The organism is Archangium sp. (assembly GCF_045802675.1).
Taxonomy (GTDB): Bacteria; Myxococcota; Myxococcia; order Myxococcales; family Myxococcaceae; genus Archangium.
The window spans coordinates 112352-168085 of sequence record NZ_JBJMQO010000022.1; the positions used below are offsets into that span (position 1 = coordinate 112352).

The following is a 55734-nucleotide window of genomic DNA, read 5'->3' on the forward strand; positions in this document are numbered from 1 at the left end:
AGCTCGCGGTGGTGAAGAGGACGAGGAAGAGCGCGAGGAGCTTCTTCCCCAGGCTGGGCGGCGGGGAGGACACGGGTTCAGGCGGGCGAGTGGTACGTGGAGGCGGGGAGCTCGGGGAAGGGGATGAGGCCGTTGAGGGTGGCCTGGAGGCCCGGCGCGGTGAGCAGCGCGAGCACCAGGAGGATGGCGGCGAGCACGAGCGCGGCCGCGACGTTGCCGCGGCGCACCTCGGCGAGCTCGTCGAGGCCGGGGGTTATTTTGTCGAAGACGGTGACGCCGAGCGCGAGCACGCCGGTGCCCACGAGCAGCGAGATGCCCACGTGGAGGAGGGAGAAGACGCTGAGCCGCAAAAGGGCGGAGGGCGCCACGGCGGGGCCGCGGAAGGTGAGGTCCACCGCGTCGAAGGTGGCGTTCACCGCGTTCTGCACCAGCAGTCCGAGCGCGAGCAGGCTGGCGGCGTGGACGACTCCGGCGGCGACGTTGCCGGTGCGCAGGTCGCCAGTCGGGTCCGTCCCCAGCAGGCGGTGGAGGCCGCGGAACGCGAGCCAGATGCCGAGCGCGGCGACCAGTCCACCGAAGACGACCTTGGACAGCCCGACGGCGACGAGGAGCAGGTTCACGGGGCGTCACTCTAGGGGGAAGCCAGCGGGCGCGGAATCATTCACTGACGCCGCGCCCACCGGTCCTCCCAGGGCCTGCCCGTCTCCTCGCTCAGCGCATCGAGGAGAAGAGGGCCGGAGTGAGCGGCGGGTTGCTCGCCCACTCCGGCGCCCGGTGCCTCACTTCGTCTCGCGGAGGATGAGCAGACCGCGAGACATGTCGACGACGTAGAGCAGGCCCGCGTTGGCGGCGGTGACGTCCGGCGCCTTGGGCACGCGCATGCCGATGGCGCCGTCGTAGAAGCTCAGGCCGCGCATCGGGTCATTGGGGCGGAAGGTGTTGTAGTAGCCGATCTCCCGGGGCTGGGTGGGGTTGGCCACGTCGAGCACGCGCACGCCCTCGTGGTAGTAGGCGATGTAGAGCCGCTTCTTCGCCTCGTCGAGGATCATGTTGTGGATGGAGACCTCCTGACGCAGGCGGTACCTGGCGAGCAGCTTCACCTGGGTGGGGTCGGTGACATCGAGCACGCGCAGGTGGGCGCCCCAGGTCTCGCCGCCCTCGAAGGCGATGAGCCGGTCGACGTAGGTGCCCACGGCGCCCGCGTGGCTGTGGGCGTAGTTGAGCGCCGGGCTGCCATCGGGGTTCAGGCCGTAGCGGTAGCTGCCGAGCGACACGGGCTCGGTGGTGTCCACCTGGGACACGTCGCTGATCTGCATCCCGAACGACCAGTAGAAGCTGTACATCCGGTTCTTGTAGACGAAGGCGTCGTGCACGTAGGCGTTGGGATACGAGGCGGCGCCGGGCGGCTCGTAGCGGCCGAGCAGACGCGGGGCGAGCGGGTTGGAGATGTCGTAGATGCGCGTCGGGTCCCCCATGGCGTAGAGGTGGTTGCCGTCCACGAAGAGGGTGTGGGCGTCCTGGGCCTCCTGGACCTGCGTGGCGGAGAGGACGGGGTCATCGGGGTTGGAGATGTCGTAGGTGATGACGCCGTGCTTGCCGCTGCCGATGTACAGCGCATCCCCCTTGGCCCAGACGCTGTTCCAGTAGCCGCCCTCGCCGTAGAGCTGCTTCTTGAACACCGGGTGCGCCGGGTCGCTCACGTCGAAGATGGTCAGGCCGCCATGGCCCTGGTACGAGCCATCCACGGACACGACATATGCGCGGTTCTTGGTGATGTAGACGTCCACCGGGATGCCGAAGAAGTAGGTCGCGTCGTACTGGTTGCGCACGGGCGTCTCGGACACGAGCGCCAGCCCGTTGGCCTCGCTCTCACCGCGGGCGGGCGCGATGCGGGCGGACTTGAAGGTGCCCACCTCGGAGGCCTGGCCGTTGCGGCACACGGCGTAGCAGCCGGTGACGTGGTCGGTGTCCTGGGCCGAGCACCCGGCATAGCCCACCGTGACGTTGAGCGTACCACCGTCGGAGAGCCCGGTCGTGGTGTGCCGCGAGACGAACCAGGTGTTGCTGTCGAACTGCTTGGTGAGGTTCATGTTGGAGCTCTCGGTGCTCCAGCCATTGAAGGTCTCGATGCCACCGTCATTGCGCAGGGAGTGGGCCTGCACGAAGTAGCGCACGCCTCCGTCGTCCTGGAGGATGCGGCCGTGGCTGGTGAAGACACCCTCGTGGCTGGCCCCGCCGAGCGTGGTGCGCGGGCAGGCGGAGAGGTTGAAGCTGCCGAGCTCACCGCACTGCGTGCCCGTGGTGCCGATGAAGTTGCAGTTGGCGTAGGGGCCGGTGACGTCCCAGTCACCCGTCTCGACGACGCCGGAGTCGATGCCCGCGTCGCTACCGGCGTCGACACCCGCATCCGGCGAGGACCCGTCGCACTTCGTGCCCTTGCACTTGGAATCGACGATACAGCCGGTGGCCAGGGCCAACGGCAGACACAGCAAGACGAAGAGGCGACTGCGCTGCATGCGGTTCTCCAACGAGAGGTCAGCATCCCCGGGACCTGGGGAGCGCGCGAAGCATACCCCGAGCCCCGTGGACGGCAGTGCTCCCCGCCGCCCGGGCGCTCAGGGCCTCGCGTCGCGCAGCCGCCACACGGAGAAGGAGTGCACGCGGCGTCCGTGGAATTCGGCGGGCAGCACCACCGGTCCCTCCACGGAGGAGAAGCGCGCGGTCAGCTCGTCGGGGGGAGCGCGGTCCTCGGAGAGCCACAGCGCGTCCTGGCCGGGTGCCAGCACCGGTTCCGGCCAGAGGTCGTACTGGCTGCGGCGGGCCCCACCCGCGGTGTCCGTGGGCAGCCGGGCGTGGTAGGCGACCTCGGAGGCGAGCTGGTAGCTGGGCGCGTACACCACGGCCATGTCCTCGCGCTCGAGGCCGGGGAAGAGACGTGAGGGCTCGGAGAGTTGGGACAGCTCGGCCCAGCCGTGGGTGCGCGAGAGGGTGACGTCACGCTCGAAGCGCAGCAGGGGCACGAGCAGGTGCGAGCCCACCGCGAGCACCACGGCGAGGTTGGCGAGGGCCGCGGCGCGGAACCATCCGGGCCGCATGCCGGCGATGCCCACGCACGCGGAGAGGTACGCGGCGGCGGGCCAGTTGGCCTCGCCCCGGGTGCGGATGGAGGCATAGCCGAAGAGGAGCAGGGGAGCGGCCGCGGCGGCGCGCAGGAGGAAGTGCTCCCTCGGGCCACGCAGCACGTACACGAGCGACAGCGGCAACAGCACCGGGCCCCCGAGCGCGAGCTGTCCGGCGAGGAACTCCCCGAAGGAGCGCCACCCGCCGGTGCCTCCGAGGCCGTGCTTGAGCTGGAAGGCGAAGCCCACCCAGTCATGGTGCGCGTTCCACAGCACCACGGGCAGGAAGAGCAGCACGCCGAGCAGCGCGGTGAGCCACGCACCGGCGGGCAGGCGGCGTGCGCGGAGGCAGGCGGCGACGAAGGCCGCGGCGAGCAGCACGCCCGGGTACTTGGACAGCAGGGCCAGCCCGCAGGCCAGGCCCGCGAGCACCCAGCGCTCGCGATGCAGAGCCCACAGCGCGAGCACCCAGCACAGCAGCAGGGGCGTGTCCGGAGTGCCCCACACGCCGGCGAGGACGCCCACGGGTACCAGGCTCCACAGCGCGGCCGCGCGCCAGGCCGCCTCGCGCTGGCCGTACACGTCGCGGGCGAAGCCCCACACGGCGGCCACCGTGCCCACGCCGCACAGCAGGGCCGTGGGCCGCACCCCGAGCGCGGCGATGAGCCAGGCCACCAGGGGTGGGTGGTCGTAGTAGCCCCAGTCGAGGTGCTGGGCCCATTGCCAGTAGTAGGCCTCGTCGAAGTAGACGTCCGTGCCCAGCGCGAGCGCGAGCCGCACCCCGGCGCTCACCGCCAGCAGCGCCAGGCAGAGCGTCACGGAGGAGGGAGCACGGGTGGAGGGGGGCTCGGCCACGACCCTGGACAAAGCGCAAATGCGGGCCGTTGCCCAGCACCTTTCTGCCCGTCCCTGAACGCTCGGGCTTCTCCCGGAGGACACGCACCCTCCGAGGAGCTTGCCCGCGCCGCCGGTGCCCCCTCACACTCGGAGCCGCCCCACTCGAGGAGCCCCCCATGGCCCAGACTCCGCAGTCCGGTGCGAGCAACCGTCTCGCGCGAGAGCCGTCGCCCTATCTGCGCCAGCATGCGTCGAACCCGGTGGACTGGTACTCCTGGGGGGACGAGGCCTTCGCGCGGGCCCGGGCGGAGAACAAGCCCATCCTGCTGTCGGTGGGGTACTCGGCCTGCCACTGGTGCCACGTGATGGCGCACGAGTCCTTCGAGGACCCCACCATCGCGGGGTTGATGAACGAGTGGTTCATCAACGTGAAGGTGGACCGCGAGGAGCGGCCGGACGTGGATCAAATCTACCAGGGCGTGGTGCAGCTGATGGGGCAGGGGGGAGGGTGGCCGCTGACGGTGTTCCTGACGCCGGAGCTGCTGCCCTTCTACGGGGGCACCTACTTCCCGCCGAAGGACAAGTACGGGAGGCCGGGTTTCCCGCGGGTGCTGGAGGCGCTGCACGAGGCCTGGGAGACGAAGCGGGACGACGTACGGCGCCAGTCGGAGGAGTTCCGCGAGGGCCTGGGCGAGCTGGCCAGCTACGGCCTGGACGCGGTGTCGGCGGCGCTGAAGCCGGAGGACGTGGTGACGATGGGCGAGGCCCTGTTGCGCCGGGTGGATCCGGTGAATGGGGGCTTCGGGGGAGCGCCGAAGTTCCCCAACCCGATGAACGTGGCGATGCTGCTGCGGGCGTGGCGGCGCGACGCGGGGAACGAGGCGCTGAAGAAGGGGGCGCTGCTGACGCTGGAGCGGATGGCGCTGGGCGGCATCTACGATCAGCTCGGAGGAGGCTTCCACCGGTACTCGGTGGACGAGCGGTGGACGGTGCCGCACTTCGAGAAGATGCTCTACGACAACGCGCAGCTGCTGCACCTGTACACGGAGGCGTACCAGGTGGAGCCGAGGCCGCTGTGGCGCAAGGTGGTGGAGGAGACGGCGGAGTACGTGCGGCGCGAGATGACGGACGCGCGCGGCGGCTTCTACGCCACGCAGGACGCGGACAGCGAGGGCGAGGAGGGGAAGTTCTTCGTCTGGAAGCCCGAGCAGGTGCGCGAGGTGCTGCCGCCGGAGCTGACCGAGCTGGCGCTGCGGCACTTCCGGGTGACGCCGGGGGGCAACTTCGAGCACGGCGCGACGGTGCTGGAGGCGGTGGTGCCGGTGGAGACGCTGGCGAGGGATCTCCAGCTTCCGGTGGAGGAGGTAGGGCAGGGGCTCGGGGAGGCGCGGCGGCGGCTCTTCGAGGCGAGGGAGAAGCGGGTGAAGCCGGGGCGGGACGACAAGATTCTGTCGGGGTGGAACGGGCTGATGATTCGAGGCCTGGCCTTCGCGGGACGGGTATTCGAGCGGGAGGACTGGGTGGCGCTGGCCCGGCGTGCGGCGGACTTCCTGCTGTCGGAGCTATGGGACGGGCAGCGGTTGCTGCGCTCGTACCAGGAGGGGCAGGCGCGCATTCCGGGCTTCCTCGAGGATTATGGAGACCTGGCCGCGGGACTGACGGCGCTGTACCAGGCGACCTTCGAGCCGAGGTACCTGGAGGCGGCGGAGGGGTTGGTGAAGGCGGCGGAGGAGCGGTTCTGGGATGCGGAGAAGCGGGCGTACCTGACGGCGCCGAGGGCACAGCAGGACCTGGTGGTGGCGACGTACGCGACGTTCGACAACGCGTTTCCGTCGGGGGCCTCGACGCTGACGGAGGCGCAGGTGGCGCTGGCGGCGCTCACGGGGAACAAGCGGTACCTGGAGTTGCCGGAGAGCTACGTGTCCCGCATGCGGGAGCAGCTGCGGCAGAACGCGATGGGATACGGACACCTGGGACTGGCCGCGGACGCGCTGGTGGAGGGCGCGCCGAGCGTCACCCTGGTGGGGACCCGCGAGGCGGTGAAGCCCCTGCTATCGGTGACGCGAGCCACGTATGCACCCACGTTCGCCTTCGCGTGGAAGGAGCCGGGAGCACCCACGCCCCCGTCGATGCGAGAGACCTTTGAGGGCCGCGAGCCGGTGGGGGGGAACGCAGCCGCCTATCTGTGCCGCCACTTCGCCTGCGAGCCGCCCACCACGGAGACGGGCGAGCTCGCGAGGAATCTGGCCCTGATGCCAGCGAAAGGCTGAGCCCAGGTCAGATCAAGTTGCGCTCGCCCCATTATGGTGTGAGCGTATCGTCAACCGCATTCTTTTCGGAGCAGAGAGGATTCAAGGCTCGTAAATCTCCGCCGTGGGATTGTTTGCCCATCCCGTTACCAGCACCTTGCCCGAGGGCAGCAGGGTGGCGGAATGACTAGCTCGAGCAGCGAGCATACTGATCGTGGGAGCCCAGGTTCCCGTCTGCGGGTCGTAGACCTCTGCGGAGGAGAGCAATCCATCCTTGTTCTGCCCACCTGCTACCAGCACCTTGCCCGAGGGCAGCAGGGTGGCAGTGTGATAGGCACGAGTCGTGGCCATATCACCACCAGTGGATGTCCATGTTCCAGTGATTGGGTCGTACACCTCCGCCGTGGCGAGATAGAGGTTGTTGGTGACTCCACCAACAACCAGAACCTTTCCGGAGGACAGCAGTGTGGCGGTGTGGCCACTGCGATCGGCGACCATTCGTGGCGTGGATCTCCATGCTCCAGTCGCCGGGTTATACAAATCCGCTGTGCCATAACCCGCGACCAGCACCGTGCCAGAGTTGAGCAGGGTGGCGGTGTGACCGGAGCGTAAGGTGGTCATATTCCCAGCTGAGGACCAGGTTCCAGCAGCGGGATCGTAGGTCTCCGCTGCAGTCGGGTCACCACTGCCCCTGTATCCGCCCGTGACCAGCACTTTGCCCGAGGGCAGCAAGGTGGAGGTGTGGCGGTAACGGGCCGAAGCCATGCTACCCGTGGATGACCAGTTACCCGTAGCGGGGTCAAATATCTCCGCCGTTTGCAGGAAGGTGGTGCCATCGCTGGAGCCGCCCGTGACCAGTACCTTGCCCGAATTGAGCAGGGTTGCTGTGTGATAGGCGCGAGCGAACACCATGCTACTGGTAGAAGACCATGTGCCGGTTGGACTGTACATCTCCGCCGTGGCGATGTTTGAGGCGCCGCCCGCGACCAGTACCTTGCCCGAATTGAGCAAGGTGGCAGTGTGGGCGGTACGACTGGAAACCATCGCGGGGGTCGAGAACCACTTCGGGCACGTGGCTGTGACGTTGAAGCTCGCACTCGTGGAGAGTCCCAATGCGTTGGTCACCGTCCCCGTGATGATGGCGGTAGTTTCTTTCGGGGACGAAGAGGTGCAGGCCGATGTCGCCCAGGTGACCTCGCTGCCAGTGGCCGTGCTCGTTGGAGTGCCGAGGCTTCCGGCATTGGAATGCCAGGAGAAGCCGAGCGCACTGTTCTGCGGGTCGCGCGCGGTGAGATGGAGCATGACTGTTTCTCCATCCGAAGTGACGGTGGCCGACTGCTGGGTCTCCGTGACCTCTGGCGATTGACATCTCGCCGTGATGCTGAAGCGCTTGGATGTGGAGAGGCCCAGTGCGTTGGTCACCGTGGCAGTGAGGGTCTCGGTGGTCACCGAGGGGGTGGAACCGCAGGTCGGTGCCGTCCAGGTCACCTCACTGGAGGTGTTGGTGCTCGTCTGGTTCCCGAGGACCCCCGCACTGGCTTCCCATGAAAAGCCGAGCGCGCTGTCCTGCGGGTCGCGCGCACTGATGCCGAGCGTGACACCCCCCCCACCTGGAACCGAGGTGGCCGTCTGGCGGGTCTCCGTCAATTCTGGCGGCTGCTTCTGGGGAGTGACTCCCGCATCCGTCTCATTACCAGGAACGTCCGTTTCGCCTGCCGGCTCTATCCCTGGCAGCTCGATACAGGCTTGTCCGAGGAGCGCCGAGACAATGAGCGGCAACAACAGCTTTGAACGCATGGCGAATGTCCTTTCAGAGCGCTCCACGCGGACTCAGCCCTGCGTGGGGGTTGTGAGCACGCGAGGTGAGTGGGCGGAGTGGAATGGTTGGAGCGCGGCCGCTCCAGGCTTGGCAATCCTGGGGCCAGGCGCATCGTCCGTCATCTCGCGACCTTGCGTGGCCTGGAGGCCGCAGATCGCGTCTCTGCACGTGTACGGTGTCCGCGCGGTGAGACGGAGGCCTGCGATACATCGGGTCAGCCAGGGCTGGAGCCACTCTTTCGGGGGCTCACCTCGCAAACGGGTTGACCGGGGCGCTTCGCTACGAACCTGCCTGAAGGGGAGGAACGAAGCTCATGGCCGGGCCCGGCCATGAGCTTGTCGTCTTGCCCGGAGCGAGCGGGGTTCATCTCGCCCGCTCCAGGCTGATGCTTCGAGGACTAGTAGAGCCGGACGTAGTCGGGCTGGTAGTCGCCGCCGAGGCGCAGGTTCACCATGTCCCACACCCTGAATCCGGAGATCGCCGGGCAGGTGCCCACGCCGCCGATGGCGCGCGCCTCACGGGAGTCCGTGCTGCCGCGCGGGCGCAGGACGATGCCGCTGAAGTAGACGATGGTACCCTTGTCATCCGGATCGAACGCGATCTCCGCCTTGTACCCCACGGACAGCGTGAGCCCGTCGGGGGAGATCTCCGTGGTGACCTGCTCCGACGCGTTGTTGTCGGCGATGTATCCGTTGAGCTTGCCCTGGGTGGTGTCGCTGTCCGGGTAGGAGATGCTGGCCGAAGCCGTCTGGCAGTCCACCGTCCCGGGGACGATTTCCACCGGGCGGTTGAAGGTGATGACGAGCTTGCCGTTCGCTCCCATCAGCTTGGTGTCGTCGTCCATGTTGGAGCGCACCGCGTAGAGCAGGTAGTCGATCGAGTCATCGGCCGACAGCGACATGCTCTGCTCGGGCTGGTTCACGCCGGCCACGATGTAGCCCTGGCCCGACAGCGTCTGCCCGTCCAGCGCATGGTTCAGCACGCCCTCGCACTTGTAGGTCGCACCGTTGACGAGTTGCGCGCCCGGGATGATCGCCACGCCATCATCGCCCGCGGTGGCGGTGACGGTGGTCGTGCCCGTGTTCACCGGCTCCAGGAAGTCGCCCTGGGTCTGCAGCGTGTTGCCGTTCGTCGCCAGGTACTGGCAGATGACCTGCGCCTTGGCCACCGGCTGGTTGTTGAAGCTCACGGCGAAGCGGTAGTCCGTCGTGTACCCCTTGGGGAACAGCCGGATGTTCCCCACGTACTGCGCGTGCTCCTGATCCGAGTCCAGGATGGGGTACTCGAGCTGCCCCACGAACCGCTCGTAGCCATCGGCCTGCGCGAAGAGGGGAATCTCCATCCCCTCCGGGATGCCGTCGATCTGGTAGCAGCCGTCCGCCTCGATGCCGTTGTCATCGTTCGCGTCGCCGCTGCCGCACGGCACCGCGCGACGGAACTCGCCGTCGATGACCGCGTACACCTGGTTCTTGCTGTCCTTGTCGTCGTCCAGGTTGTTCTTGCTGCCGTCCGCCTTGAAGAAGTTCATCCGCTGGCCGGTCTGGCCATCCACGATGAAGCCCACCAACCGGCCGCTGTTGGCCTCGTGCTCACAGCCCGCGAAGGCGAGCATCGAGACCACCAGGAACTTCTGCGTCAACTTGTTCATGAAACCCCCGTTACAATCGCCACAAAAGGCGGGGTTTCCTTAGTCGACTCGACAACTTCTTGCCAAGAGGGGCCCCCGGGAATCCCCCTACTTTACCTCGACAACCTTTAGAGCCCCAATCAATGGGGTGATTTCCGCGTTTTCCTCCAGGCCCACGCCGAAGTGGGTGGCATCCGCGACCACCTGGTTGAAGGTGGGGTCCATCTGGGTCCACTCGCCCACGAAGGCCTCCACCCACTCGTGCCAGTAGAGGGCCGGCACGCCATCCTGGTTCACCATGTAGATGACGCCGTCCACGCGCCGGGCGGGGATGCCGGAGGCGCGCAGCAGCGACACCGAGAGCAGCGAGTGCTCCGTGCAGTCGCCCTTGCGCTGGCGCAGCACGTCCGTGGCCCGGTCCGCGCTCGCCCCGTAGTCCTTCTGCAGGTTCGCCGCCACCCAGCTCACAATCTTCTTCGCCGCCGCGTAGGCGTCCTTCTCGTCTCCCACCACCTGGGCGGCCAGCTCACGGATTTGAGGGCTGTCGCTCTCGACGATGATGGAAGTCTTCAGGTTCCTGCCCCCCTCGGGGTCCGCGAGCGGCCGGGGCTTGAGCTTGCCGGGCTCGGGGGCCCGCGCCGACAGCGTCACCAGCACCCGCCCGTCCGCCTGGGCCTGGTACTTCTGCCGGTAGGTGTCGCGCTGGAACTGCGGCGGCAGGTTCTCCATCACCAGCTTCACCTCGCCGGGGATGGCATGCGCCTCGGGCGGCAGCGTCCTGGGCAGCACCACGCGCGTGAGGCCGAACACCTCCACCAGATCCAACCGCTTCGCCACCGCCTCGGGCTCGGCACGGGCCTTCATCGTCTGCCCGTACTCCAGCTCCAGCACCCGCCCGTCCTCCTCGGCCACATAGGCGGTGACGGGCACCTTCTCCTTCTCCGAGACGCTGACGGCCTTGCCCACCTTCACCTTCACCCCGCTCACCAGCCGCTCCTCGGCGGGCTGGTACGTGGTGGAGAGATTGTAGGTGCCCAGGTCCGTCCCATCCAGCGAGCTGCCGGCCACGTTCGCCCGGCGCAGCAGCGCCACGCGCACCTGGTCGGCGTCCTCCACCGTCTCGGTGGTGGGCGGCAGGCTCACCGTCTCGTCCGGCATGCCGGGCCGCTTGCGCACCACGCTGATGCCCGTGGGCGTGGCGGTGCCCACCAGCGTCTGCGTGCCGCCGTCCCCGCGCTGCTCGATGGTGAAGGCCACCAGCCTCCCGCCGGGCCCGGCCTCGTAGATGCGCTCCTCCCGGTGGACGCGCTCGGACATCCGCGAGCCCACCTGCGCCTTGAAGTGCAGCTCGTTGATGCCGCGCACCCGGTCGTTCCGGCCTGGAATCAGCCCCAGGTCCTGGAAGACGTAGCCCACCTTCTTGTCCACCAGGTACAGCCCCAGGTACTCGCCGCCCTGGGGCCGGCGCGCCTCGAGCACGTCCGAGACGCGGGCCGGGGCCTGCTGCGTCTGGGCCTGTTGCGGGCTGGCCCGGGGCGCGGGCTCCTGCTGCTTCTTGCACTGCACGAGCGCCAGGCTCAGCAGCGCGGCGCCCAGCGTGGGGAGGGCTCTTCGGAAGGGTCGCATCACTCGCACCGCTCTCCGGCGCCGGGCGCCTGGAGTCTCTTAGAGTCGCTTGGAGAGCATGATGAGGTCGTCGCCGACCTTGTAGAAGTCGCGGATGCGCGCCTCCTCAGTGTACTTCATGGAGGCGTAGAAGCCGCGGGTGGGCCCGTAGGCCTCGGTGGCGCTCGTCTCCACGCGGATGAGCCGGGCCTTCTGACGGCGCAGGTCCGCCTCCATGCCCGAAATCAGCGAGGCGCCCACGCCCTGGCCTCGCACCGTGGGGTCGGAGGCAATCCAGTACAGGTCGTACGTGCCCTCGGTCATCGGCGTGGGGCCGTAGCAGATGTAGCCCACCAGGTTGCCGTCCCGGTCCGCGACGAGAATCGTGTAGTCGCGGTTATTCGGCTGAAGCGCGAGATCGACGAGCTCGATTGCGACCTCCACCTCTTCCGGCGAGAACGTTTCGATTTGACGGATCAGGGAGGCGAGCGACTCCCGGTCCTTTCCTTCGAGCGGTCGGATGTCCATGGGCTCTTTCTAGAGCAATCTCCACCAGCCTCGTGGCCAGGGCGGAGTAGTCGATTCCAGCCGCGCGAGCGGCCTTGGCGAATCCCGCGTCGGGGTGGAGATCGCAGTTGGGGTTGATGTCGATGACGTAGGGCACGCCCTCCGGAGTCACCCGGAGGTCCACGCGGCCGTAGTCCTGGCACTCGAGGGCGGCGAAGGCATCCATCGCCGTCTTCACCAGGCGCGCCTCCAGCACGGGGTCCTCCAGCAGGCAGGGCTCCGAGGGAGTGTTCTGGAAGTCGGGCGAGTCGGTCTCCCACTTGCCCGCGTAGGTGACGATGTTGGGCCGGTCCTCGAAGAGCTTGCCGAAGCGGATTTCCGTCAGCGGCAGTGCCCGGCGCGGAGTGTTGCCCAGCAGCGGCACGTAGATTTCCCGCCCGGGGATGAACTGCTCGATGAGGGCGGGCTGATGGAAGGTGCGCAGCACGGCCTCGACGGCGCGGCCCAGGCCGGCGCGGTCGTGCACCACCGAGTCGCTCGTAATCCCCACGCTGGCGTCCTCGCGCGCGGGCTTGACGATGAGCGGGAAGGGCAGGTCCACCAGGCCCACGTCCTCGAGCCGGTCCACCCGCGCGAAGCCCGGCGTGGAGACGCCGCGCGCCTTGAGCAACTCCTTGGCCTTGTCCTTGTGCAGGGCCAGGGCCAGCGAGAGCGCCGGCGAGCCGGTGTAGGGCAGCCCGAGCATGTCCAGCAGGCAGGGGATGATGATCTCCCCGCGGGCGTCGGCGGCCACGGACTCGCAGAGGTTGATGACCAGGTCGGGCTGCATCCGGGCGAGCAGGTCCACGAACTCCAGCCGGGAGCCCTCGACGGCGAGGGGCTCGGCATGGGTGTCGCCGCGGGAGAGGGCCTCGGACAGGGCGGAGGCCACGCGCATCACGTCCTCTCGCGCCTCCCGACCCGGGTCGTCCTCCAACAGCTCATGGTCTCGGTTGTACAGGATGGCGATGTGCATGCGTGGTGCGGAGTGCGGCGGCAGGGTTAGCACGTCCCCCCGGGGGATGACAGTCCACATATGGCCCGTTTGGCTGGCCGCCGAGCAGTTCCCGGAAGTATGAGAGGAGAACCATGCGGATTCGCGACTCCATCCACGGCACCATCGATGTGAGTGGTGAGGAGAAGGCCGTCATCGACAGCCGCTTCTACCAGCGGCTGCGCCACGTGCGGCAGCTGGGCTTCGGCGACCTGGCCTTCCCAGGGGCCACCCATACCCGGCACGCCCACTCGCTCGGCGCGATGCATGTCGCTTCACGGGTGTTCCAGGCTGTAGCGGGCCGCTCCAGCCTCCCCGCCGACGTCCGGGAGCGCTTCAGTGCCGCGGTGCGTCTGGCCGTGCTGTGCCACGACCTGGGGCACATGCCGCTGTCCCACGCCTCCGAGCGCATCGCTCCCATGCGCGCCACCCTGCGGCTGCCTTCCTGGTTGGATGCCGTGGCGGAGGGCGAGCAGGCGACGCACGAGGACTTCACCGCCAAGCTCCTGTTGGACAGCTCCCTCACCCGCATCATCGAGGAGCGGTACGCACCCCAGGGCATCACCCCCTCGGCGGCGGTGGGGCTCATCACCGGGGCGCGGCCTCCGCAGGACCCGGGCTTCTCGCACGCGGGGGTGGACTGGACGCCCTTCCTGCGCGCCATCGTCTCCGGCGAGCTCGACGCGGACCGGATGGACTACCTCGTCCGGGACTCCTTCTATACGGGAGTCAACTATGGCCGGTACGACATGGATTGGATCATCTCCAACCTGAACCCGGCGGTGAAGGAGGGGCGCGCCTACCTCGCGCTGAGCCGGGCGGCGGCGTTCGCCTTCGAGGACTTCCTCCTCAGCCGCTACCACATGTTCGTCTCCGTCTACTACCACCACACCTCGGTGAACTTCGACTACATGCTGCGGCGCTACTACGAGGAGGCGCCCGGCGAGTTCGAGATTCCCTCCGATCCCGAGGCCTTCCTCGGCTGCGACGACGTGGAGCTCTGGTACACGCTGCGGCGCTCGAAGAACCGGTGGGCCCAGCGCATCTCCACGCGCCAGGGCTTCAAGCTGCTCGCGCAGTTCACCGAGCGGGACGTGGGCTACGACCTCGAGGTGCTGCGCAGCGCCCTGGTGACGGGCGGCTTCGAGCACTTCACGGTGGAGTCCAAGGGCGTGCTCTCCAAGTACTTCTCGGAGGGCTCGGGCCCGAGTCTCTTCATCGTCGACGTGTCCACCGGCCGGCTGACGGAGGTGGCGCGCTACACCCCGCTCTACCAGCGCTACAGCGGCGCGGTGCGGCTGTCGCGCCTGTACGTGCGGCCGGATCAAATCGAGGACGCGCGCAACATGATGGCGCGGCTGTTGGGACAGGTGCAGACATGAGCGAAGCGCTTCCCGGAATGCCTCCGCCGCCCCCCGTCGCGGCGACGAGGCCCGCGTCGGTGGTGGTGCCGTACCGCAGGACGCCCGGGGGCGTGGAGGTCTTCTGGGTGAAGCGAGAGAAGGCACTCGCGTTCGCCGGGGGCTTCTACGCGTTTCCCGGCGGCAAGGTGGACAAGACGGACGTGCTGGTGCCGATGCGAGGGGCCTCGGGGCAGGAGGCGGCGCTACGGGTGGCGGCGGCGCGCGAGCTCTTCGAGGAGGCCGGGGTGCTGGTGGCCGAGCGCGCCGGGTGGCTGGCTCCCGAGGTGGTGCGGGAGCTGCGCCGCGAGCTGCTGGAGAAGCGGGCCACGTGGACGGAGCTGCTCCAGAGGCACGGCCTGTCGCTGCGGGCGGAGGACTTCCCGGACGCCGGGCGGTGGGTGACGCCCGAGTTCGCGCCCGTGCGCTTCGACACCTTCTTCTACCTGGTGGAGGCACCGGCCCACGCCCTGGCGGAGTGGTGGCCCGGAGAGCTGGCGGAGGCGGCGTGGGTGAAGCCGGCCGAGGCGCTCGCGCGGTGGGAGCAGGGCACGGCGCTGCTGCACCCGCCCGCCCTGCACGTGCTGCGGGTGATGGCGCGCTTCGACACGCCGGAGCGGGCCCTGGCGGCCCTGCGCGAGCAGCCGCACTGCCCGGACTTCATCGCGCAGCGCATCGAGTTCCAGCAGGGCGTGCGGGTGTTCCCGCTGCGCACGGCGACGCTGCCGCCGGCCACGCACACCAACGCGTACGTGCTGGGCAACGGCGAGCTGCTCATCGTGGATCCGGGCGCGGACGACGAGGCCGAGGTGTTCCGGCTGCTGACGATGGTGGAGGCGCTGGTGGGGGAGGGGGCCCGCGTCAAGGCGGTGCTGCTCACGCACCACCATGGAGACCACGTGGGAGGGGCACGCGCGGTGAAGGAGCGGCTGGGCGTGCCGCTGTGGTGCCACGCGCGGACGGCGGACCGGCTGGACGTGCCGGCGGACCGGCTGCTGGAGGACGGCGAGGTGCTGGAGCTGGCGGGGACTCCGCCGCAGCGCTGGCGGGTGCTGTACACGCCGGGCCATGCGCGGGGCCATGTGTGTCTGGTGGATGAGCGGACGCACGCGGCGGTGGTGGGCGACATGGTGGCGGGCGTCGGCACCATCGTCATCGACCCGCCCGAGGGCGACATGGGCGAGTACCTCCGGCAGCTCGCGCGGCTGCGGGACTGGCCAGTGACGACGCTGCACCCGGCGCACGGGTCGGCCATCCCCGACGGGCCGGGCAAGCTCCAGGAGTACCTGGACCACCGCGCGGCACGCGAGGCACGCATCGTGGAGGCCGTGCCCGCGGACGGCGCGACGCTCGCCCAGGTGGTGGAGCGCGCGTACGCGGAGACCCCGCCCTTCCTCTACCCCGTGGCGGAGCGGAGCGCACTCGCGGTGCTGCTCAAGCTGGTGGAGGAGGGCCGGATGCGCGAGGACTCCGGCCACTACTTCCCGGTCTGAACCCCGGCCGCGACTTCCCCGGATCCAAGCGCTCTGTCACTGGCAATACAGAGCAGGGGGACCCCGCGGCGCCTCGCGAGGTGCCGCCGGTATCGTTCCCTTTCGTTCTCACCACGACTCGGACACGAAGCTCACTGGGGGGATTCTTGGAACCGCGTCAGCCCACCGCCACCAGGGCGCCAGCTCGGGACACGACTGTCGAGGAACTGCTGGGGATGATCTCCCGGCTGGCGGCCAACGAGCCCCATCCCCGGTGCCGGCCGGGGGAGGGCCCCCTGGCGCCGGTGGCCCTGGCCCTCAATGAGCTGTCCGCCCGGCTCGAGGCGCGCCGCACGAGCTCCCACGAGCTGTTCGGCCTCGAGACGCTCGTCGCCCAGTCGCCCGTCATGATGATCTCGGTCGACGCCGACGAGCGCATCCGCTTCATGAACTACACCCTGCCGGGGTTGTCCCTCTCGGAGGTGGTGGGCAGGCGCCTCTACGACTTCACCGCGCCCGAGCAGGTGGAGGTCATCAAGTCCAATGTCCGTGCGGTGCTCGAGACCGGGGAGTCCCGGAGCTACGAGGTCCGCTCCCCGCTCCCCATCGGCCCCGAGTGGTACGGCGCGAAGGTGGCGCCCATCCGGTCCGAGGGCCAGGTCGTCGGCTGCACGCTGAGCCTGATGGACATCACCGACCTCAAGAAGACCCAGTTCCGCCTGGAGCGCTCCAACCAGGCCCTGGATGGCTTCGCCTCCGTGGCCTCGCACGACCTGCAGGAGCCGCTGCGGAAGATCCAGACCTTGAGCGATCGCCTGAGGACGACGTGCGCCGACTCGCTCGGTGCCGAGGGGCGCGATTACCTCGAGCGGATGAACAACGCCGCGGTGCGCATGCGCGCGCTCATCGATGACCTGCTCTCCTTCTCCCGCGTCTCCTCGAGGGCCCAGCCCTTCGAGCAGGTGGACCTCCAGCAGATCGCCCGCGAGGTGCTGGACGACCTGGAGACGGTCACCGAGCAGACGCGAGCGTCGATTTCAGTCGGAGCGCTGCCCGTGCTGGAGGCGGACCCGATGCAGATGCGGCAACTGCTCCAGAACCTCTTGAGCAACGCCCTCAAGTTCCGCCGCGACGACGTGGCGCCGTGCATCTGCATCCAGGGCACGGTCGATGCCGGGAAACAGCAACTCCAACTGCGGGTGGAGGACAACGGCATCGGCTTCGACGAGAAGTACCAGGAGCGCATCTTCGCCCTGTTCCAGCGCCTGCACGGGCGGAGCAAGTACGAGGGGACGGGGATCGGCCTCTCCATCTGCCGGAAGATCGCCGAGCGGCACGGGGGGAGCATCCTCGCGCGGAGCACCCCCGGGCAGGGCTCGACCTTCATCGTCACGTTGCCGCTCGAACAGCGCGGGCCCGTCTGAGGCGCGGCGCCCGGGTGCTCCGGCCCACGAAGCTCGCACGCTGGGGAGTCGAGGGCCACGTGCACCCTCCAGCCGTTACTTCCCGGCTCGAGCGGTGTTGCTATAGCCTGGAGAGCCACCACGTCAGTGCCTTGGGGAACACGCTTGAGCAAGAACCACAGGGGCGATGGGAAGACCCCTTCGACGGACGAGGCTTCTGGCGCGGAATTGCCCCGCGGGTCCACCCTCGATGGGTTGGTGGACGTGGTCAAACGGCTGAGGGCCAATGAGCCCCACGTCCGGTGCCAGGCGGTCGAGGGGCCGCTCGCGCCGCTGGCGGCGGAGCTCGACAACCTCGCCATCACCCTCGATGCGCGCCGCACGGCGGCGGGTGACCTGTTCGGGGTCGAGGTGCTCGTCGCTCAGTCGCCCATCATGATGATGACGTGCGACGCCGACGAGCGGATCCGCTTCCTGAACTACAACGTGCCGGGGATGTCCCCCGCGGACGTGGTGGGCAAGAGCATCTATTTCGTGACCCTCCCGGAGGAGCACGAGCGGGTGCGCGGCCTGATCCGGCACGTGCTCACGACCGGTGAGCCCGTCGGCTATGAAATCCGCTCCTCGGTCCCCATGGGCCCCGAGTGGTTCGCGGTGAAGCTGGGGCCCATCCGCTCGGGCGAGCAGATCGTCGGCTTCACGCTGAGCATGGTGGACATCACCGACCTCAAGCGGACCCAGCTGCGCCTGGAGCAGTCCAACCGGGAGCTGGAGAACTTCGCCTCCGTGGCCTCGCACGACCTGCAGGAGCCGCTGCGGAAGATCCAGACCTTCAGCGAGCGCCTGACGGCCACGTGCGCCTCCGTGCTCAGCCCCGAGGGCCGCGACTACCTCGAGCGGATGAGCAACGCCGCGGCGCGCATGCGCACGCTCATCGACGACCTGCTCGCCTACTCGCGCATCTCGTCGAGGGCGCAACCCTTCGTCCGCGTGAACCTCCAGCAGCTCGCCCTCGAGGTGGTGGATGACCTGGAGCTGGCCATCGCTCAGGCGGGCGCGGCCGTCACGGTCGGCGAGCTGCCCACGGTGGAGGCGGACCCGGCGCAGATGCGGCAGCTGCTCCAGAACCTCTTGAGCAACGCCCTCAAGTTCCACCGGGAAGGCGTGCCGCCATCCATCTCCATCCAAGGCGGGCTCGATGCCGAGGGCCGGCTGGCCGAGCTGCGGGTGGAGGACAACGGCATCGGCTTCGAGGTGAAGTACCTGGATCGCATCTTCGCCCTGTTCCAGCGCCTGCACGGGCGGGGCAAGTACGAGGGGACGGGGATTGGCCTCGCCATCTGCCGGAAGATCGCCGAGCGGCACGGGGGGAGCATCGATGCGCGGAGCACCCCCGGACAGGGCTCGACCTTCATCGTCACGTTGCCGCTCAAGCAGAACCCGTCGAGGTGAGGCGCCATGGACCCCCGCAAGCCCGTCACCCTCCTGATGGCCGACGATGATGAGGACGACCGGGACTTCGCCCTCAAGGCCCTGCAGGAGAACCGGCTCATGAACGAGCTCCGGTTCGTCGAGGATGGGGAGGAGCTGCTCGACTACCTGTACCAGCGCGGGCGCTACTCGGACCCGAAGAGCGCTCCGCGTCCGGGGCTCATCCTCCTGGACCTGAACATGCCCCGCATGGACGGGCGCGAGGCGCTGCGCGAAATCAAGGGCGACCCGGCGCTGCGGCAGATTCCCGTGGTGGTGCTGACCACCTCGAAGGCCGAGAAGGACATCCTGCGCAGCTACGACCTGGGCGCCAACTGCTTCATCTCCAAGCCGGTGACCTTCGAGGGGCTCGTCGAGGTGATGAGGGTGCTGAACATGCACTGGCTGCAGCTCGTCGAGCTGCCTCCGGTGGTGACGCCGCCCCCGAAGGGCTGAGCGGGGGGGGATCCCCGGGCCTCAGCCCTGGGAGGACGCGTCCGCCAGCCGCGTGGTGCCCCCGCGGCGCCGCTTGATGAAGAGCAGGATGAGCGGGATGGCCGTCAGCACCGCCTGAGGGATGAGCGACATGGCATCTGGGAAGATGCCGAGCGGCTCGAGGGTGACGAAGGGGATGGGCTTGAGCGGCACCAGGGCCACCTCCTGCAGGGCGTGCAGCGCCTTGCCGAGCAGGATGATGGCGGTGACCACCAGCAGCACCGTGGACGCCTTGAAGAGCGTCTTCATGGGCAGCTTGTAGCCCACGCGGTTGACGAAGAGCACCAGCGCGGTGAGGGCCACGGCGCCCGCCGCGCAGCCCCACATCACCCCCGAGGGCGAGTCCAGCGTGAGGCCCTGCAGGAAGATGGCCGTCTCCACGCTCTCGCGCAGCGCCGAGGTGAAGGCGATGCCGAACAGGCCCGCCATGCTCCCGCGGCCCAACGCCCCCTGCATCTTCTCGCGCAGCTCGCCCATGAACTTGCTCATGTTGGCGCGCGCGTTGAGCCACAGCGCCGCGTACAGCAGCATGCCCACGGCCACCAGCCCGGCGAAGCCCTCGAGCATCTCGCGGTTGGCCCCGCCCAGCAGGTGCCGCCCGAAGATGAAGAGCACCGCGCCCAGCACCAGCGCGGAGGTCCACCCGGCGTGCACCACGCGCGCCGACGTGGTCGCGTTCATCTTGCGCAGCATCGCCAGCAGCGCCGCGACGATGACCGTGGCCTCGAAGCCCTCGCGCAGCAGGATGAGCAGCGTGAGCCACATCACCGAGATGAAGCTCGCCGCGTTGCCGCTGTTGCGGCGCGCCTCGTCCAGCAGCGACAGGAGGATGCGGCCCTCGTCCTGCAGGTGCGGGCTCTTCTTCTCGGCGGCCAGCCGCGTGTCCAGGAAGGCCTTCTCCAGCTTCCCCACCAGCTCCGGGTCGCGGGCGCGCAGCACGGCCTCCACCGGCTCCACCCCGTTGAGGTACGCGTCCAGCAGCGCGTTGCGCGCACCCACCGAGTCCCCACTCGCGCCCAGCTTCAGCGCCTGCTCCACGTGGTCGCGCGCCGTCACCAGGCCGCGCTCCTCGTCCACGTCGGGCATCTTGCGGCGCAGGCACGCGAGGTTCCCCTGCCCATGGGCCTGGAGGAGGTCCGCGTCCGTGGAGTTGGCCAGCTTCTCGAGCGAGACGCGCGGCGGGTTGTCCTCGCACGCGGGCTGGCGCAGGGTGAAGACGTAGAAGGCGACGGCCCAGCGCTCCTCCTCGGAGAGGGTGGGGAAGCCGGGCATGGCCGTGCCCGTCACGCCGAAGCTCGTGGTGTTGAAGGCCTTGTACGGGGTGAGCCCCTCCATCACCTCCGCGTCCTGGAAGTTGGTGGGGTGCGGCTCCATCGTGTGGGCGATGGGCACCTGCGCGCGTCCGTCCGGGCCGTGGCACGCCGCGCAGCTCTGCTGGAACACCTGCGCGCCCTTCACCAGGTCCGGCACGCTGTGAGGGCTGCGCGCCAGGCCCCCGGCGAGCACCAGGTCCTCCACGAGCGCCGCGCAGTCACGGCTGACGCCCTCGGGGTCCTCGCCCTTGTCCACGCGCGCCTTGATGTCCTGGAGCCGCGTGAGGAAGCCCTCGCCGCGAGGCCCCATGTCCCGGGCCGCGTCCGTGGCCTCGGCGATGAAGCTGCGCTGCTCGGCCAGCTCGAAGTCCGACTTCGAGGCGACGGCGTTCGGATAGTCCGCCTGCAGGTACTGGAGGATGCCCACCAGCCGGTGCCAGGTGCGCCCATCGGACGCGCCCTCATCGGCGGCGGCCAGGGGCGCCGCGAGCAGCAGGGACAGGAGCAGGAGGCCAGAGCGTTTCACGCAGCCACCTCTACCAGCCCCCGACCTCAATTTCAATTTTGAGAATCAAAATCAAAAAGGACGCGGAGATGGGGCGTCCGGTAGCGGGCGGAAGGGCAGGGCCTTCCGCTTCCACCGCCTCTACCGCTTGTAGGTGAGGAAGGTGAAGGGCGGCTCGGTGGCGGTGGCCGGGTGGTGCTCCTCCTCGACGAGCCTCCAGCCGGACAGGTCCATCTCGGGGAAGAAGGTGTCGCCCTCGTAGTCGCGCTCTATCCGCGTGAGGTACAGCCGCCGCACGCGCCCCAGCGTCTGCTGGTAGAGATCCGCGCCCCCGGCGATGAAGACCTCGCCGCCGCGCGCCAGCTCCAGCGCCTGCTCCAGCGAGTGCGCCACCTGCACGCCCTCGGGCGCGTAGTCCTTCTGGCGCGTGAGCACCACCATCGTCCTGCCCGGCAGCGGCCGGCCGATGGACTCGTACGTCTTGCGGCCCATGACGAGCGTGTGCCCCATCGTGAGCTGCTTGAAGCGCTTGAGGTCCGCCGGCAGGCGCCAGGGCAGGGTGTTGTCCTTGCCGATGCACCGGTTGGCGGCCATCGCCACGATGGCGGCGAGCCTCATACCGCCACCGGCGCCTTGATGGCGGGATGCGGCTCGTAGCTGCTCAGCGTGAAGTCCTCGTACTTGAAGCCGAAGAGCGAGCGGACCTCAGGATTGAGCGTCATCTTCGGCGGCGGGCGCGGCTCGCGCTTCAGTTGCTCGCGGGCCTGCTCCACGTGGTTGAGGTACAGGTGCGCGTCGCCCGTGGTGTGGATGAACTCGTGCGCCTGGAGCCCCGTCACCTGCGCCACCATCATCGTCAGCAGCGCGTAGGACGCGATGTTGAAGGGCAGCCCGAGGAAGATGTCCGCGCTGCGCTGGTAGAGCTGGCAGGAGAGCCGGCCCTCCGCCACGTAGAACTGGAAGAGGATGTGGCAGGGCGGCAGCTTCATCGCGTCCAGGTCCGCCACGTTCCACGCGCTGATGATGTGCCGCCGCGAGTCCGGGTTCTTCTTCAGCTGCTCGACGAGCTGGCTCATCTGGTCGATGGAGCCGCCGTCGGGCCTGGACCACGAGCGCCACTGGTGCCCGTAGATGGGGCCGAGGTTGCCGTTCGTGTCCGCCCACTCGTCCCAGATGGTGACGCCGTGCTTCCGCAGGTCGTGCACGTTCGTGCCGCCCGCGAGCATCCACAAGAGCTCGTGGATGATGGACTTGAGGTGCAGCTTCTTCGTCGTCACCAGCGGGAACCCCTGCGTCAGGTCGAACCGCATCTGATGGCCGAAGATGCTCAGCGTGCCGGTGCCGGTCCGGTCACTCTTCTTCGTCCCATGGTGGAGAACGTGCTCGAGCAGGGCGAGGTACTGTTTCATGGTGTCGGATCGATCACCCGGCTCATGGCCGAGCGCAAAGCGGGGAGCGGCTTCTAGCCCAGGAGCTGTGGGGCGCGCGACACTCGAGGACGCGCGACATGCCGGATCTCCAACGGATGCCCGCGGTATGTGCCCGCCGTACACGGCGCCCGCGCTTCCGCTGGCGGTCCCGGACTCGAGCCCGCTAGAAGGGGCGCGCCATGAAGATCTACACGAAGACCGGGGACACGGGCGAGACGGGCCTGTTCGGCGGAGGCCGGGTGCGCAAGGACAGCGTGCGCGTGGATGCCTACGGAGAGGTGGACGAGCTCAACGCCTCGCTGGGGCTGGCGCGCTCGCTGAACATGCCCATGGACCTGGACGCGCTGCTGCAGCGGCTTCAGGACCAGCTCTTCACCGTGGGCGCGGTGCTGGCCACGCCCTCGGGCACCAAGGCCTCCGAGCACATCCCCCGGCTCAAGGACGAGTGGGTGACGGACATGGAGACGGCCATCGACACGTTCGAGACCGAGCTGTCGCCCATGACGCACTTCATCCTCCCGGGAGGCAGCCAGGCGGCCGCCGCGTTGCACCTCTCCCGCACGGTGTGCCGGCGGGCCGAGCGCCGCGTCGTCGCCGCCCTGCGCGAGGGCGAGGCCCAGCAGGAGGCGGTGGTCTTCCTCAACCGGCTCTCGGACCTGCTCTTCGTGATGGCTCGGGTGGCCAACCACCGGGTGGGCGTCGCGGATGTGAAGTGGATACCGGAGAAGCCCTCGAAGTAGCGCCCCCGCACTCTCCGGGGGCTCCCTTGGGGCGGCGGGACGGTTATGTAGGGGAACCGTGAGTCCGCTGCCCACCGCACACCTTCGACAACTCTCCGCACAGGTCGGCTTCGACCTCGTGGGCTTCGCGCGCGCCGAGCCCATTCCTCCCGGGTTCCTCCTGGGCTGGCTCGAGGCCGGCTGCGCCGCGGACATGGACTGGTTGGGTACCCGGGCCGCCGAGCGGCTGGACGTCTCCCTGCTCCTTCCCGGCGCGCGCACCGTCATCGCCTTCGCCACCAACTACTACCGCGATGAGCCGCGCGCGTCGGGCTCGCCCATCGCCCGCTACGCTCGGGGCCGGGACTACCACTCCACCCTGCGCGACAAGCTCAAGGCCTACCGCAAGCTGCTCTCCGAGGCGTACCCCGAGGTGCACCACTACGGCAGCGTGGACTCGGGCCCGCTCATGGAGAAGGTGTGGGCCGCGCGCGCGGGCCTGGGCTACGTGGGCAAGAACGGGTGCTTCATCACCGAGCCCTATGGCTCGTGGGTGCTGCTGTCCGCGCTCGTGCTCGATGCCGAGGTGGATGCGTACGCCGGTGGCCCCACCGACGACCGCTGCGGCCACTGCCGCAAGTGCATCATGTCCTGCCCCACCGGCGCGCTGCTGGGCGGGGGCCGCGTGGATGCCCGCGCCTGCCTCTCCTACCAGACCATCGAGAACCGCCACGCCGAGGTGCCCGAGTCCTTCCGCGTGGAGATGGACAACATCATCTTCGGCTGCGACATCTGCCAGGACGTCTGTCCCCTCAACCGCAGCCCCGTATTCACGCCCAACGAGCGCTTCGCTCCCCGCGCGGTGGCGGAGCTCGGGGTGATGGAGCTGGCCGCGCTCACCCCCGAGCAGTACGAGCAGCTCATTCCCGGCACCGCGCTCGCCCGGGCCAAGTACGACGGGCTGCGCCGCAATGCCGTGTACGCACTGGGCGCCACGAAGCAGGCCGAGGCCCGGCCCTTGCTGGAGCGCCTGCGCGAGGACCCCAGCGAGCAGGTGCGCCACGCCGCGCAGTGGGCCCTCCGTCACCTCGACGCGTAGCGCGGCGGGAAACTGTCCCTTCCCGCCGCTTCTCGATATGCCAGTGCCAGCCCCATCCGGGGCCCTTCCTGCCTCTCAGGAGTTTGACGATGTCCAAGCACTTCCGTCCGTTGCTCGCCGCCCTGTGCGGCGCCACCGTCCTCATGCTCGCCGGCTGCGGCGAGGACACGGGCCCCACCGGCGCCACCTGCCCGACGGGAGGCACGCAGCTCAGCTACGAGAACTTCGGCAAGCCCTTCGCGGACCAGTACTGCACCCGCTGCCACAGCACGACGCTCTCCGGCGCCGCGCGCCAGGATGCTCCCGCGGGTCACGACTACAACACCGCCAGCGGCATCCGCGCCGATGCGAAGAACATCGACGCGTGGGCGGGCTCCGGCCCCGACCGCACCAACACCGAGATGCCGGAGAACGGCACCAAGCCCACCGACGATGAGCGCAAGAAGCTCAGCGAGTGGCTCGCCTGCGGCGCGCCGTAAGGGTGTCCGCCCGCTCTCGCCGGGCTTGATGTGGACGCGCCCTGGTTTCCCCCGTGGAGGCCGGGGCGTTTCTCTTCGCGCTCCCTTCACGGTGAGTCGCACCGCGCCCATGCCCCGCGCGGGAGGGCGCGGATGCATTGCGCTCCTACAGGACAGTTGCAACGCCGTGACGTCTCGAAGCGCCGCGTGGTGTTCCGGGCCCCCGGCCAGTCTGATACGTGACCCCGAGCGATGGGCGCATCCTCCTCCGAAGCAGTTTCTCCGCGACAGGCGCCGCTCGGCAGGGTGTACGCCGCGCTGTTCCTCCAGGTGATGATCAACTCCGGCACGTACCTCGCCGGCAAGCGCGCCATGGAGGAACTGCCCCCCATCACCGTCGTGCTCTGGCGCTTCCTGCTGTGCGCCCTCGTCTTCTGCCTGCTGCTCGCCTTCACGCCCGGCCCCAAGCTGCCGCCGCGCTCCGAGTGGCGCCGCGTGTTGATGCTCGGGATGCTCGCCGGCCCCATCAACCAGATGTTGTTCTTCTACGGGCTGTCGCGCTCCACCGCGGCCCACGCGGCGCTCCTCTACGCCCTCACCCCGCTCGGCGTGTACCTGCTGAGCCTCGCGCGCGGCGACGAGCGGCCCTCCTCCCGCGCCACGTCCGGCATCCTCACCGCGTTCGCGGGCGTCGTGGTGCTGCTGCTCGGGCGCGGACTGGCCTCGGCGCGCGGCTCGTTGGTGGGCGACCTCATCATCCTCGCCGCCGTGTCCGCCTGGGTCGTCTACACCACCGAGGGCAGGCCCTTCGCCGCCGCCCATGGCCCCGTGCGCTCCACCGCCTGGAGCATGGTCGCCGCCACCCTGCTCCTGGTGCCCGTCATGCCCTTCGCGCTGGCTCCGGCCCGCACCTTCTCCGCCAGCCTTCCCGCGCTCGGCAGCATCGCGTACCTCGCCGTCCTCACTTCCGTGGTGGCGTACCTCATCTGGTACTACGCCCTCACCCAGGTGTCCGCCTCGCGCGTGGCCATCTTCTCCAACCTCCAGCCCGCGATGACCGCCATCGCCGCCTGGGTGCTGCTCGGCGAGTCCCTCCACTGGGAGTTGGCGCTCGGCGGCGGCCTGGTCCTCGCCGGGGTGCGGCTCACGCAGAGCGCTCCCGTCGTCCCACGGGCCTCTCCCGTCTCCTCCCAGGAGCAGGCCCCCGTCTCCATCGCCGAAGGGTAGGGCACGGGTTCAACCCGGGGCCCGGGTACCCTCACCCCGGTCCTCTCCCAGAGGGCGAGGGAGGGATTTTGGGGTCATCGGGTGGGGGGCTGGGGTCACTTCCCGTTCGGGTCCCAGTCCGAGATGTCCTTCTTCTTCGGCTCCGCGGGCGGCTTCGGACGCAGGGGCTCCGACGGCTTCGGTGCCGCGGCCTTCGGCGCGGGGGCCGGCTCGGGCTCCGGATCGTCGAAGATGCGGATTTCATCGTCCTTCGCCGCGGCGGGTGCTCGCTTCGACTGCGCCGCCGGTGACGGCTTCGGCGCGGGGGCCGGCTCGGGCTCGGGCTCGGGCTCCGGGTCCTTCATCTTGACCGGCTCCTTCATCTCAGCCGATTCCGTCTGGGCGGCGGGCTCCCCCTCCGAGGCCCGGTAGACGCCCCGGCGCACCCCGTCTGGCGGTTTCGCGGTGCTCGACGCGGGCTTCACGTTGTCGCTGTCGCGCAGGTCGTCGTCGTGTGACGGCTCCCGCATGGCCGGGTCCCGCTCGCGCTGGGGCATCGAATCCAGGTTCGCGTCCCGGAGCGAGTAGTGCCGGGTGGTGCACTCGCTCTGTTCGTGCGAACAGCGCTCCATGCACTGGGTGAGCAGGCGGTACTTCGAGGTGCTGCCCCCGTAGTCGATGGTGCAGTCCTCGCGGCAGGTGGCGAAGTCCTCGCGGCACCCCACGGGGATGGTCCGGTCCGGATCGGCGGCGAGCGTCAGGAGGATGACGAGCGGTAGCGGATGCATGGTGAGGGGAAGGCTAGCAGGCCTTCATCCCCGAGGGGATGCCGAGGGGCCGACCGGCCGCCCGCTGCGCGAAGCCCCACCCGTGACCACCTTCTCGGCTCAACCCGGGACAACGCGGAGGAGGCCATGCCGTTCCGCAAGCCCAGGCACCTGTCGTGGCGCGAGTTCTTCCGGCGGCTCTGGGTGGAGCTCCAGGAGGACGCCGTCACCGAGTGCGCGGCGCAGTTGGCCTTCTACTTCCTCTTCGCCCTCTTCCCCTTCCTCTTCTTCCTGGTGACGCTCGCGGCGTACCTGCCCTTCGCCCCGGGGGCCGTGGACGCCATGGTGGAGCGGCTCGGCCCCCTCATGCCCGCCGAGGCCCTGCAGGTGGTGCGCGGGCACCTCGAGGCGCTCGTCACCAGCTCCCGCCCGCGCCTCATCACCCTGGGCCTCCTGGTGGCGCTCTGGTCCGCCTCGCGCGGCGTGGACGCGCTGCGCCGCGCCCTCAACCTCGCCTATGACGTCCCCGAGTACCGGCCCCTCTGGAAGACGCAGGGGCTCGCCATCCTCATGACGGTGGCGGGCTCGCTCGTCATTCCCCTGGCCTTCGCCCTGTTCCTCCTGGGCGGGCAGCTGGGCGAGTGGATGGCCAACCACCTCCACATGCTCAACGTCTACCACGCCGTGTGGCGGTGGCTGCGCTGGCCCTTCACCGCGGGCCTCGTCATGCTGGTGCTGGCCCTGTGCTACTGGCGCCTGCCCGCCGTGCGCCACCGCTACCAGTTCCTCTCGCCCGGGGCCCTGCTCGCCAGCGTGCTGTGGCTGCTCTCCACCTGGGGCTTCACCCAGTACGTCGAGCACTTCGGCCGCTACAACGTCACCTATGGCTCCATCGGCGGCGCCGTCGTGCTGCTGCTGTGGCTCTACGTCACCGGCCTCATCTTCATCCTCGGCGGCGAGGTGAATGCCGTGCTCGAGCAGGCCGAGGCCGAGGCGGCCCGGGCGCAAGGAAAACCCCCGCCCCTCGAGGCGCCGCGCATCCGGGGTGAGGTCTCCCAGGGCACGGGCCGCGAGCGGCTCGCCTTCTGGCGCCGGCGCCATCGTCTGGCCGGGCGCGCCTCGCCCGAGGTCGAGCCTCCCGCCGAGGTCGAGGAGACTCCCGGCGAGCGGACGCCAGGGGAGCGCGACGAGCACGCCCCCCTGCACTGAAGGCGCCGAGGGCCTACTTCTTCAGGCGCGCCTTGATGGGGGCCAGGCGGTCCGCGCCCAGGTCCGAGCCCGTCAGGTGGTGCTGCGAGATATAGGCGTTGATGTGCTGCGCGCGCTCGGCGCTGGGCGGGTGGGTGCTCAGCCACTTGAACACGCCCGGCGTCTTGCCCTCCTGCGCCGCCAGCTTCTGGAAGAAGGTCTCCAGCGCGTGCGGGTCGTAGCCCACCGCGGACGTGTACTTCGCGCCGAGCTCGTCCGCCTCCGTCTCGTTGCTCCGGCTGAAGGCCAGGCCCGCGCCCGTACCCGCCAGGCTCGCGGCGATCTGCGTCACCGTCCCCGTGTTCTTCCCGAGCGCCGCGTCGATGACGGCCTGCTCGCCGTACTGGAGCATCATCGCCTGCGCCGAGTGCCGGCCCACCACGTGCCCGGCCTCGTGTCCCATCACGCCCGCCACCTCCGCCTCGTTGTCCGCCGCCAGCAGCAGCCCCGTGTACACGTACAGGTAGCCGCCCGGCGTGGCGAACGCGTTCACCGTCTTCGGGTCATCGATGACGTTCACCTTCCACTGCACGCCCTGCCGGTCCTTGTTGGCCTGCTGGAGGAGGCGCGTGGACACGTTGCGCACGTACTCCACCACCACCGGGTCCTCCAGGTACTTGATCTTCTCCTTCGTCTCGAGCTCCTGCTTCACCTGCTGGCCAAGCTGGTTCTCCTGCTGATCCGAGATGAGGATGGCCGCCGCCGTGCGGCCCACGTTCGCCTTCTTCAGCGACGCGCAACCGCTCGTGAAACCCAGGGCCAGCGAGAGGGTCATTACCGCCGAGAGAATCCGCCTCATGATTCCGCCTTTCGTCGCGTGGTGCTGCCAGACGACCGGGCGTCGTACTCAGCGCCCCGGGGCTCGGCAAGCCTCGCGTGCCGGATGTGTGGACCTGGATGGAACGCGCGCGGGCAGCCGTCCCGGCGGGCCCCCGGCCGTGCGCGCGCAGTGCCTTGCCGTCCTTCCGGGCGCTACGGAATCTAGGAGACGGCGCCCCGTCGGGTGCCCCAGGGAGGCCCCCATGTCTCGTCCCGTCTGGACCGGCTCGCTCGGCTTCGGGCACGTGCACGTCCCGGTGCGGCTCTACGGCGCCGTGTCGGCGCGGCAGGTGCAATTCAACCTCCTGCACGACGCGGATGGTGCCCGCATCCAGCAGAAACGCGTGTGCTCGGCTGATGGCGAGGAGGTGCCCTTCGAGCACGTGGTGAAGGGCTACGAGCTCCGCCCGGGCCATTACGTGGAGGTGACGCGCGGCGAGCTCGAGGCGTTCGATCCCCAGGCCAGCCGCACCGTGGACCTGGAGGACTTCGTCGAGTTCTCGGAAATCGATCCCATCTTCTTCGACACCACCTACCACGTGCTGCCGGGTGAGCAGGCGTGGAAGCCGTACGCGACGCTGGCCATGGCGCTGCGGGCCTCGGGCCGCGCGGGCATTGGCCGGCTGGTGATGCACATGAAGGGGCACCTGTGCGTGGTGTGGCCGCATGGGCGGGGGCTCGTGCTCTCCACGCTGCACTACGCGGACGAGGTCATCCCCCAGGAGAGTTTCTCCGAGGTGTCCCTGCCCGGGCCCCGTCCCGTGGAGCGCGAGGTGGAGGCCGTGCTCAGCGCCATCGAGGCGCGCACCGTTGGCTTCGAGCCCCAGCGCTACCACGACACGTACCGCGAGCGGCTGCTGGCCTTCCTCGACCGGCGTGCCCACAAACAGGAGCCGCGGGAGGTGCCCGAGGCCCCCCGTGCCCGCCGGACGGGCAGGGCGGCCGCGAGGACTCCCGCGGTGGGGAGGGGAGTGGTGCGCGGCGAGGTGACGGAGCTCTCCAAGGGGGGCTCGCTGCGGCTGCGCCCGCAGGCGGCGCGCGAGGCCCGCGAGCCCACCGGAGGCCCGGGACGCAAGACGACGGGGAGCCCCCCGGCCCGGACGCGCCGCAAGAAGTGAGGGCGTGGGGCGCCAGGGCCCCGAAACGACGACGGCGGACGGGCCCCGTGAGGAGCCCCCCGCCGCCGGGAAGCGAGCTGCCCGAGAGGACTACTTCTTCAGGCGCGACTCGCAGGCCTCGAAGTCGATGTTCTGGAAGTAGGCATCGACGTACTTGGCGCGCTCGAAGGGCTTGTAGTCCGGCACGAAGGCGTGCTCCCACGCGTCCATGACGATGATGGGCGTGTAGCCGGCGATGTTGCCGTTCTCGTGCAGCGTCACCCAGTGGTTGGAGAGCCAGCCGGTGCGCGGATCCTGGAAGGTGATGGCCCAGCCGATGCCCGGCGAGGTGCCCACGGCCTTGAAGTCCGCCAGCCAGTTCTCATAGGAGCCGAAGCTCTGCTCCATGGCCTGCTTCAGCTTGCCGCCCGGCGTGGTGGCGCCGCCCGGCTTCATGTTGCCGAAGTAGTACTCGTGCAGGACCATGCCGTTGTACTCGAAGCCCATGCGGCGGGTCATCTCGGCGTAGGCCGGGTTGGAGCCGGCGGCCTCGCCCTTGGCCTGCAGGCCCGAGAGCAGCTCGGTGAGCTTGTTGGTGCGGTTGACGTAGCCCTCGTACAGCTTGAAGTGCGACTCGAGCACCGCGTCGCTGATGCCCTTGAGTCCCTTGAGGTGGGTGAACTGCATCGGCGAGTACTTCTTCTGCGGCATGTCGGCCATGTGGGGCCTCCAAACGGGGAGCGAAGTGAAGTGAAGAAGGGCGTCCCCTTGTACCGGGGGGGCGCCGCCTTTCAGGGGGTTGTTTCGCGCAGATGTGCGCGCGGCAACAAGTAAGAAATGCGTCCCAGGTGCGCATGGTGTTATTCCGCGCACGCCATGCCCGAGCTTCCAGAAGTCGAAATCGCCCGGCGCAACCTCGTCCATTGGCTGGACGGCCGCCGCGTGGTGCGCGCCGAGGCCGATGACACCCGGGTGTTCCGCGAGGCCCGCCGGGAGGACTTCGCCCTCCTCCAGGGGCGCCTCGTGTCCCTGGAGCGGCGTGGAAAGTACCTCCTCTTCACCTTCGAGGGGGGGAGGGGCCTGCTGGGCCACCTGGGGATGACGGGCCGCTTCGTCCGCCGCCCCGAGGGCGCCCCCGTCCCCTACAGCCGCGCCCGCTTCCACCTGGACTCCGGGGACGTCATCCACTTCGCCGACTCGCGCCTCTTCGGGCGCCTGGAGCCATGCGCCGCCTCGCGCCTGCACGCCCTGGACGCCGTGAAGGAGCTGGGGAGGGACCCGCTCGCCGATGGCCTCACCGCCGCGCAGTTGAAGGAGGCGGTGGGCGGCTCGCGCCAGGAGCTGAAGGTGGCGCTGATGGACCAGGGGCGCGTGACGGGGCTCGGCAACATCCATGCCGCCGAGGCGCTCTACCGCTCGGGCCTGCACCCGGCGCGCGCCCCCGGCTCGCTCACCGACGCCGAGTGGCGGCGGCTGGCCGAGGCCATCCACGCCTCCATCACCTTTGGCCTCGAGGAGCAGCAGGGCGAGGAGCCCGCGTACCTGGAGGACGGTGCGGAGAACCGTTTCCTCGTCTACGGTCGCGCCGGGACGCCCTGTGCCCGCTGTGGCACGACGGTGGAATCCTTCGCCCAGGGAGGCCGCACCACCCATTGCTGCCCGCGGTGCCAACCGAAGACTCCTGGCCGTAAACCCCCGGACGGACGCCGGAAGACGGGTGCTCGCCGTCGTTGACACCCCCCGTCGGGTCCGCTTGACTCGCCCGCCCTTTGCACCCGCCGCACTCGCGCGGCACCGGAGAAGAACCCCCTATGTCGTCCAACGCCCTGCTGGCGGCCCTGCTCGTCGCCTCCGCCACGGCCACCGCCCAGACGCCCGCGCCCCAGTCCGGGACGCCGGCTCCCGCCGCCCCGGAGACCACCGCTCCCGCCACCCCGGAGCCGGCCGCCGACTCCCCCGAGGAGCGCATCCGCCAGGAGGTGGACAAGCGCGTGGAGGCCGCCAAGCAGGAGATGCGGGAGGAGATCCGCGCGCAGCTCGCCACCCAGTCCCTCGCCAGTGACTGGCAGGAGGAGTGGACGGAGGAGAAGCGCAAGCTGGAGCTCTTCACCATGGACGGCTACTACCGTCTGCGTCCCAACCTCTTCTACCAGTTCGACCTGGGGAAGATTCAGGACCGGCGCCTCTACCCGTCCGGGCGTCCCACGGAGAAGACGCTGGCGGGCGCCGACATGCGCCTGCGCCTGGAGCCCACCTTCAACATCTCGGAAGAGGTGCGGGTGAAGGCGCAGATCGACGTGCTGGACAACGTGTTGATGGGCTCCACGCCCAACAACAGCTTCCCCAACGACGGCTTCCAGCTCTTCGACGTCTTCAACGACGGGCAGACGGCTCCCAGGTCGGCCCTCAACGCGCTCAAGGACTCGCTCATGGTGCGCGAGGCCTACGGCGAGGTGTCCACGCCGGTGGGCCTCTTGCGCTTCGGCCGCATGACGGCGCAGTGGGGCCTGGGGCTGCTGCGCAACGACGGCAACTGCCTGGAGTGCGACTACGGGGACGTGGTGGACCGCGTCATGTTCGTCACCGAGCCCTTCGAGGGCTTCTACGTGACGCCCATGCTCGAGTTCAACAGCGAGGGCAGCTACGCGTACCCCAACGGCACGCAGGGCCAGCCGGTGGACCTGACCAACGCGGATGACGTGCACAGCTGGGTGCTGGCCATTGCCCGCCGGGACACCCCGCAGCAGACGAAGGCCAAGCTGGACAACAACCAGGGCGTGCTCAACTACGGCGTGCACTTCAGCTGGCGCACCCAGCGCTACGCCTCCGCGGGCCTCTACACCTCGCTGCCCACGTACAACCCGGCGGATGGCTCGGTGGGGCCGAGCGTGTTCGTGCCCCGCGACGCCACGCTCTACATCCCGGACGTGTGGCTGCGCTACGAGGAGAAGAAGTTCCGCGTGGAGTTCGAGCTCGCCGCCTACGTGGGCTCCATCAACAACCGCGCGCAGACGCCGCTGGAGGCCAACGAGCCCACGCTCAACCAGCGGCTGGACGTGGTGTCGTTCGGTGGCGCGGCGGTGGGCGAGTACCGGCTGCTCAACGGGCAGCTCAACATCCAGCTGGAGGTGGGCTTCGCCTCGGGTGACCGGGCTCCGGGCTTCGGCGCCTATCCGGGCCGTCAGCGTCCGCCGCGCGCCCTCACCCCCTTCACCCAGCCGGGCGATCTCGACGGTCCTCAGTTCAACTGCGGCCAGCTGGGCCAGGGCGGCGGCTGCGTCGACAGCTACATCCGCAACTTCCGCTTCAACCGCGCCTACCGCGTGGACAGCATCCTGTGGCGCGAGCTCATCGGCACCGTGACGGACGCCGCCTACGTGAAGCCCACCCTGCGCTACTCGCTGGCCCACGGCTTCGACGTCTTCGGCAGCGCCATCTACTCGCAGGCCATCTACGCCGAGTCCACGCCCTCCTTCACCAGCCGGATGCTGGGCATCGAGACGAACCTGGGCGCCCGCTACGAGACGGAGGACGGCTTCGTGGCGCGCATCGACTGGTCCGTGCTCTTCCCGCTCAGCGGCCTGCAGGAGCTGCAGGCGGACAACCAGCGCGAGCTGGCCACGGCCCACGCCATCCGCGGCACGCTGGGCATCCGCTTCTAGGCAGGAGACGTTCATGTACCGGCTGCGCGGTTTCGTCGTACTGCTCGGCCTCGTGGGGCTGGCGGCTTGTGGCATCAAGGGCAATCCCCGCCCGCCGCGGCCGCCCCCGCCCTCCACTCCCGAGACACAGCCGCCGGCGGAGGCGCCGCGCGGCCCGTTGTCTCCCTCGCTTCCTCCACCCGACGCTGGGACTCCGTGAATCACTTCGCCTACCGTAAGCGTGTCCTGCACGCCGAGGAGGTGCCCCTGCCGGCCATCGCCGAGGCGGTGGGCACCCCTGTCTACGTCTACTCCACCGCCACCCTGCGCCGGCACTTCCGGGTGGTGACCGAGGCCTTCGGCGAGCACCCGCACCTGGTGTGCTACGCGGTGAAGGCCAACTCCACCCTCGCCGTGCTGCGGCTGCTCGCCCAGGAGGGCAGTGGCTTCGACATCGTCTCCGGCGGCGAGCTGGCGCGCGTGAAGGCCGCCGGCGGCGAGCCCGGCAAGACGGTGTTCGCCGGCGTGGGCAAGACGGCCGAGGAGATGGCCCAGGCCCTCTCCGCCGGCCTCCTCTTCTTCAACGTGGAGAGCCCCGAGGAGCTGGAGCTGCTCGACGCCGTGGGCCGTGCCCAGGGCAAGCGCGCGCCCTTCGCCCTGCGTGTGAATCCCAACGTGGACGCCCGCACCCACCGTCACATCTCCACCGGCCTGAAGACGTCCAAGTTCGGCGTCCCCTTCGAGGACACGGCCGCCCTCTACGCCCGCGCCAAGAAGATGAAGGGCCTGAAGGCGGTGGGGCTCGACTGCCACATCGGCTCGCAAATCACTCGCACCTCGCCCTTCAAGGCCGCCCTCACCAAGATGGCCGGGCTCTACAAGGAGCTGCGCGCCCAGGGCCACGAGCTGCGCTACCTGGACGTCGGCGGCGGCCTCGGCATCACCTACACCGAGGAGACGCCTCCCAGCCCCGCCGAGTACGCGCGCACCACGCTCTCGGCCGTGGGCGACACCGGCGCCACCGTCATCTTCGAGCCGGGCCGCCTCGTGGTGGGCAATGCCGGGGTGCTCGTCACCCGCGTGCTCTTCCGCAAGCAGACGCCCGCCCGCCAGTTCGTCGTGGTGGACGCGGGCATGAACGACTTGATGCGCCCCGCCCTCTATGACGCCCACCACGGCCTGCAGCCGCTGGTGCAGCGCCGCGGCAAGGAGGTGGAGGTGGATGTGGTGGGCCCGGTGTGCGAGTCCACCGACGTGCTCGCCCGCCAGCGCAAGTTGGTGCTCCCAAAACAGGGCGAGCTGTACGCGCTGATGACCGCCGGGGCCTACGGCATGAGCATGGCCTCCAACTACAACTCGCGGCCCCGGCCGGCCGAGGTGCTGGTGGACGGCGAGGCCTGGCGGGTGGTGCGCGAGCGGGAGAGCTTCGAGGACCTCTGGCGCGGCGAGCGGCCCTGAACGTATAAGCCGCGGTATGAAGACTCTCGAAGGCTCCATGACCGCGCTCGCCACTCCCTTCCGGGAGGGGGCGCTCGACGAGAACGCCTACCGTGCGCTCGTCCGGCAGCAGATCGCCGGCGGGACGAGCGTGCTCATCCCCATGGGCACCACGGGCGAGGCGGTGACCATGTCGCCCGAGGAGCGCTTGCGCGCCGTCCGGGTGGTGGTGGAGGAGGCCGCCGGCCGCGTGCGCGTGGTGGGCGGCGCGGGCTCCAACAGCACCGCGGAAACCATCGAGGGCGTCAAGCGCGTGCGCGAGGCCGGGGCCGACGGCACGCTCCTCGTCACGCCGTACTACAACAAGCCCACGCAGGCGGGCCTGGTGGAGCACTACCGCGCGGTGGCCAAGGCGCACCCGGGCTTCCCCATCGTCGCCTACAACGTGCCGGGCCGCACCGGCGTGGACCTGCTGCCGGAGACGGCGCAGCGCCTGTGCGACATCCCCGAGGTGGTGGCCCTCAAGGAGGCCACGGGGAACCTGGCACGCGCGGTGGACCTGGTGGAGAAGTGCGGCGAGCGCCTGACGCTGCTGTCCGGCGATGACTTCACCGTGCTGCCCTTCATCGCCTGCGGCGGCAAGGGCGTCATCTCGGTGTCCTCCAACGTGGCGCCGCGGATGATGGCGGACCTGGTGGCCGCCGCCCGCGCGGGCGAGCTGGCCAGGGCGCGCGAGCTCCAGGTGCGGATGAACGAGCTGCACCGGCTGCTCTTCATCGAGTCCAACCCGATTCCGGTGAAGTGGGCGCTGCACAAGCTGGGGCTGTTCGGCCCCGAGGTGCGCCTGCCGCTGGTGCCCATGACCGAGCCCAACGCGAAGAAGCTCGAGGCCGAGCTGCGCAAGCTGGGCCTCGTGCAGGGCTGAGTCCACGCCATGATTCGCACCGTCATCACCGGCGTCACCGGACGCATGGGCGGCACGCTGTCGCGCCTCGTGCGCGACTCGAAGGAGCTGGAGCTCGTGGGCGCCACGGCGCGTCCGGGCTCGGCCGCCGTGGGGCAGGACGTGGGCGGCGTCACCGTGGGCGAGGAGCTCGGCCGCGTGCTCGAGTCCTCGAAGGCCCACGTGGTCATCGACTTCACCAGCGCGGAGGCCAGCGTGGCCCATGCGCGCCAGTGCGCGGGGCGCGGCGTGGCGATGGTGGTCGGCTCCACCGGCTTCACCCCCGAGCTGCGCGCCGAGCTGGCCACGAGCGCGAAGTCCATTCCCGTCGTGCTCGCGCCCAACACCTCCGTGGGCGTGAACGTGGTCATCCGCATGGCCGCCGAGCTGGCCCGCGTGCTGGGCGAGGGCTACGACGTGGAGGTGCTCGAGGCGCACCACCGCATGAAGAAGGACGCGCCCTCGGGCACGGCGCTCAAGCTGGCCGAGGTGCTCGCGCAGGCGCTGGGGCGCACCCAGGAGGACCTGACCTTCGAGCGGCACGGGCAGATTGGCGCGCGCCCGCGGCGGGAGATTGGCGTGCAGACGCTGCGCGGCGGGGACGTCGTGGGCGAGCACACCGTGTATTTCCTCGGTGAGGGCGAGCGCATCGAGCTCACCCACCGGGCCACCCACAGGGATCAGTTCGGCCTCGGGGCGCTGCGGGCCGCACGTTGGGTGACGGGCCGCACGCCGGGGCTCTACGACATGGCCGACGTGCTCGGCTTCCAGAGGACCGAATGACCACGCGTTATTGCCGTTTCCAGCACGCCCAGCACGAGGGCCGCGCGCACTACGGCCGCATCGAGGGTGAAGAGGTGGTGGAGCTCACTGGCGCGCCGTGGGCCGGCGCACAGGACACGGGCCGGCGCGTGGCGCTCGAGGCGGTGACGCTGCTGGTGCCCTCGGAGGCCTCCAAGGTGGTGTGCATCGGGCAGAACTACCGCAAGCACGCCGAGGAGATGGGCAAGCCGGTCCCGCCCGAGCCTCTCATCTTCATGAAGCCCTCCACCGCGCTCAACGCGCACCGCTCGCCCATCCGGATTCCCAAGGCGAGCCAGGAAGTGCACTACGAGGCGGAGCTGGGCCTGCTCATCGGTGAGCGGCTGAAGAACGTGGACGAGGCCACCGCCGCGCGCGCCATCTGGGGTGTCACCTGCATCAACGACGTGACGGCGCGCGACATCCAGAAACGCGAGATTCAGCACACCCGCGCCAAGAGCTACGACACCTTCGCATGCGCGGGCCCCTGGATCGTCACCGGCCTGTCCCCGGCGGACCTGCACATCCTCTGCCGCGTCAACGGGCAGGTGAAGCAGGACAGCCGCACCTCGGACATGATTTTCGGGCCCGCCCGCCTGGTGTCCTTCATCTCCCACATCATGACCCTCCTGCCAGGCGACCTCATCAGCACGGGGACGCCCTCGGGCGTGGGCCGGCTGGTGGCGGGGGACACCGTGGAAGTGGAGCTGGAGGGAATCGGGACCCTGGCCAATCCTGTTGAGATGGAGCCTTGAGCGCCACCGTCTACGTAGGGCTGGGCTCCAATCAGGGAGACCGCGAAGCCCAACTCGTCTCCGCCCTGGAGGCGATGTCCCTCATCGATGCAGTGGCCGTCCTGGGCTGCTCGTCTCTCTTCGAGAGCGCCCCCGTCGGACCGCCGCAGCCGTACTACCTCAACGCGGTGGTGGCGCTGGAGTGCTCGCTCCCCCCCCAGCGCCTGCTCGGCATCCTCAAGCAGATAGAGCGCGACCTCGGCCGGGCGCCGGGCGGTCCGCGCTGGGGCCCGCGCCCCATCGACCTCGACCTCCTCCTGTGGGAGGGTGAGGTGGTGGCGGACCCCAACCTCCAGGTGCCCCACCTGGAACTGCACAAGCGCCGCTTCGCCCTGGAGCCCCTCGCCGAGCTCGCCCCCGAGGCGGAGCACCCGGTGCTGGGCATGACGGTGGCGGAGCTGCTCACCCAACTCGCGCCGCAGGAAGTACGCCGGTGCGCGGCCACCTGCTGGCCCGAAACCCTTGTCCCGGTAACCGAGTGATGACCCTCGCCCTCGCCCTCGCCGCCGCGGCCCTGCTCGCCGCGGAGCCCTCCAACCTGCCCGCCGGTCACCCGCCCCTCGGCTCGGAGCCCCAGCCCCCGGCCGCCAGCGCGGACGGACTGCCCAAGGGCCACCCGGCCATCGGCGGCGGCATGACGGCCCCGGTGCCCGCGGGGGAGATGCCCGAGGGCCACCCGCCCACGACGGGCCGCGCCCCGCCCACCGCCGAGGAGCTGCTCCAACAGCTCGACGGCATGCAGGGCCTGCGCGAGCGCGAGAAGACGTTCGAGATCGCCTCGTCGCTCGGCAAGCTCTACTACACGAACGGCCGGGCGCAGGACGCCATCCCCTACTTCCTCCAGGCGGAGGAGAAGGCGAAGGCGGTGCGCGAGCTGTTCCTGGCGCAGCGCAAGAAGCTGGGCAAGACGCCGGTACCGAGCGCGGCGGAGGCCCACTGCGGCTTCGCGGCGCAGTCGCCGGTGGAGCAGATGGCGGCGGCGGCGGCCGAGCGCGCGAAGAAGGGCGACACGGCGGGAGCGGCGGCGTGCGCTCGCGCGGCGCTGGAGCCGGTGCTGGAGGTGGAGTCGATGCGCGGCAACGCGCTCTTCCTCTCGGGCGACGCGGACGGAGCGCTGAAGACGTACGAGCGGGTGCTGGAGGTGTCGCCCACGCAGGGGGACGCGCTCTTCGGGCGCTCGGCGCTGCTGTACGAGACGCGGGGCGAGGACGTGAAGGCGCTGCGGTCCGCGCACGAGGGCTTCGAGGCCTTCGTGGCGGCGTACCCGGACTCGAACCGGACGCCGCTGGCGCGCAAGCTGGGCCGCATGTCGGACGAGGCGGTGAAGGCCGGGGGCATGAAGAAGTGGCAGGCCTCGCGCGCCGAGGACCGCCGCATCCGGGCCACGAAGCTGGACCTGTCGGCGTCGGCGCCTCCGATGATGGCGCAGGGGCCGATGGCGGGCGGGGGCGGACGTCCCATGGGCGGCGCGGCCGGTGGCCCGATGGCGGGCGGCGGTGACGGCGCGTCGGCGCCGATGATCTCGCAAGAGACGATGCAGGCGATGCAGAACGTCGAGCACACGCCGGAGATGGAGGCCCAGCTCACGAAGACGGTGGAGCAGGGCGAGGAGCTGCTGGCGATGGGCCGCTACGACGAGGCGCTGCAGGCGTACCGGCAGGTGATGCCGCTGCGTCCGGACGGGCGGGTGAAGGCGGGCCTGGCGTGGACGCTGGTGGGACTGGGCAAGCCCACGGCGGACCGGGTGTGGGGCGTGGCGGTGGGCACGGATCCGGCGGCGGTGGACCAGCTCGGCGAGACGCTCAAGGCCAAGGGCGATGTGAAGGGCGCGAAGGCCTTGTGGTCGAAGCTGGCGGCCTCCGCGCCGGACTACGCGGCCCAGTCATCGCTGCAGGCCAAGCTGAGCCAGTAACCGCGCGAGCCCGGCTTCATTGGACGCGGCGGGCCGTGGTGGCGCGCCGTGCCGGGTGGAGGGTTTCGTGCCTCGCGAGCATCGCCACGAACTCGGCGATGCGCCTGGCGCGCGTCTCCGGCTTCTTCGCGGTCTGTACGCGGTAGAGGATGGCGTAGCGGTTCGCGCCATCGAGCGTGGAGAAGAAGGCCGCCGCGCGCGTGTTCGCCGCGAGCGCCGCTTCGAGGTCCTCCGGCACGGTGGAGGTCCGGGCCGAATCGTAGGCCGCGTCCCAGCGCCCGTCCTGCTGGGCCCGCTGCACCTCGGCGAGCCCCGGCGCTTCCATCCTGCCCGCGGCGATGAGCGCGGTCGCCTTGTCGCGGTTGATTTTGGACCACGGGCTTCGCGGCCCCCGGGGAGTGAAGCGCTGCAGCCAGGCACTGTCGTCGTGCGCCTGTTTCTGGCTGTCGATCCACCCCCAGGCGAGCGCCACGTCGAGCGCCTCGGCGTAGTTCAGGGCGCTCCCGGCCGCGCCCTTCTTCGCGAGCTTGAGCCAGACGCCCTTCGAGGAGGCGTGGTGGGTCGCGAGCCAGCGAGACCAGTCGCCGGCGGAAGCGAAGGAGACGGTGGCCTCCTTCTTTCGCGCGCTACTCGCGAGACGCTTCGGGGAACGCGGGCCCGTCATGGTGGCCTCCCTCAGGTGAACGCGAGACGGAATACCACCGGATGCTCCGGCGCGTGTCCGGCCCGATAGGGCGTCTCTCCGGTGAGGGTTCGCAGCTCGCCGGTTCCCGTGCCCGGGACGATGTGCCCCCGGCTGTCCGCGAAGCCAGCGCGGTACTCCCCCTCGGAGTGGATGACGAAGCTGCCGCTCCTGCCGAGCACTCGCCCCTCGAACCTCTCCAGCTCCACGAAGGTTGCGCTGCCTTCCGTGCAGTACACCATCAGCGACTCGGTGACCGACGCGCCCTCGAGGTCACCCCGGTAGCTCTTCGTGTACCGCGCCTTCGCGAGCTTCACTCCGTCCGTCTCGGCGTAGGGTTGCTCGTCCCAGCCGGAGATGGAGAACACCGCCTTCACTTCTCTCGTCGTTTCCATGTCCTCCTCATGGCTGAAACGGCGGACACCGTATTGTACAAACGCGTCCGCATGGCCCCGCTGCGCCCCAAGACCGAACGCCCCCGAGGCATCGTGCACGGCCCTGGCCAGGGCCAGGCCCACGGTGAGCCAGTGCGCCTCCTGCGTCTCGAGCCGCCCGCGGAACTGGCGCCCTACGTCGAGCATTTCTGGGTGGTGCGCTGGTCGCTCCCCGCCGGGCAGACGTTGGCGCAGGCCACGCTCCCGCACCCGGTCGTGCACTGGACCGTCGAGGGCGCGCGGAGCGAGCTGATGGGAGTGACTCGCGGGCGCTTCGTCCGGCGGTTGAGCGGCTCCGGCCGGGTGGTGGCCGCGAAGTTCCACCCGGCGGGCCTCTGTGCCTTCACCCGCGAGCCACTCCACACCCTGACGGACCGGAAGGTGCCCGCCTCTCGCATTCTCGGCGCGAAGGTGGGGCGCGCGCTGCGGGGCCTCGACGCGCTGAGCGAGGAGGAGGCCGCGGCGAGGCTCTCGGCGGCGCTGTGCGGCCTCGAGCCGAAGCCAGATCCGGCGGCGGACGAGGCGCGGCGCATCGTCGAGCACATCGCCAGGGACCGGGAGGTCACGGCGGTGGAGAGCGTCGCGCGGTGGGCCGGGCTCTCGGTGCTCGCCCTCCAGCGGCTCTTCCGGGCCTAGGTCGGCGTCAGCCCCAAGTGGGTGATTCAGCGCTACCGGATGCACGAGGCCCTCGAGCGCATCGCGACGAGCGCCCTCTCTCGCTCCGGCACGCCGGGCTTCGCCGAGCTGGCCCTCGACCTCGGCTTCACGGACCAGGCGCACTTCTGCCGGGTGTTCAAGCAGTTCGTCGGCGAGTCGCCCGCAGCCTACGCGGACAGGGTCCGCCGCGAGCGCACGAAGGAGGCCTGAGCGCGGTCACTGGCGATGCTTTCGCTTGGGTCGCTCGATGCGCGCGGCGATTCCGTCCAACACCCACGCGAACCACGCCTCGGGCGTGTCCGCTTCGCGCCGCTGCGAGAGCACGCGGCTCAGCTGCGGATAGAGCGCCTCTCGCGTCTCGAGGAGCGCACGCGTCGCGGTGGCCCACTGCTCGCCGCTCATGGCCTGGTTCCCGTCTGCCGGCGCCTTCGCGAATTGGGCGCTCGTGCGGACCAGGCTCACCAGCGCGAGGCACGCGCCGTGGCACTCCTCGGGGGTCAGCCCGGTCGGTGCGAGTACGCCCATGCCCGCCTCGAGCCATGCCAGCTCGCAGGGCCCCATGACCCGGAGGCGGCCCGTCGCCTCGAGGCTCCACGGGTGCCGGCGGAACACATCGGCCATCGACTCCGCCCAGCGGAGGAGCTTGTCGCGCCAGGCCGTGGCCTCGCCCTCGAGCGGGGGAGGCATTCCGAGCCCCCAGTCGATCATCAGGTCGATGAGCTCGGCCTTCCCCGGCACGTAGCGGTAGAGCGCCATCGGCGTGAAGCCGAACTCGCGGGCGAGCTTCTCCATCGAGAGCGCCGCGAGCCCCCGCGCGTCCGCGAGCTTGATGGCCCCGTCGACGATCTGCTCCAGCGTGAGTGCCGGCTTCGGCCCGCGGCGGCCGACTGACGTCTCCTTCCAGAGGAGCTTCACGCTCGCCGCCTGGTCTCCGAACACCGGGTGCTTCCTGGCCATCGCTCCTCGCCGGCTTGTCAAAACTGTATATACCGTATACATAACTGCGTAGGACATACACAGTTGAGGGCATCGCCATGGTGACGGTCGCCGTTGCAGCAGTCGTCCTCGTTTTGGCAGGGCTCGGCTACCGGGCACTGCTTCAGCAGCGGAGCGCGCGAGCGCTTCGCATCGACGTGCCTCCGGGAGTCGCCGAAGAGCGGTTCGTGCGCCTCGGGGGAATCGAGCAGTGGGTCAGCCTTCGTGGGGAGGACGCCCGGAACCCCGTGCTCCTGGTGCTTCACGGCGGACCGGGCTCGCCCTACTCGCTCTTCACCCCCGCCCTGCGCTGCTGGGAGAAGGATTTCACCGTCGTGCAGTGGGACCGGCGGGGCGCCGGAAAGACGCTCGCGCGCAACGGCAAGGAGGGGAGCGGTGAGGTGAGCTTCGGGCGCATGCGGGAGGACGCCATCGAGCTGTGCGCGTTCCTCGACGAGCGGCTGCCGGGCCGCAAGCGGATCCTCCTCGCGAGCTCCGCGGGAACGCTGCTGGGGCTGCCGCTCGTGCGGGCGCGGCCGGACCTCTTCGCGGCGTACGTGGGCACGGACTTCAACGTGGGCGTGGCCGCGAGCGAGCAGGTGACGCACGCGGAGACGTTCGCCTGGGCGACGAAGAACGGGAGCCGCGCGGAGGTCGCCTTCCTGTCGCGGATGGGGGCGGACCCGAGCCGCTGGGACGTGGCCTCCTTCAATCGCCTGATGCGGCTGCGCGACAGGACGACCCGGGACGGCCGGGGCGTCGGGGCCATCTTCCTGCCCCTCATGCTTTCCTCACTGATGCATGGGCTGCGCGACCTCCGGGCCCTCGTCGAGGGCCTGAGCTTCTCCACGGAGCGGCTCTTCGCCGAGATGGTGGCGTTCGACGCGTATACGGTGGCCCCAAGGGTCGAGCTTCCCTTCTTCGTGTTCCACGGAGACTCGGATGTCCACACGCCCGCTTCCGTCGCCGCGGCGTATTGCGAGGCGCTCGAGGCGCCGCTCAAGCACTTCGAGCTGATGGCCGACGCGGGCCACCTGGGCGCATTCGTCCGGCCCGAGCGGTTTCTCGAGCTGCTTCGCCGGCATGTGCTGCCTGTCGTCACCGGGGGACGCGCTCACCGTCGCCAATCGTCTTGAGCTTCTCCAACCTGTTTCGCTCGGTGCGCGCGTCGAAGGGTCCGCGAACAGTACCGTCACGTCCTCGAAGCGCTCGGCGTCACCAGCGCTCGTAGCCCGAGGTGCTCTGGCGCCTCGTGTCTTCCCCCTCGGGCCACCACGCGACCACCGGCCGTGCGCCGCTAGCGTTTGACGGCCACGAAGGTGTCGTAGTCCACACCCTCGAGCGTCCGCTGCTCGAGGCGCGCGTCGAGCCCCGCCGCGTCGAAGAGCCGCAGCCAGGTGGCTCGCGAGAAGAGGCCGCAGTGGTGCTCGTCATGCACGGCGCGGACGCTCCCGTCGCGCTCGCGCAGCAGCAGCGAGAAGTGGACGGTGGAGAAGCTCGCTCCCGGCTCCGGCGGCAGCGTCCACATCATGTATCGCACCGAGCGCGAGCGCCCATCCTCACCTGGCGGCTCGTCGTCGCCCTCCAGGCTCGTGCCTGTCTCGAAGGTCTCTCGCGTGGCATCTGGTGCGACGAGGGCGACCCCGCCGGGCTTCAGATGCACGGCGACCGTCTCCAGCGCGGCGCGCAGGTCGGCCTCCGTGGTCATGTACTCGACGGCATCGTGCACGAACACGGCGTCGAACACGCGCCCGAGGCGCACCGTCCGCATGTCCCCGGGCAGATGCGTGCACTCGGGGTTGAGCGCGCGGCTCACCTTCCGCATCCCCTCGGAGGGCTCCACCAGGGTGAGCGAGAGCTCCTTCTTGAGATGGCTGGCGTTGTTGCCGCCACCGCTGCCCAGCTCCAGCACCTCCACGAGGGGCCCGGAGGCGGCGCCGCGCAGGAGCCGGAGATACTCGCTGGCCTCTTCGCCGTAGTGCGAAGGGGCGGAGACCAGGGGCCACCACTCCGCCAGCTCGTCATAGAGTTTCATGACGGACGAGGATAGAGGAGGGGAGGCCCGTCGTCCTGGGGTCCGGGTGGGAAGGACTGGCCAGGGGGCTCGCGAGCCCGCAGGATGCGCCCGTGAGCACTCGTCACCTCGCAGGAAGCGGCCGGGCGGAGATTCTCGCCGCGGCCACCCGGGAGTTCGCGGACCACGGCTACTCGGGGGCGACGACGGCGGGCATCGCCCGGCTGGCCGGAGTCACGCAGCCGCTGGTGCACCACCACTTCGGCTCGAAGCAGGGCCTGTGGGAGGCCGTCATCGAGGCGCTCTTCCAGGAGCTGCACGAGGTGGTGGCCCAGGCCACGCGCGAGGTGGAGGGCAAGGACCGCCGCAAGCGCCTGGAGCACCTGCTGCGCGCCGCCGTGCTCTTCAGTGGCCGCCGCCCGGAGCTCGCCCGGCTGCTGCGCACCGAGAGCAGCGCGGGGGGCGAGGCCTTCGAGGCCCTCTTCGAGAAGTGGCGCCAGGGCCCCATGTCCTTCCTCCAGCGCGAGCTGTCCGCGGCGGTGGAGGACGGCACGATGCGTCCCATCGACCCCAGGTTCGCCTACTTCGCCATCATCGGCGCCATCACCCAGGCCTTCGCCGAGCCCAAGACGGCCCGCCGCACCTCGGGGCTGGACGTGACGGACGAGCGCTTCATCGAGCAGTACGCGGACTTCGTCGTGGACTTCGTGCTGCGCGGGCTCGTCGCCTCCCGCTCCAAGCGCGGTTGAGCCTCCGCATCCCCTGGCACGCCCTCCTGGCCGCACACCGGACCGCCTGACGTCCCACCTGCGCGCTGGTGCACCCCAATTGACGCGGCGCATTCGCGGACTTATAGATTGATAAGGCTTATGGACCTATAAGTCCCCAGGGACAGGAGATATCCGCATGAGCACCGCCCCGGCCAAGGCGTCCATCCCGCAGCCCCGCAAGCGCCCGCTGGTGGGCAACATCCCCGACGTGGAGTCGGAGACGCCCATCCAGTCGATGATGCGGCTGAGCCAGGAGTACGGGCCGCTCTTCCGGCTGACGTTCCCGGGCCGGTCCATCCTCGTGGCCAGCTCGGCCGCGCTGGTGGACGAGGTGTGTGACGAGCGGCGCTTCGACAAGTCCGTGGGCGGGGCGCTGAATAACATCCGCGACTTCGCCGGGGACGGGCTCTTCACCGCGTACACCGATGAGCCCAACTGGGCGCTGGCGCACCGCATCCTCATGCCGGCCTTCGGGCCGCAGGCGATGCGCGGCTACTTCGACTTCATGCTCGACATCGCCGAGCAGATGCTCACCAAGTGGGAGCGGCTCGGGCCCGAGGCGGACCTCGACGTCACCGACAACATGACGCGGCTGACGCTGGACACCATCGCGCTGTGCGGGTTCGGCTACCGCTTCAACAGCTTCTACCAGCGGGAGATGCACCCCTTCGTGGACGCCATGGTGCGCAGCCTCGCCGAGGCGGGCGAGCGCACGCGGCGCCTGCCTCTGCAGACGCGGTTGATGCTGATGACGCAGCAGCAGTACCAGCGTGACATCGCGTACATGCACGAGGTGGTGGACGAGGTCATCCGCGAGCGGCGCCGCAACGGGGACGCGGCCACGCGCAAGGATCTGCTCAGCCTCATGCTGCAGGGGGTGGACGCGGCGACGGGGCAGGGGCTCGACGACCTGAACATCCGCTACCAGGTGGTGACGTTCCTCATCGCCGGCCACGAGACGACGAGCGGGCTGCTGTCCTTCACGCTCTACGAGCTCCTCAAGCACCCCGAGGTGCTCGCGCGCGCCACCGCCGAGGTGGACCGGGTGCTCGGCCGGGACGTGTCGAAGCGCCCCACCTTCGAGCTGCTCGGCAAGCTCACCTACCTGGACCAGGTGCTCCGCGAGTCGCTGCGGCTCTGGCCCACGGCGCCCGCCTTCGGGCTGCTTGCGCGCGAGGACACGCAGCTCGCGGGCACGTGGCCGGTGCGCAAGGGCGAGCCCGTCATGGTCCTCACGCCGATGCTGCACCGCGACCCGGAGGTGTGGCCCGAGCCGGAGCGCTTCGACCCGGAGCGCTTCAGCCCCGAGGCCGCCGCGGCGCGTCCGCCCAACGCGTGGAAGCCCTTCGGTAACGGGCAGCGTGGATGCATCGGCCGCCCGTTCGCCATGCAGGAGGCCCTGTTGGTGCTCGGCATGCTGCTACAGCGCTTCCAGCCCGTGGACCACACCCGCTACCAGCTCCACATCAAGGAGACGCTGACGCTCAAGCCCGAGGGCTTCCGGATGCGCGTGCGGGCGCGGAGCGAGGTGGACCGCACGGTGGTGGACCTGCGGCCGGCCGCCGCGCCAGTGGCTCCGGCGCAACCGAAGTGGACCTCCGGGCCCGTGGCGCAGCACGGCACGCCCCTGCTGGTGCTGTACGGCTCGAACTCGGGTTCGTCGGAGGCCTTCGCCCAGCGCATCGCGAGTGACGCGGCGGTGCAGGGGTACGTGCCCACGCTCGGGGCGATGGACGCCTACGTGGGGCGCCTGCCTCACGAGGGCGCCGTCGTCATCGTGACGGCCTCGTACAACGGCCTCCCGCCGGACAACGCGAAGGCCTTCTGCCGGTGGTTGGAAGACCTTCCGGCCGGGGCGCTCACCGGCGTGCGCTATGCCGTGTTCGGCTGCGGCAACCGCGACTGGGCCACGACGTGGCAGGCCGTGCCCCGGCGCGTGGACGAGCGCCTCGCCGCCGCGGGAGCACAGCGACTGCTCGCCCGGGGCGAGGCGGATGCGCGGGCCGACTTCTTCGGCGACTTCGATGGCTGGTACCAGGGCGTGTGGCCCACGTTCGGCGAGGCCTTCGGGGTGGAGACCGCCGAGGCGAACCAGGCGCCTCGCTACGAGGTGGAGCGGCTCGACCTGGCGGCGGACCCGCTGGAGGAGGCCCACGGCGTGGTGCCGGTGGAGGTGGTGGCCAACCGAGAGCTCGTGGACATGACCTCACCGTTCGGCCGCTCGAAGCGCCACCTCGAGGTGCGGCTGCCGGAGGGGACGAAGTACCGGACGGGAGACCACCTCGCGGTGCTGCCGGAGAACGCGCCCGAGCAGGTGGAGCGGGTGGCGCGGCGCTTCAACCTGAGCCCGGACGAGACGGTGCTCATCCGGCGCACGCGCGAGGAGCCGAGCACGCTCCCATCCGACAGGCCCGTGTCGGTGCGCACGCTGCTGGGCCGCTATGTCGAGCTGTCGGCGCCCGCCACGCGGAGAGATCTCCAGCTGCTGGCGAAGTACACCGCGTGCCCTCCCGAGAAGAAGCGGCTGCTCGCGCTCGCGGGCGAGGGCGGCACCGAGCCGGAGGCGTACCGCACGCAGGTGCTCGAGAAGCGGGTGAGCGTGATGGAGCTGCTCGAGGAGCTCCCCGCGTGCGAGCTGCCCTTCGGTGTGTTCCTCGAGCTGCTGCCTCCGATGAAGCCGCGCCGCTACTCCATCTCGTCGTCGCCGCTCGAGGCGCCGGAGCGGTGCACGCTCACGGTGGCGGTGGTGGATGCGCCGGCCTGGTCGGGGCGAGGCCGCTACCGGGGCACGTGCTCCAGCTTCCTCACGCGGGTGGAGCCGGGCACGCGGATTCACGCCGTGCTCCGCGAGCCGCATACCCCGTTCCGTCCTCCCGAGGATCCCAGCGTCCCCCTCGTGATGATGGGCGCGGGCACGGGGCTCGCGCCGTTCCGCGGGTTCATCCAGGAGCGGGCGAAGCTGGCCGAGCGGGGCGTGAAGCTCGGCAGGGCGCTGCTGTTCTTCGGGTGCGACCACCCGGACGTGGACTTCCTCTACCGCGAGGAGCTCGAGGCCTGGCAGCGGCAGGGCGTGGTGGAGGTGTACCCGGCCTTCTTCCGGCAGGAGCGCGACGGGGTGAAGTTCGTGCAGCACCGGCTGTGGGAGGAGCGCGAGCGGGTAGGGGAGTTGCTCGACGCGGGGGCGCGCCTCTACGTCTGCGGGGATGGCCGTTACATGGCACCCGCGGTGCGTGAGACCGTGGCCCGCATCCACCAGGAGTGCACCGGGTGCTCGGCGGAGCAGGCTACCGCCTGGGTGCGCGAGCTGGAGACGGGCGGGCGCTACCTCGCCGACGTCTTCGGCGGGTAGGACCCGGAATCCGGGGAGTCCGGGGCTCGCGGCCAGATGACCGATGGCCCGGGGGGTCGGCCCTGGGTGAATGTGAGCGAATGCGGTATCGAGTCTCAAGAGCCGAGAGCGGGCAGGCCGCCGTGGAGTCCGCGCTCACGTTGCCCCTGGCGGTCTTCCTCGTCTTGGGGTCGCTCCAGCTCTTCCTCATGCTGCAGGCCCGGCTGATGGCGGAGCACGCCGCCTTCCGCGCGGTCCGCGCTGGCAGCCTCGGTCAGGGCTCCTGCCGCCGGATGATGCACGCGGCGGTGACCACCCTGCTGCCCACCTTCACGCGCACCGACACCGCCCCCCGGCTCGCCCAGGCCTTCAAGGCGCGCATCGGCAACCGCTACGAGCCCTCGCTCGACTCGCGCCACAACGGAGACATCGTGTGGCTGCTGCGCCAGCACCCCCTGCGCGCGGAGATTGGCGGCCAGGAAGACGGAGCCTTCGATGACCCGGACCGCGAGAGCCTGCGGCTCGAGGTGCGCCTCATCTTCTGGTACCCCATGCGCATCCCCTTCGCCAATTGGGTCATCGCCCGCATGGCGCTCGCGCACTGGGGCCTGCGGGACTACGACGCCCTCAACCCGCTCATGGCCGTGCAGGGCGACGCCAACTGGACCGAGGACAACCCGCCCCCGGACACCCTGTCCGGCGCGGTGGCGGCCACGTTCAAGGCGCGCACCAACTCGCCCGCGGGCACCTTCGTCTTCCCCATCCAGGCCTCCTACGGCATGCGCATGATGACGCCCGCGCGCCGTGAGTTCTTCACCCCGCAGGACTGCCGATGACGCGCTCTCCCCGGCGAGGACAGACGCTCGTCCTCTTCACCCTCACCCTGCTGCTGCTCACCCTGATGGTGCTGATGACCATTGGCCTGGGGGTGCGCCTGCACGAGCGGACCGAGCAACAGGTCGTCGCGGACTCCGCCGCCTACAGCCAGGCGGTGGTGACGGCCCGGAGTTTCAACGCCGTCGCCTCGCTCAACCGGGCGATGATCGCCCAGATGTCGTCGGTGGCCGCGGCCCAGTCGCTGCTGAGCTGGGCGGGCTACTACCACGGCACCCTGAACCAGGGGCGCGACCTGCTGGCGGGGATGATCGCCACCGCGCCGGCGCAATGCGCGGACCCCCTGCGCGATGCGTATCAGCGCATCATCACCGAGGACCGGCGGCTCATCGACCTGTGGGAGCCCCCGGGAGGCGGGTACGAGGGCATCTACGCCCACGACGTGCTGTCGGCCGACTACATCCGGCGCGTCGTCTACCAGACGGCCATCACCATCGCCGAGGACCAGAAGGTCATCTACGAGCAGATGACGAAGCGCGTGGCGCCCAGCACCGGCGGGGGAATCGCGGAGGACATCGCCGCCGAGGCGCGCAAGGGCAGCCCCTGGGGGGACGAGCGGCGGGAGCTGTTCGCCGCGGACCAGCCCATCACCCGGCGCGAGCGCGACGCGGCGGTGGTGCCGCTGCAGCGCGCGCCCAAGCACATGGTGCGCGCTACCATGGCCACGCGAGGCGTGGAGCACTTCGTCTCCTCGCGCGAGGCGACGCCGAGGACGGGGGAGCTGAGCGCGGCGGACTACGTGGCCAAACGCCTCAACCGGGTGATGGATCCCAGCCCGCTCGTGGCCGTGGTGACGGACTTCGGCACGGCCTACTTCGGGCAGCACGGGCCCATGCGCGGCTCCGGCCTCGGGGAGCGGGACGGGTATGACGGGCAGGCCCTCAACCGCGCCGACTGGCAGCGCTGGAACGAGCTCGCCGACGACGGCTCCGCGCTCACCTACCTGGGGGCGTGGGCGCAGGACACCGGCGTGTTCCACTTCGATTGGCCCAATCCCCCTGCCGGCTGCAAGATTCCGGAGCCCACCGAGGACTCCTTCGGCTACATCGTCACCACCGGCCCCAACGACCGGCGCGACAACCACATGTGGCGGCGCGGTGACCCGGGCGTCGGGGACTACCGCGAGTGGAACGACCCGCGCGTGACGGACCCGCCCCTGGTGCGCCACTCCTTCAAGCGCGTCCCTCCGGACGCCAACTCCCCCAGCATCTGGCCCGTCTTCGTGGACTACGAGGAGAAGGGGCTCGACGGCCGCGACGCCGCCACCAACGTGGACGGGCAGCCCAAGAGCCTGGTGCCCATCGTCCGGGACTACTCGGTGCGCAAGGACGGGGACCCCTGGGAGCTGCGCTTCCGCTTCCACTTCACCGACGGCGGCAAGGGCACGCTGCTGGACCTCCAGGGCAACCGGGGCGGGCTGAAGCAGGCCGTGGCCATCGCCTCCGCGCTCACGTACTACCACCGCGGCTCGGCCAGCGGCCCCTCCGGCCCGGGCCATGCGCGCGAGCCGCCCAACTTCCTCAACCCCTTCTGGCGCGCCACCCTGGTGGCCTCGGACGTGGACGAGTCCTTCGACGACCGGGGCAATGACGTCATCCGCACGCTCAATGACCTGGGGGAGAGGGACCAGGCCAAGGCGCTGCGCCTGTTGCGCACCAACGGCTTCGAGGCCATCCCATGAGACGCTCCTCCGCCCGCGGTCAGGCGACCGTCGAGCTGGCGCTGAGCCTGCTCGTGTTCATCACGGTGCTGCTCTTCGGCATCCACTTCGCCGAGCTCGGCATGATGAAGCTCCGGGTGCAGCAGTCGGCCACGGCCGCGCTGTGGGACACCACGGGGGTGCGGATGCACCGCTTCAACACGGCGGTGGATGCACGGCCGGACTTCTACACCTCCAACGAGATGCGCGACGCGGATGGCCGCAGTCCCTCGGGCCGGGCCGAGGCGCGCTATTCGGACTTCGATGGCCTGTCGGAGGGGGGCTCGGACACCTTCACCCAGGTGATGACGCGGGGCTCGCGGCTGAACGTGCAATGCCAGCCCACGAGCGTCTCGCCGTTGCCGGGGAGCCAGCCCTTCGACCGGCTGCGGGTGGCCTACACCCCGTCGCGCTCGGGCGGCAAGGAGGTGGACGGCATGGAGTGCAACGCCAGCGCGAGGGTGGAGGTGTGGGGGATGCCCCGCAGCTTCATGGAGGGCAGCGGGGGCTTCTTCGACGAGCAGCACGTGCAGCGGCCGCGCATCCGCGTGTGTGCCTTTGGCCGGGCCCTGGGCGGGAGCTGCCGGGGCTCGGTGCCCATCGCCCTGGATGACTGGGCGCTCTCCGGGAGCAAGGACAAGTTCGGCGAGGAGCTGTCGGCGTGCCGGGAGAACTGCCTCTTCGACAACGGGGGAAACCAGGCCTACAAGCGGACGGTGCAGCGGCTCTACGACGAGTACAACTCCTTCGAGACGCGCGACTTCAGCATTCCGTACTTCATCCGCAGCCTCTTCACGCGCGACCCCGTGGTGCCGGAGCTGTCCAACGTGCCCGTGGACGAGCGGGCCTTCCGCATGGTGTTCGTCGGCGAGGACGGGCCGGACACCGGCGCCGGGACGAAGGAGCCGTTCTCCTTCAAGACGCGCGAGCAGAACACCTATCAGGCGTACGACTTCGAGTGGGCGACGACGCCCTACGCGGATGCCTACAAGGAGGCGTACCGGCGCCGCAGGGAGTGCTTCCTGGGCTCGCCGTGCGACCAGTCCTACTTCGACAAGGAGAGCTGGTGATGCGGGCGCTGCTCTGTCTGTGCCTCCTGGTGGGCCTGCGCGCGGCGGCCGCCGAGCCTCCCGCGCGCGTGGTGCCCAGGGTGTGGGCCGTGCCGAGGGTGCTCGAGGCCATCGACGTGCCCGGCCGCACGGAGGCGCTGGGGATGCCGGTGTCCATGCACGCCGTGCGCTCCGGGGAGAAGGTGGAGGCGCTCGAGCTCCATTTCCGCCGGCAGTTCCAGGAGGCGGGCCTGTTCCTGCCTCCGCCACAGGACGTGGTGCCGCTCACGCGCGAGGTGCAGGTGACGGGGTTGGATCCCGACACGTACATCGCCTACACGGTGTTCCTCCAGCCCAACCCCGATGGCACCACCACCGTCATCCTCACCGAGGCCTTCCTCGCGGAGCGGCGCCGGATGGAGAAGGAGGACGCCTTCGCTCCGGTGATGCCCGGGGCGCACGGCGTGCTGCAGACGCGCACCGAGAGCACGGCCGTGCTCCAGTACTCGGTGAAGGCGGGCCCCGAGGAGGCCCATCGCTTCCATGTGCAGGCGCTGGCCCGTGAGGGCTACCGGGAGGTGGAGCCGGGTGTGTTCCAGCACGGGGCCGACGTGCTCCGCGTCAGGGCGCGCCCGCTCGGGGACGGGGAGCTGGCGCTGGTGGTGGTGAAGCTGCGGGATGTGACCGCGCTCTCGTCCACGCCGCCTCCGGGGAATGCGGGCGCCAGCGCCGGGAGGGCCGCGCCGTGAGCGCGACGCGAAGCCGCGGCTGGGTGTGGGCCGTGGTGCTGGGCTGCGTCCTGGGGGGGCTCGCCGTGCTCTGGGCACTGTGGCCGCGCGAGCCCGAGGGTCCGGTCGGCAGGCCGCTGCGCATCACCGTGGCGGCGAACGAGGTGCCTCCGCCCGCGCCGGAGAAGCCGCCTCCCGCGGTGGCACCGCCTCCCGCGCCGGTGAAGCCGGCCGCCGAGCCACGCCCCCCTCCCGCCGATGAGCCTCCCGAGCCCCAGCTGGACGACGTGACCAGCACCCGAGGGGTGGAGCGGCCCCGGCCACCGCCGCTGCGCAAGAAGGACCTGGGCATCGCGCCCAAACGCATCACCCGGACGACGACGGGGCGCTCGGCGGGCAAGGGCGTCACCAACCTCGTGCTGGAGGCGTCGTACCAGGGGAAGAAGGTCTCGGCGCCCGTGCTGATCGACGGCGTATGGCGGGGGAACACCCCGCTGGCGGTGACGATCAAGGCCGGCAGCCATGCGATTCGCGTCGACCACGGCCAGACGCGCGTGAACGAGTTCGTCACGAACGTCGAGGGCGGCAGGCGCATCAACATGGAGGTGGAGCTCCGCTCGCCGGCGGAGGCTCGGGGCAACGGGCCCTCCAAGTGGGGCAAGCCCCACCACCACTGAGCCGGGCACCGCCGCTCAGAAGTACCGGGCGGCGAGCAGATCCTGCACGTCGAGCAGGCCCACGGCCTTGCCCTCGGCGTCGACGACGGGCAGCTGATCCACGCGGAACTCGCGCATAGGCTCAGTGGTCGGGACGCGCGTGCCCCATCACTCCGGGGCCTCTCACAAACCACATATTTCAGGGACTGACTCGTTCAGGGCTGGTTGCTGGCGATGTTGGGCAATAGGGTGGTGCTGCAAGCTCAAGTGGAGATGCGGCGGTGCAGTCCGTTGAGCACAGGCCGAGGGCCCGTCGTTAGGGAGGAGATGCACTGCAATGACCTGCTAGCAAAGTGGCTCCAACTAGGGCCTGTAAATAGGAACAATACTGGCTTACCTACTTCGAAGTCTGGCTTGAAACGAATCAATAAGCCATTGCCGAGAGGCAGGCGGCAAAATCTCTGGTAGAGGGATTGTTAGAAGCTTCCCATATCGCGAAGAGTACACGCCAATTCGTTCGATTGTTGTGCCTATTGGTGCTTGGTCGATTCCTCCGAGCGTGGAGAGTATGTAATAGCCTATCAGCTGCTTTGTGTATGCCTTGGAGAAAATAGGGCTCTTAGAGGTTTTGATCTCTATCAGAGTACCATCCAAGATTAAGTCTGCATCGGCTCCCCCAATATCGATAGAAGCCTGACCAAAAGTTGGATTTAGTATGCAGCTTGAGCGGGGATTGAGTACATTGTCGGGTATGATTTCGGCTAAGCCTCGTAGTTCGTTCATATCCGACAGGTAGACGACGCCAAACTCCTTCCCCACTTTTCTCGAGCGGATGAGAAGGTCGATGTGCGCCAAGTAGAGGACAGATTTTAGTGTGTCGTTTGTTAGGACCCCTTGTTCGATAAAGTCGAGATTCGCTCTTTTAGCCCGACCAAGTAGGTCAAAGGCTAGGGCCAGTGTGTTGGGTGATATTGGTGCAGCTAGTCTTTTTTGCTTGATGAGCTTGGTTTCTAGTGCGTGCAGCCCCTCTTCTGCAACCCACGGTCGTGTGATTGCAAATGAGAATCTGCGCTGAAGTATGAAGCGTAAGAGGTAATCGAAAGCACTTCCTATGAGCGTCTGTCGAGGAGTGCCTGCTGGCACTAGTGGGTGCACACCAAACGTAAGGCCACGAGGGAAGCAGATTAGGGCTTCCATTTGGCTGTCGATGGCGGGGCTCTGTAGGAAGGTCGTAAGGCTCATGATGCCGCCGGGTGAAGGGGATGGTCAGGAGGATGGCCCGACGGGATGAGCGACTGAGCTTGGGCCATACTTGCGCGCTGCTTTGTTTAGCATCTTCGCAATTCTGCGAAAACTAGGGATTCGATAGAACCCCAGGTTGGGGCTGGTGAGTTCCTCTTTCGGAAACCCGTGAGGACGTGCCGTCACTTGGAGCCCAGCTTGCTGAAAAAGTTCTGCTCTCCGTAGCAAAGATGTGTAAATGGTGTGCAATAGCCAGCCATCCAGTTGTTTCAATTGTGTATCATCGTCGACGATCGGATAGAAGCTCATCAGGCCTCGGTATCTCATCTCAGGTGTGTCGCCTGAGAGGTACTTGGCAAGCTTCTCCTCCGTTAGCTCACCGTACAAATACCGCCTTATCTGGGAAATCATGACGGTATAATCGGCATCGCGAGGACCAGATACTCTTCCTGGGATGCAGCGTCCGGCAAGTGGCTGTTCGAGTAGGTTGGCATAGATGAGTCGCGCAATATGACTTTTGATTCTTTCAGCCGTGCTGTCGCGAATCCCGATTGTGTGGGCATTTACTTTGTAGCCAACAAACTCTACATAGGTGGTCTTGGCTAACTCGGCGCCTGCTCCCTCTTCGACAAGCATCCTAACGCCGGGCGATTTTTTGAGATTGAATTCAACACCCATTTCGTCAGCAGTTGCTGCTAGAACTTCCACTGCGTGACAGAGCTCTCCGTAATCATCTGACCAGACAAGTGTGTCATCCGCATATCGTGCAAAGTCCACACGAAGTTGCTCAAGTCTTCGGTCGAGAGGATAGGCGGCAATGTTCGCTAAGAAAAGAGATGTTGATACTCCTTGCGGAATGCCTTTGTTTCGTTTCTGTGTGTGTCCTAGTTGGTAGTCGGCAATAGAGTAGATGCTGCTTCTGAGGAAGCCTTGGATGATCTTCCGCTCTTCGTCCGTAATGTAGAATCTTTTGTCATTTAAAACGCGCTCGATGTGGTCGTGAGAGATCGAATCGAAGTATTTCCGGAAGTCGTATTCGGCCATGAAGATGCGTTTCCGGCCGGCAAAGCTTGAGGATAGGTGTAGCACCGCGTCATGCACGGTGAGATCGCTCCGGTAGGCAAATGATTTGGAGCTGAAGCGTCCTTTGTTCTTTTCGAGTAGGCGCTTAAAAACAAGCCGCGCAATTGCTTGATCGGCGACTTGAAAAACTGATACATTGCGTGGGCTGCCGTCGTCTTTGGGGACTGAATAGCGGATGGCGGGTCGCGGACGATAAAGCTTTGTCTTGAGTGATTTCTCGACGGCGTATGCAATGGACTTGGCATGCTTCCGGACATGGTAAGGATTGAAGCCATCGTTGCAGCCCCAGTATTCTGGT

50 protein-coding genes and 2 pseudogenes (2 of these 52 only partly in view) are annotated in these 55734 nt (G+C 69.2%); 30 read left to right on the forward strand and 22 right to left on the reverse strand.

Annotated features, from left to right (window positions below):
• From ACJ8AN_RS05910 to ACJ8AN_RS05925, 4 genes are all read right to left on the reverse strand, one after another.
• A protein-coding gene (locus tag ACJ8AN_RS05910; RefSeq protein ID WP_407754251.1) for a transglutaminase domain-containing protein crosses the window boundary here: on the reverse strand, window positions 1–73 show its 5' end (the start). The gene continues 824 nt to the left of window position 1, outside the view; 73 of the gene's 897 nt are visible here — the first part of the coding sequence; the start codon lies at window positions 71–73; its stop codon lies beyond the left edge, outside the window.
• Window positions 74–77: 4 nt separating this feature from the next.
• Window positions 78–620 carry a DUF350 domain-containing protein gene (locus tag ACJ8AN_RS05915; protein ID WP_407754252.1) on the reverse strand — a complete coding sequence of 181 codons (543 nt, stop codon included), beginning with the start codon at window positions 618–620 and terminating at the stop codon, window positions 78–80.
• Between the two features lie 159 nt (window positions 621–779).
• The gene (locus ACJ8AN_RS05920) at window positions 780–2516 is read right to left on the reverse strand and encodes an LVIVD repeat-containing protein (RefSeq protein ID WP_407754253.1); all 1737 of its coding nucleotides are present in this window, start codon (window positions 2514–2516) and stop codon (window positions 780–782) included.
• A 99-nt stretch (window positions 2517–2615) separates the two neighbouring features.
• Window positions 2616–3938, reverse strand: a complete 1323-nt coding sequence (locus ACJ8AN_RS05925) for an ArnT family glycosyltransferase (RefSeq protein ID WP_407754254.1) — start codon at window positions 3936–3938, stop codon at window positions 2616–2618.
• A 194-nt stretch (window positions 3939–4132) separates the two neighbouring features.
• Here ACJ8AN_RS05925 and ACJ8AN_RS05930 point away from each other — a divergent pair, with 194 nt between their 5' ends.
• Window positions 4133–6226 (forward strand): thioredoxin domain-containing protein, encoded by a 2094-nt coding sequence (locus ACJ8AN_RS05930; protein ID WP_407754255.1) that lies wholly within the window; start codon window positions 4133–4135, stop codon window positions 6224–6226.
• Between the two features lie 81 nt (window positions 6227–6307).
• Here ACJ8AN_RS05930 and ACJ8AN_RS05935 read toward each other — a convergent pair whose 3' ends face one another.
• The 5 genes from ACJ8AN_RS05935 to ACJ8AN_RS05955 form a co-directional block, all read right to left on the reverse strand.
• Window positions 6308–8002 (reverse strand): kelch repeat-containing protein, encoded by a 1695-nt coding sequence (locus ACJ8AN_RS05935; RefSeq protein ID WP_407754256.1) that lies wholly within the window; start codon window positions 8000–8002, stop codon window positions 6308–6310.
• Between the two features lie 419 nt (window positions 8003–8421).
• Window positions 8422–9672 (reverse strand): hypothetical protein, encoded by a 1251-nt coding sequence (locus ACJ8AN_RS05940; protein ID WP_407754257.1) that lies wholly within the window; start codon window positions 9670–9672, stop codon window positions 8422–8424.
• Window positions 9673–9759: 87 nt separating this feature from the next.
• Window positions 9760–11277 (reverse strand): transglutaminase-like domain-containing protein, encoded by a 1518-nt coding sequence (locus ACJ8AN_RS05945; RefSeq protein WP_407754355.1) that lies wholly within the window; start codon window positions 11275–11277, stop codon window positions 9760–9762.
• A gap of 39 nt (window positions 11278–11316) precedes the next feature.
• On the reverse strand, window positions 11317–11700 hold the full coding sequence (locus ACJ8AN_RS05950) for a GNAT family N-acetyltransferase (RefSeq protein ID WP_407754258.1): 384 nt from the start codon (window positions 11698–11700) through the stop codon (window positions 11317–11319).
• Window positions 11654–12778 (reverse strand): D-alanine--D-alanine ligase, encoded by a 1125-nt coding sequence (locus tag ACJ8AN_RS05955; protein WP_407754259.1) that lies wholly within the window; start codon window positions 12776–12778, stop codon window positions 11654–11656. Before ACJ8AN_RS05955 ends, ACJ8AN_RS05950 begins: the two co-directional genes overlap by 47 nt.
• Before the next feature lie 113 nt (window positions 12779–12891).
• On the opposite strand from ACJ8AN_RS05955, the gene ACJ8AN_RS05960 reads away from it, so the two are divergent.
• The 5 genes from ACJ8AN_RS05960 (at window position 12892) to ACJ8AN_RS05980 (ending at window position 18997) form a co-directional block, all read left to right on the forward strand.
• Window positions 12892–14178, forward strand: a complete 1287-nt coding sequence (locus ACJ8AN_RS05960; RefSeq protein WP_407754260.1) for an HD domain-containing protein — start codon at window positions 12892–12894, stop codon at window positions 14176–14178.
• Window positions 14175–15689: an MBL fold metallo-hydrolase gene (locus ACJ8AN_RS05965; protein WP_407754261.1), complete on the forward strand. Its 1515-nt coding sequence runs from the start codon at window positions 14175–14177 to the stop codon at window positions 15687–15689. Before ACJ8AN_RS05960 ends, ACJ8AN_RS05965 begins: the two co-directional genes overlap by 4 nt.
• Before the next feature lie 146 nt (window positions 15690–15835).
• Window positions 15836–17092, forward strand: a complete 1257-nt coding sequence (locus tag ACJ8AN_RS05970; protein WP_407754262.1) for an ATP-binding protein — start codon at window positions 15836–15838, stop codon at window positions 17090–17092.
• Window positions 17093–17236: 144 nt separating this feature from the next.
• Window positions 17237–18523 carry a sensor histidine kinase gene (locus ACJ8AN_RS05975; protein ID WP_407754263.1) on the forward strand — a complete coding sequence of 429 codons (1287 nt, stop codon included), beginning with the start codon at window positions 17237–17239 and terminating at the stop codon, window positions 18521–18523.
• Window positions 18524–18529: 6 nt separating this feature from the next.
• A complete protein-coding gene (locus tag ACJ8AN_RS05980) occupies window positions 18530–18997 on the forward strand; it encodes a response regulator (RefSeq protein ID WP_407754264.1) in 468 nt (155 codons plus the stop codon).
• Between the two features lie 21 nt (window positions 18998–19018).
• Here ACJ8AN_RS05980 and ACJ8AN_RS05985 read toward each other — a convergent pair whose 3' ends face one another.
• The 3 genes from ACJ8AN_RS05985 to ACJ8AN_RS05995 all read right to left on the reverse strand — a co-directional run bounded on the left by ACJ8AN_RS05985 (window position 19019) and on the right by ACJ8AN_RS05995 (window position 22263).
• Window positions 19019–20875, reverse strand: a complete 1857-nt coding sequence (locus ACJ8AN_RS05985; protein WP_407754265.1) for a cytochrome c/FTR1 family iron permease — start codon at window positions 20873–20875, stop codon at window positions 19019–19021.
• A 120-nt stretch (window positions 20876–20995) separates the two neighbouring features.
• On the reverse strand, window positions 20996–21472 hold the full coding sequence (locus ACJ8AN_RS05990; protein WP_407754266.1) for a dihydrofolate reductase: 477 nt from the start codon (window positions 21470–21472) through the stop codon (window positions 20996–20998).
• Window positions 21469–22263: a thymidylate synthase gene (locus ACJ8AN_RS05995; protein ID WP_407754267.1), complete on the reverse strand. Its 795-nt coding sequence runs from the start codon at window positions 22261–22263 to the stop codon at window positions 21469–21471. Before ACJ8AN_RS05995 ends, ACJ8AN_RS05990 begins: the two co-directional genes overlap by 4 nt.
• Before the next feature lie 200 nt (window positions 22264–22463).
• Between ACJ8AN_RS05995 and ACJ8AN_RS06000 the strand changes: the two genes are divergently transcribed.
• From ACJ8AN_RS06000 to ACJ8AN_RS06015, 4 genes are all read left to right on the forward strand, one after another.
• Complete coding sequence (locus tag ACJ8AN_RS06000) at window positions 22464–23024, forward strand: cob(I)yrinic acid a,c-diamide adenosyltransferase (RefSeq protein WP_407754268.1); 561 nt, start codon at window positions 22464–22466, stop codon at window positions 23022–23024.
• A 58-nt stretch (window positions 23025–23082) separates the two neighbouring features.
• The gene (gene queG, locus ACJ8AN_RS06005) at window positions 23083–24102 is read left to right on the forward strand and encodes a tRNA epoxyqueuosine(34) reductase QueG (RefSeq protein WP_407754269.1); all 1020 of its coding nucleotides are present in this window, start codon (window positions 23083–23085) and stop codon (window positions 24100–24102) included.
• Window positions 24103–24191: 89 nt separating this feature from the next.
• A complete protein-coding gene (locus ACJ8AN_RS06010) occupies window positions 24192–24581 on the forward strand; it encodes a c-type cytochrome (RefSeq protein WP_407754270.1) in 390 nt (129 codons plus the stop codon).
• 231 nt (window positions 24582–24812) lie between these two features.
• Window positions 24813–25787: a DMT family transporter gene (locus ACJ8AN_RS06015; RefSeq protein WP_407754271.1), complete on the forward strand. Its 975-nt coding sequence runs from the start codon at window positions 24813–24815 to the stop codon at window positions 25785–25787.
• Between the two features lie 95 nt (window positions 25788–25882).
• On the opposite strand, the gene ACJ8AN_RS06020 is transcribed toward ACJ8AN_RS06015, so the two are convergent.
• Window positions 25883–26554: a hypothetical protein gene (locus ACJ8AN_RS06020; RefSeq protein ID WP_407754272.1), complete on the reverse strand. Its 672-nt coding sequence runs from the start codon at window positions 26552–26554 to the stop codon at window positions 25883–25885.
• 126 nt (window positions 26555–26680) lie between these two features.
• Here ACJ8AN_RS06020 and ACJ8AN_RS06025 point away from each other — a divergent pair, with 126 nt between their 5' ends.
• Window positions 26681–27742 carry a YihY/virulence factor BrkB family protein gene (locus tag ACJ8AN_RS06025; protein WP_407754273.1) on the forward strand — a complete coding sequence of 354 codons (1062 nt, stop codon included), beginning with the start codon at window positions 26681–26683 and terminating at the stop codon, window positions 27740–27742.
• A 13-nt stretch (window positions 27743–27755) separates the two neighbouring features.
• Here the strand turns inward: ACJ8AN_RS06025 and ACJ8AN_RS06030 are convergent, their stop codons facing one another.
• Window positions 27756–28580: a M48 family metallopeptidase gene (locus ACJ8AN_RS06030; RefSeq protein ID WP_407754274.1), complete on the reverse strand. Its 825-nt coding sequence runs from the start codon at window positions 28578–28580 to the stop codon at window positions 27756–27758.
• Between the two features lie 223 nt (window positions 28581–28803).
• Between ACJ8AN_RS06030 and ACJ8AN_RS06035 the strand changes: the two genes are divergently transcribed.
• On the forward strand, window positions 28804–29718 hold the full coding sequence (locus tag ACJ8AN_RS06035; protein WP_407754275.1) for a Ku protein: 915 nt from the start codon (window positions 28804–28806) through the stop codon (window positions 29716–29718).
• Window positions 29719–29808: 90 nt separating this feature from the next.
• Here ACJ8AN_RS06035 and ACJ8AN_RS06040 read toward each other — a convergent pair whose 3' ends face one another.
• Window positions 29809–30417, reverse strand: a complete 609-nt coding sequence (locus ACJ8AN_RS06040; RefSeq protein WP_407754276.1) for a superoxide dismutase — start codon at window positions 30415–30417, stop codon at window positions 29809–29811.
• Between the two features lie 156 nt (window positions 30418–30573).
• Here ACJ8AN_RS06040 and mutM point away from each other — a divergent pair, with 156 nt between their 5' ends.
• The 8 genes from mutM to ACJ8AN_RS06080 all read left to right on the forward strand — a co-directional run bounded on the left by mutM (window position 30574) and on the right by ACJ8AN_RS06080 (window position 39225).
• Window positions 30574–31431 (forward strand): bifunctional DNA-formamidopyrimidine glycosylase/DNA-(apurinic or apyrimidinic site) lyase, encoded by an 858-nt coding sequence (gene mutM, locus ACJ8AN_RS06045; protein WP_407754277.1) that lies wholly within the window; start codon window positions 30574–30576, stop codon window positions 31429–31431.
• Window positions 31432–31508: 77 nt separating this feature from the next.
• Complete coding sequence (locus ACJ8AN_RS06050) at window positions 31509–33359, forward strand: TIGR04551 family protein (protein ID WP_407754278.1); 1851 nt, start codon at window positions 31509–31511, stop codon at window positions 33357–33359.
• 195 nt (window positions 33360–33554) lie between these two features.
• Window positions 33555–34796 (forward strand): diaminopimelate decarboxylase, encoded by a 1242-nt coding sequence (lysA, locus tag ACJ8AN_RS06055; protein WP_407754279.1) that lies wholly within the window; start codon window positions 33555–33557, stop codon window positions 34794–34796.
• 16 nt (window positions 34797–34812) lie between these two features.
• Window positions 34813–35700, forward strand: a complete 888-nt coding sequence (gene dapA, locus ACJ8AN_RS06060) for a 4-hydroxy-tetrahydrodipicolinate synthase (RefSeq protein WP_407754280.1) — start codon at window positions 34813–34815, stop codon at window positions 35698–35700.
• A gap of 9 nt (window positions 35701–35709) precedes the next feature.
• Window positions 35710–36501, forward strand: a complete 792-nt coding sequence (dapB, locus tag ACJ8AN_RS06065; RefSeq protein WP_407754281.1) for a 4-hydroxy-tetrahydrodipicolinate reductase — start codon at window positions 35710–35712, stop codon at window positions 36499–36501.
• The gene (locus ACJ8AN_RS06070; protein ID WP_407754282.1) at window positions 36498–37274 is read left to right on the forward strand and encodes a fumarylacetoacetate hydrolase family protein; all 777 of its coding nucleotides are present in this window, start codon (window positions 36498–36500) and stop codon (window positions 37272–37274) included. The genes dapB and ACJ8AN_RS06070 overlap by 4 nt, the downstream gene beginning before the upstream one ends.
• Complete coding sequence (gene folK / locus ACJ8AN_RS06075; protein ID WP_407754283.1) at window positions 37271–37795, forward strand: 2-amino-4-hydroxy-6-hydroxymethyldihydropteridine diphosphokinase; 525 nt, start codon at window positions 37271–37273, stop codon at window positions 37793–37795. Before ACJ8AN_RS06070 ends, folK begins: the two co-directional genes overlap by 4 nt.
• Window positions 37795–39225, forward strand: coding sequence for a hypothetical protein (locus ACJ8AN_RS06080; RefSeq protein ID WP_407754284.1), 1431 nt, complete (start codon window positions 37795–37797; stop codon window positions 39223–39225). Before folK ends, ACJ8AN_RS06080 begins: the two co-directional genes overlap by 1 nt.
• 16 nt (window positions 39226–39241) lie before the next feature.
• On the opposite strand, the gene ACJ8AN_RS06085 is transcribed toward ACJ8AN_RS06080, so the two are convergent.
• Window positions 39242–39889, reverse strand: coding sequence for a YdeI/OmpD-associated family protein (locus ACJ8AN_RS06085; RefSeq protein WP_407754285.1), 648 nt, complete (start codon window positions 39887–39889; stop codon window positions 39242–39244).
• Window positions 39890–39900: 11 nt separating this feature from the next.
• Window positions 39901–40302 carry a DUF3224 domain-containing protein gene (locus ACJ8AN_RS06090; protein ID WP_407754286.1) on the reverse strand — a complete coding sequence of 134 codons (402 nt, stop codon included), beginning with the start codon at window positions 40300–40302 and terminating at the stop codon, window positions 39901–39903.
• Window positions 40303–40434: 132 nt separating this feature from the next.
• Here ACJ8AN_RS06090 and ACJ8AN_RS06095 point away from each other — a divergent pair, with 132 nt between their 5' ends.
• Both ACJ8AN_RS06095 and ACJ8AN_RS06100 read left to right on the forward strand, forming a co-directional pair.
• The gene (locus tag ACJ8AN_RS06095) at window positions 40435–40977 is read left to right on the forward strand and encodes a DUF6597 domain-containing transcriptional factor (protein WP_407754287.1); all 543 of its coding nucleotides are present in this window, start codon (window positions 40435–40437) and stop codon (window positions 40975–40977) included.
• A gap of 15 nt (window positions 40978–40992) precedes the next feature.
• Window positions 40993–41208: pseudogene (locus ACJ8AN_RS06100) on the forward strand (helix-turn-helix domain-containing protein); the annotation flags it as partial.
• 6 nt (window positions 41209–41214) lie between these two features.
• Here the strand turns inward: ACJ8AN_RS06100 and ACJ8AN_RS06105 are convergent.
• Entirely contained in the window at window positions 41215–41955 is a 741-nt protein-coding gene (locus tag ACJ8AN_RS06105; RefSeq protein ID WP_407754288.1) for a TetR/AcrR family transcriptional regulator, read from the reverse strand.
• A 77-nt stretch (window positions 41956–42032) separates the two neighbouring features.
• On the opposite strand from ACJ8AN_RS06105, the gene ACJ8AN_RS06110 reads away from it, so the two are divergent.
• Complete coding sequence (locus ACJ8AN_RS06110) at window positions 42033–43109, forward strand: alpha/beta fold hydrolase (RefSeq protein WP_407754289.1); 1077 nt, start codon at window positions 42033–42035, stop codon at window positions 43107–43109.
• A 161-nt stretch (window positions 43110–43270) separates the two neighbouring features.
• Here the strand turns inward: ACJ8AN_RS06110 and ACJ8AN_RS06115 are convergent, their stop codons facing one another.
• A complete protein-coding gene (locus ACJ8AN_RS06115; RefSeq protein WP_407754290.1) occupies window positions 43271–44008 on the reverse strand; it encodes a class I SAM-dependent methyltransferase in 738 nt (245 codons plus the stop codon).
• A 92-nt stretch (window positions 44009–44100) separates the two neighbouring features.
• Here ACJ8AN_RS06115 and ACJ8AN_RS06120 point away from each other — a divergent pair, with 92 nt between their 5' ends.
• The 7 genes from ACJ8AN_RS06120 to ACJ8AN_RS06150 all read left to right on the forward strand — a co-directional run bounded on the left by ACJ8AN_RS06120 (window position 44101) and on the right by ACJ8AN_RS06150 (window position 53132).
• Window positions 44101–44736, forward strand: coding sequence for a TetR/AcrR family transcriptional regulator (locus ACJ8AN_RS06120; RefSeq protein ID WP_407754291.1), 636 nt, complete (start codon window positions 44101–44103; stop codon window positions 44734–44736).
• 157 nt (window positions 44737–44893) lie between these two features.
• Window positions 44894–48106 carry a bifunctional cytochrome P450/NADPH--P450 reductase gene (locus tag ACJ8AN_RS06125; RefSeq protein WP_407754292.1) on the forward strand — a complete coding sequence of 1071 codons (3213 nt, stop codon included), beginning with the start codon at window positions 44894–44896 and terminating at the stop codon, window positions 48104–48106.
• A gap of 80 nt (window positions 48107–48186) precedes the next feature.
• Window positions 48187–48921 (forward strand): TadE/TadG family type IV pilus assembly protein, encoded by a 735-nt coding sequence (locus tag ACJ8AN_RS06130; protein WP_407754293.1) that lies wholly within the window; start codon window positions 48187–48189, stop codon window positions 48919–48921.
• Window positions 48918–50660 (forward strand): hypothetical protein, encoded by a 1743-nt coding sequence (locus ACJ8AN_RS06135; protein ID WP_407754294.1) that lies wholly within the window; start codon window positions 48918–48920, stop codon window positions 50658–50660. The genes ACJ8AN_RS06130 and ACJ8AN_RS06135 overlap by 4 nt, the downstream gene beginning before the upstream one ends.
• Window positions 50657–51748: a TadE/TadG family type IV pilus assembly protein gene (locus ACJ8AN_RS06140; RefSeq protein WP_407754295.1), complete on the forward strand. Its 1092-nt coding sequence runs from the start codon at window positions 50657–50659 to the stop codon at window positions 51746–51748. The genes ACJ8AN_RS06135 and ACJ8AN_RS06140 overlap by 4 nt, the downstream gene beginning before the upstream one ends.
• On the forward strand, window positions 51748–52476 hold the full coding sequence (locus ACJ8AN_RS06145; RefSeq protein WP_407754296.1) for a hypothetical protein: 729 nt from the start codon (window positions 51748–51750) through the stop codon (window positions 52474–52476). Before ACJ8AN_RS06140 ends, ACJ8AN_RS06145 begins: the two co-directional genes overlap by 1 nt.
• Entirely contained in the window at window positions 52473–53132 is a 660-nt protein-coding gene (locus ACJ8AN_RS06150; protein ID WP_407754297.1) for a PEGA domain-containing protein, read from the forward strand. Before ACJ8AN_RS06145 ends, ACJ8AN_RS06150 begins: the two co-directional genes overlap by 4 nt.
• 15 nt (window positions 53133–53147) lie before the next feature.
• Here ACJ8AN_RS06150 and ACJ8AN_RS06155 read toward each other — a convergent pair.
• The 3 genes and pseudogenes from ACJ8AN_RS06155 to ACJ8AN_RS06165 all read right to left on the reverse strand — a co-directional run.
• A pseudogene (locus ACJ8AN_RS06155) lies at window positions 53148–53249 on the reverse strand (CBS domain-containing protein); the annotation flags it as partial.
• A gap of 255 nt (window positions 53250–53504) precedes the next feature.
• Window positions 53505–54353, reverse strand: a complete 849-nt coding sequence (locus tag ACJ8AN_RS06160; RefSeq protein WP_407754298.1) for a hypothetical protein — start codon at window positions 54351–54353, stop codon at window positions 53505–53507.
• A gap of 24 nt (window positions 54354–54377) precedes the next feature.
• Window positions 54378–55734 carry the 3' portion of a reverse transcriptase domain-containing protein gene (locus ACJ8AN_RS06165; RefSeq protein ID WP_407754299.1) on the reverse strand. It continues 299 nt past the right edge of the window, so only the last 1357 of its 1656 coding nucleotides appear in the window; the start codon falls outside the window, past its right edge — the gene reads right to left on this strand; its stop codon occupies window positions 54378–54380.

Bases quoted from the DNA above. Each gene is read 5' to 3' on its own strand.
- ACJ8AN_RS05920 (WP_407754253.1), bottom strand. From the start codon at position 2,516: ATGCAGCGCAGTCGCCTCTTCGTCTTGCTGTGTCTGCCGTTGGCCCTG.
- ACJ8AN_RS05930 (WP_407754255.1), top strand. From the start codon at position 4,133: ATGGCCCAGACTCCGCAGTCCGGTGCGAGCAACCGTCTCGCGCGAGAG.
- ACJ8AN_RS05935 (WP_407754256.1), bottom strand. From the start codon at position 8,002: ATGCGTTCAAAGCTGTTGTTGCCGCTCATTGTCTCGGCGCTCCTCGGA.
- ACJ8AN_RS05940 (WP_407754257.1), bottom strand. From the start codon at position 9,672: ATGAACAAGTTGACGCAGAAGTTCCTGGTGGTCTCGATGCTCGCCTTC.
- ACJ8AN_RS05945 (WP_407754355.1), bottom strand. From the start codon at position 11,277: ATGCGACCCTTCCGAAGAGCCCTCCCCACGCTGGGCGCCGCGCTGCTG.
- ACJ8AN_RS05955 (WP_407754259.1), bottom strand. From the start codon at position 12,778: ATGCACATCGCCATCCTGTACAACCGAGACCATGAGCTGTTGGAGGAC.
- ACJ8AN_RS05960 (WP_407754260.1), top strand. From the start codon at position 12,892: ATGCGGATTCGCGACTCCATCCACGGCACCATCGATGTGAGTGGTGAG.
- ACJ8AN_RS05965 (WP_407754261.1), top strand. From the start codon at position 14,175: ATGAGCGAAGCGCTTCCCGGAATGCCTCCGCCGCCCCCCGTCGCGGCG.
- ACJ8AN_RS05980 (WP_407754264.1), top strand. From the start codon at position 18,530: ATGGACCCCCGCAAGCCCGTCACCCTCCTGATGGCCGACGATGATGAG.
- ACJ8AN_RS05990 (WP_407754266.1), bottom strand. From the start codon at position 21,472: ATGAGGCTCGCCGCCATCGTGGCGATGGCCGCCAACCGGTGCATCGGC.
- ACJ8AN_RS05995 (WP_407754267.1), bottom strand. From the start codon at position 22,263: ATGAAACAGTACCTCGCCCTGCTCGAGCACGTTCTCCACCATGGGACG.
- ACJ8AN_RS06000 (WP_407754268.1), top strand. From the start codon at position 22,464: ATGAAGATCTACACGAAGACCGGGGACACGGGCGAGACGGGCCTGTTC.
- ACJ8AN_RS06010 (WP_407754270.1), top strand. From the start codon at position 24,192: ATGTCCAAGCACTTCCGTCCGTTGCTCGCCGCCCTGTGCGGCGCCACC.
- ACJ8AN_RS06015 (WP_407754271.1), top strand. From the start codon at position 24,813: ATGGGCGCATCCTCCTCCGAAGCAGTTTCTCCGCGACAGGCGCCGCTC.
- ACJ8AN_RS06020 (WP_407754272.1), bottom strand. From the start codon at position 26,554: ATGCATCCGCTACCGCTCGTCATCCTCCTGACGCTCGCCGCCGATCCG.
- ACJ8AN_RS06025 (WP_407754273.1), top strand. From the start codon at position 26,681: ATGCCGTTCCGCAAGCCCAGGCACCTGTCGTGGCGCGAGTTCTTCCGG.
- ACJ8AN_RS06030 (WP_407754274.1), bottom strand. From the start codon at position 28,580: ATGAGGCGGATTCTCTCGGCGGTAATGACCCTCTCGCTGGCCCTGGGT.
- ACJ8AN_RS06035 (WP_407754275.1), top strand. From the start codon at position 28,804: ATGTCTCGTCCCGTCTGGACCGGCTCGCTCGGCTTCGGGCACGTGCAC.
- ACJ8AN_RS06040 (WP_407754276.1), bottom strand. From the start codon at position 30,417: ATGGCCGACATGCCGCAGAAGAAGTACTCGCCGATGCAGTTCACCCAC.
- mutM (WP_407754277.1), top strand. From the start codon at position 30,574: ATGCCCGAGCTTCCAGAAGTCGAAATCGCCCGGCGCAACCTCGTCCAT.
- ACJ8AN_RS06050 (WP_407754278.1), top strand. From the start codon at position 31,509: ATGTCGTCCAACGCCCTGCTGGCGGCCCTGCTCGTCGCCTCCGCCACG.
- dapA (WP_407754280.1), top strand. From the start codon at position 34,813: ATGAAGACTCTCGAAGGCTCCATGACCGCGCTCGCCACTCCCTTCCGG.
- dapB (WP_407754281.1), top strand. From the start codon at position 35,710: ATGATTCGCACCGTCATCACCGGCGTCACCGGACGCATGGGCGGCACG.
- ACJ8AN_RS06070 (WP_407754282.1), top strand. From the start codon at position 36,498: ATGACCACGCGTTATTGCCGTTTCCAGCACGCCCAGCACGAGGGCCGC.
- ACJ8AN_RS06080 (WP_407754284.1), top strand. From the start codon at position 37,795: ATGACCCTCGCCCTCGCCCTCGCCGCCGCGGCCCTGCTCGCCGCGGAG.
- ACJ8AN_RS06085 (WP_407754285.1), bottom strand. From the start codon at position 39,889: ATGACGGGCCCGCGTTCCCCGAAGCGTCTCGCGAGTAGCGCGCGAAAG.
- ACJ8AN_RS06090 (WP_407754286.1), bottom strand. From the start codon at position 40,302: ATGGAAACGACGAGAGAAGTGAAGGCGGTGTTCTCCATCTCCGGCTGG.
- ACJ8AN_RS06105 (WP_407754288.1), bottom strand. From the start codon at position 41,955: ATGGCCAGGAAGCACCCGGTGTTCGGAGACCAGGCGGCGAGCGTGAAG.
- ACJ8AN_RS06110 (WP_407754289.1), top strand. From the start codon at position 42,033: ATGGTGACGGTCGCCGTTGCAGCAGTCGTCCTCGTTTTGGCAGGGCTC.
- ACJ8AN_RS06115 (WP_407754290.1), bottom strand. From the start codon at position 44,008: ATGAAACTCTATGACGAGCTGGCGGAGTGGTGGCCCCTGGTCTCCGCC.
- ACJ8AN_RS06125 (WP_407754292.1), top strand. From the start codon at position 44,894: ATGAGCACCGCCCCGGCCAAGGCGTCCATCCCGCAGCCCCGCAAGCGC.
- ACJ8AN_RS06130 (WP_407754293.1), top strand. From the start codon at position 48,187: ATGCGGTATCGAGTCTCAAGAGCCGAGAGCGGGCAGGCCGCCGTGGAG.
- ACJ8AN_RS06135 (WP_407754294.1), top strand. From the start codon at position 48,918: ATGACGCGCTCTCCCCGGCGAGGACAGACGCTCGTCCTCTTCACCCTC.
- ACJ8AN_RS06140 (WP_407754295.1), top strand. From the start codon at position 50,657: ATGAGACGCTCCTCCGCCCGCGGTCAGGCGACCGTCGAGCTGGCGCTG.
- ACJ8AN_RS06145 (WP_407754296.1), top strand. From the start codon at position 51,748: ATGCGGGCGCTGCTCTGTCTGTGCCTCCTGGTGGGCCTGCGCGCGGCG.
- ACJ8AN_RS06160 (WP_407754298.1), bottom strand. From the start codon at position 54,353: ATGAGCCTTACGACCTTCCTACAGAGCCCCGCCATCGACAGCCAAATG.